Source organism: Microbacterium wangyouchuni, from assembly GCF_051546305.1.
Taxonomy (GTDB): Bacteria; Actinomycetota; Actinomycetes; order Actinomycetales; family Microbacteriaceae; genus Microbacterium.
In genome coordinates, this window is the sequence record NZ_JBPTMA010000001.1 from 336,685 (window position 1) to 393,134 (window position 56,450).

Annotated in this window: 54 protein-coding genes (2 of these 54 only partly in view); 35 read left to right on the plus strand and 19 right to left on the minus strand. The window is 65.3% G+C overall.

All coding sequences use genetic code 11. From position 1 onward, the window contains the following. The 3 genes in view from ACSS7Z_RS01655 to ACSS7Z_RS01665 are tightly spaced (at most 46 nt apart) and all read left to right on the plus strand, a layout consistent with a single transcriptional unit that may run on beyond the window. Positions 1–51 carry the final stretch of a DctP family TRAP transporter solute-binding subunit gene (locus ACSS7Z_RS01655; RefSeq protein WP_438252688.1) on the plus strand. 993 nt of this gene lie to the left of the window's left edge, so only the last 51 of its 1,044 coding nucleotides appear in the window; the start codon falls outside the window, past its left edge; it ends in the stop codon at positions 49–51. 19 nt (positions 52–70) lie between these two features. Beyond that, entirely contained in the window at positions 71–1,045 is a 975-nt protein-coding gene (locus tag ACSS7Z_RS01660) for a phosphotriesterase family protein (RefSeq protein ID WP_438252689.1), read from the plus strand. A gap of 46 nt (positions 1,046–1,091) precedes the next feature. After that, positions 1,092–1,781: a TetR/AcrR family transcriptional regulator gene (locus ACSS7Z_RS01665; protein ID WP_438252690.1), complete on the plus strand. Its 690-nt coding sequence runs from the start codon at positions 1,092–1,094 to the stop codon at positions 1,779–1,781. A gap of 48 nt (positions 1,782–1,829) precedes the next feature. On the opposite strand, the gene ACSS7Z_RS01670 is transcribed toward ACSS7Z_RS01665, so the two are convergent. From ACSS7Z_RS01670 to ACSS7Z_RS01680, 3 genes are read right to left on the minus strand one after another with little or no spacing between them, the layout of a single operon-like run. Next, positions 1,830–2,555, minus strand: coding sequence for a ribonuclease H family protein (locus ACSS7Z_RS01670; RefSeq protein WP_438252691.1), 726 nt, complete (start codon positions 2,553–2,555; stop codon positions 1,830–1,832). Between the two features lie 48 nt (positions 2,556–2,603). After that, positions 2,604–2,831, minus strand: coding sequence for a hypothetical protein (locus ACSS7Z_RS01675; protein ID WP_438252692.1), 228 nt, complete (start codon positions 2,829–2,831; stop codon positions 2,604–2,606). Between the two features lie 7 nt (positions 2,832–2,838). Continuing rightward, a complete protein-coding gene (locus ACSS7Z_RS01680) occupies positions 2,839–3,741 on the minus strand; it encodes a VOC family protein (protein WP_438252693.1) in 903 nt (300 codons plus the stop codon). A gap of 124 nt (positions 3,742–3,865) precedes the next feature. On the opposite strand from ACSS7Z_RS01680, the gene ACSS7Z_RS01685 reads away from it, so the two are divergent. Further along, entirely contained in the window at positions 3,866–4,933 is a 1,068-nt protein-coding gene (locus tag ACSS7Z_RS01685) for a mechanosensitive ion channel family protein (protein WP_438252694.1), read from the plus strand. Here ACSS7Z_RS01685 and ACSS7Z_RS01690 read toward each other — a convergent pair. Both ACSS7Z_RS01690 and ACSS7Z_RS01695 read right to left on the minus strand, forming a co-directional pair. Beyond that, positions 4,899–5,249, minus strand: coding sequence for a protealysin inhibitor emfourin (locus tag ACSS7Z_RS01690; protein ID WP_438252695.1), 351 nt, complete (start codon positions 5,247–5,249; stop codon positions 4,899–4,901). The two genes, ACSS7Z_RS01685 and ACSS7Z_RS01690, sit on opposite strands and share 35 nt — an antisense overlap. Further along, positions 5,224–6,288: a M4 family metallopeptidase gene (locus ACSS7Z_RS01695; protein ID WP_438252696.1), complete on the minus strand. Its 1,065-nt coding sequence runs from the start codon at positions 6,286–6,288 to the stop codon at positions 5,224–5,226. The genes ACSS7Z_RS01690 and ACSS7Z_RS01695 overlap by 26 nt, the downstream gene beginning before the upstream one ends. 171 nt (positions 6,289–6,459) lie before the next feature. Here ACSS7Z_RS01695 and ACSS7Z_RS01700 point away from each other — a divergent pair, with 171 nt between their 5' ends. Both ACSS7Z_RS01700 and ACSS7Z_RS01705 read left to right on the plus strand, forming a co-directional pair. Beyond that, a complete protein-coding gene (locus tag ACSS7Z_RS01700) occupies positions 6,460–7,977 on the plus strand; it encodes an SDR family NAD(P)-dependent oxidoreductase (RefSeq protein WP_438252697.1) in 1,518 nt (505 codons plus the stop codon). 174 nt (positions 7,978–8,151) lie between these two features. Further along, the gene (locus tag ACSS7Z_RS01705) at positions 8,152–9,021 is read left to right on the plus strand and encodes a metallophosphoesterase (RefSeq protein WP_438252698.1); all 870 of its coding nucleotides are present in this window, start codon (positions 8,152–8,154) and stop codon (positions 9,019–9,021) included. 59 nt (positions 9,022–9,080) lie between these two features. On the opposite strand, the gene ACSS7Z_RS01710 is transcribed toward ACSS7Z_RS01705, so the two are convergent. Then, positions 9,081–9,875: a GntR family transcriptional regulator gene (locus tag ACSS7Z_RS01710; RefSeq protein ID WP_438253060.1), complete on the minus strand. Its 795-nt coding sequence runs from the start codon at positions 9,873–9,875 to the stop codon at positions 9,081–9,083. A gap of 110 nt (positions 9,876–9,985) precedes the next feature. On the opposite strand from ACSS7Z_RS01710, the gene ACSS7Z_RS01715 reads away from it, so the two are divergent. Genes ACSS7Z_RS01715 through ACSS7Z_RS01740 form a run of 6 tightly spaced genes read left to right on the plus strand, consistent with a single transcriptional unit; the run spans position 9,986 to position 15,738 of the window. After that, a complete protein-coding gene (locus tag ACSS7Z_RS01715) occupies positions 9,986–11,494 on the plus strand; it encodes an ABC transporter substrate-binding protein (RefSeq protein ID WP_438252699.1) in 1,509 nt (502 codons plus the stop codon). A 1-nt stretch (position 11,495) separates the two neighbouring features. Beyond that, positions 11,496–12,512: an ABC transporter permease gene (locus tag ACSS7Z_RS01720; protein ID WP_438252700.1), complete on the plus strand. Its 1,017-nt coding sequence runs from the start codon at positions 11,496–11,498 to the stop codon at positions 12,510–12,512. Next, positions 12,509–13,414 carry an ABC transporter permease gene (locus ACSS7Z_RS01725; RefSeq protein WP_438252702.1) on the plus strand — a complete coding sequence of 302 codons (906 nt, stop codon included), beginning with the start codon at positions 12,509–12,511 and terminating at the stop codon, positions 13,412–13,414. Before ACSS7Z_RS01720 ends, ACSS7Z_RS01725 begins: the two co-directional genes overlap by 4 nt. Next, positions 13,411–14,220, plus strand: a complete 810-nt coding sequence (locus tag ACSS7Z_RS01730; RefSeq protein WP_438252703.1) for an ABC transporter ATP-binding protein — start codon at positions 13,411–13,413, stop codon at positions 14,218–14,220. The genes ACSS7Z_RS01725 and ACSS7Z_RS01730 overlap by 4 nt, the downstream gene beginning before the upstream one ends. After that, on the plus strand, positions 14,217–15,023 hold the full coding sequence (locus ACSS7Z_RS01735; protein ID WP_438252704.1) for an ABC transporter ATP-binding protein: 807 nt from the start codon (positions 14,217–14,219) through the stop codon (positions 15,021–15,023). The genes ACSS7Z_RS01730 and ACSS7Z_RS01735 overlap by 4 nt, the downstream gene beginning before the upstream one ends. After that, the gene (locus ACSS7Z_RS01740; RefSeq protein WP_438252705.1) at positions 15,007–15,738 is read left to right on the plus strand and encodes a tyrosine-protein phosphatase; all 732 of its coding nucleotides are present in this window, start codon (positions 15,007–15,009) and stop codon (positions 15,736–15,738) included. The genes ACSS7Z_RS01735 and ACSS7Z_RS01740 overlap by 17 nt, the downstream gene beginning before the upstream one ends. Positions 15,739–15,871: 133 nt before the next feature. Here the strand turns inward: ACSS7Z_RS01740 and ACSS7Z_RS01745 are convergent, their stop codons facing one another. Both ACSS7Z_RS01745 and ACSS7Z_RS01750 read right to left on the minus strand, forming a co-directional pair. After that, the gene (locus ACSS7Z_RS01745; RefSeq protein ID WP_438252706.1) at positions 15,872–18,400 is read right to left on the minus strand and encodes a DEAD/DEAH box helicase; all 2,529 of its coding nucleotides are present in this window, start codon (positions 18,398–18,400) and stop codon (positions 15,872–15,874) included. A 165-nt stretch (positions 18,401–18,565) separates the two neighbouring features. Further along, positions 18,566–18,940, minus strand: coding sequence for a zinc ribbon domain-containing protein YjdM (locus tag ACSS7Z_RS01750; protein WP_438252707.1), 375 nt, complete (start codon positions 18,938–18,940; stop codon positions 18,566–18,568). Positions 18,941–19,014: 74 nt separating this feature from the next. Between ACSS7Z_RS01750 and ACSS7Z_RS01755 the strand changes: the two genes are divergently transcribed. Both ACSS7Z_RS01755 and ACSS7Z_RS01760 read left to right on the plus strand, forming a co-directional pair. After that, positions 19,015–19,377: an ArsR/SmtB family transcription factor gene (locus ACSS7Z_RS01755; protein WP_438252708.1), complete on the plus strand. Its 363-nt coding sequence runs from the start codon at positions 19,015–19,017 to the stop codon at positions 19,375–19,377. Then, positions 19,374–21,005 (plus strand): SulP family inorganic anion transporter, encoded by a 1,632-nt coding sequence (locus tag ACSS7Z_RS01760; RefSeq protein ID WP_438252709.1) that lies wholly within the window; start codon positions 19,374–19,376, stop codon positions 21,003–21,005. Before ACSS7Z_RS01755 ends, ACSS7Z_RS01760 begins: the two co-directional genes overlap by 4 nt. A gap of 27 nt (positions 21,006–21,032) precedes the next feature. Here ACSS7Z_RS01760 and deoD read toward each other — a convergent pair whose 3' ends face one another. Both deoD and ACSS7Z_RS01770 read right to left on the minus strand, forming a co-directional pair. Continuing rightward, on the minus strand, positions 21,033–21,743 hold the full coding sequence (gene deoD, locus ACSS7Z_RS01765) for a purine-nucleoside phosphorylase (RefSeq protein WP_438252710.1): 711 nt from the start codon (positions 21,741–21,743) through the stop codon (positions 21,033–21,035). Positions 21,744–21,771: 28 nt separating this feature from the next. Then, the gene (locus ACSS7Z_RS01770) at positions 21,772–22,797 is read right to left on the minus strand and encodes an FUSC family protein (RefSeq protein WP_438252711.1); all 1,026 of its coding nucleotides are present in this window, start codon (positions 22,795–22,797) and stop codon (positions 21,772–21,774) included. Between the two features lie 133 nt (positions 22,798–22,930). On the opposite strand from ACSS7Z_RS01770, the gene ACSS7Z_RS01775 reads away from it, so the two are divergent. From ACSS7Z_RS01775 to ACSS7Z_RS01800, 6 genes are all read left to right on the plus strand, one after another. Further along, on the plus strand, positions 22,931–24,004 hold the full coding sequence (locus ACSS7Z_RS01775) for an iron-siderophore ABC transporter substrate-binding protein (protein WP_438252712.1): 1,074 nt from the start codon (positions 22,931–22,933) through the stop codon (positions 24,002–24,004). Positions 24,005–24,021: 17 nt separating this feature from the next. Next, the gene (locus tag ACSS7Z_RS01780; protein ID WP_438253061.1) at positions 24,022–25,047 is read left to right on the plus strand and encodes a FecCD family ABC transporter permease; all 1,026 of its coding nucleotides are present in this window, start codon (positions 24,022–24,024) and stop codon (positions 25,045–25,047) included. Next, positions 25,044–26,066: a FecCD family ABC transporter permease gene (locus ACSS7Z_RS01785; RefSeq protein ID WP_438252713.1), complete on the plus strand. Its 1,023-nt coding sequence runs from the start codon at positions 25,044–25,046 to the stop codon at positions 26,064–26,066. The genes ACSS7Z_RS01780 and ACSS7Z_RS01785 overlap by 4 nt, the downstream gene beginning before the upstream one ends. Further along, a complete protein-coding gene (locus tag ACSS7Z_RS01790; protein ID WP_438252714.1) occupies positions 26,063–26,863 on the plus strand; it encodes an ABC transporter ATP-binding protein in 801 nt (266 codons plus the stop codon). The genes ACSS7Z_RS01785 and ACSS7Z_RS01790 overlap by 4 nt, the downstream gene beginning before the upstream one ends. Then, entirely contained in the window at positions 26,853–27,794 is a 942-nt protein-coding gene (locus ACSS7Z_RS01795) for a siderophore-interacting protein (protein ID WP_438252716.1), read from the plus strand. Before ACSS7Z_RS01790 ends, ACSS7Z_RS01795 begins: the two co-directional genes overlap by 11 nt. Positions 27,795–27,924: 130 nt before the next feature. Beyond that, on the plus strand, positions 27,925–28,980 hold the full coding sequence (locus tag ACSS7Z_RS01800; RefSeq protein WP_438252717.1) for a DUF998 domain-containing protein: 1,056 nt from the start codon (positions 27,925–27,927) through the stop codon (positions 28,978–28,980). Positions 28,981–28,995: 15 nt separating this feature from the next. Here the strand turns inward: ACSS7Z_RS01800 and ACSS7Z_RS01805 are convergent, their stop codons facing one another. Then, positions 28,996–30,003: a LacI family DNA-binding transcriptional regulator gene (locus tag ACSS7Z_RS01805; RefSeq protein ID WP_438252718.1), complete on the minus strand. Its 1,008-nt coding sequence runs from the start codon at positions 30,001–30,003 to the stop codon at positions 28,996–28,998. A 213-nt stretch (positions 30,004–30,216) separates the two neighbouring features. On the opposite strand from ACSS7Z_RS01805, the gene ACSS7Z_RS01810 reads away from it, so the two are divergent. The 11 genes from ACSS7Z_RS01810 (at position 30,217) to ACSS7Z_RS01860 (ending at position 44,733) form a co-directional block, all read left to right on the plus strand. Beyond that, entirely contained in the window at positions 30,217–32,223 is a 2,007-nt protein-coding gene (locus ACSS7Z_RS01810; RefSeq protein WP_438252719.1) for a beta-galactosidase, read from the plus strand. A gap of 105 nt (positions 32,224–32,328) precedes the next feature. Next, the gene (locus ACSS7Z_RS01815; protein WP_438252720.1) at positions 32,329–33,555 is read left to right on the plus strand and encodes a sugar ABC transporter substrate-binding protein; all 1,227 of its coding nucleotides are present in this window, start codon (positions 32,329–32,331) and stop codon (positions 33,553–33,555) included. A gap of 65 nt (positions 33,556–33,620) precedes the next feature. Further along, the gene (locus tag ACSS7Z_RS01820) at positions 33,621–35,240 is read left to right on the plus strand and encodes an ABC transporter permease subunit (protein WP_438252721.1); all 1,620 of its coding nucleotides are present in this window, start codon (positions 33,621–33,623) and stop codon (positions 35,238–35,240) included. Beyond that, positions 35,240–36,154, plus strand: a complete 915-nt coding sequence (locus ACSS7Z_RS01825) for a sugar ABC transporter permease (protein WP_438252722.1) — start codon at positions 35,240–35,242, stop codon at positions 36,152–36,154. The genes ACSS7Z_RS01820 and ACSS7Z_RS01825 overlap by 1 nt, the downstream gene beginning before the upstream one ends. A 146-nt stretch (positions 36,155–36,300) precedes the next feature. Then, positions 36,301–37,833 carry a sodium/proline symporter PutP gene (gene putP, locus ACSS7Z_RS01830; protein ID WP_438252723.1) on the plus strand — a complete coding sequence of 511 codons (1,533 nt, stop codon included), beginning with the start codon at positions 36,301–36,303 and terminating at the stop codon, positions 37,831–37,833. 99 nt (positions 37,834–37,932) lie between these two features. Then, complete coding sequence (locus ACSS7Z_RS01835) at positions 37,933–39,759, plus strand: helix-turn-helix domain-containing protein (protein ID WP_438252724.1); 1,827 nt, start codon at positions 37,933–37,935, stop codon at positions 39,757–39,759. Positions 39,760–39,851: 92 nt separating this feature from the next. Then, positions 39,852–41,114: a hydroxymethylglutaryl-CoA reductase, degradative gene (locus ACSS7Z_RS01840; protein ID WP_438252725.1), complete on the plus strand. Its 1,263-nt coding sequence runs from the start codon at positions 39,852–39,854 to the stop codon at positions 41,112–41,114. Further along, positions 41,111–42,052, plus strand: a complete 942-nt coding sequence (locus tag ACSS7Z_RS01845) for a hydroxymethylglutaryl-CoA lyase (RefSeq protein ID WP_438252726.1) — start codon at positions 41,111–41,113, stop codon at positions 42,050–42,052. Before ACSS7Z_RS01840 ends, ACSS7Z_RS01845 begins: the two co-directional genes overlap by 4 nt. A 13-nt stretch (positions 42,053–42,065) precedes the next feature. Continuing rightward, positions 42,066–42,500 (plus strand): hypothetical protein, encoded by a 435-nt coding sequence (locus ACSS7Z_RS01850; protein ID WP_438252727.1) that lies wholly within the window; start codon positions 42,066–42,068, stop codon positions 42,498–42,500. Further along, entirely contained in the window at positions 42,500–43,888 is a 1,389-nt protein-coding gene (locus ACSS7Z_RS01855; RefSeq protein WP_438252728.1) for a tripartite tricarboxylate transporter permease, read from the plus strand. Before ACSS7Z_RS01850 ends, ACSS7Z_RS01855 begins: the two co-directional genes overlap by 1 nt. Positions 43,889–44,037: 149 nt before the next feature. Beyond that, positions 44,038–44,733, plus strand: a complete 696-nt coding sequence (locus tag ACSS7Z_RS01860; protein ID WP_438252729.1) for a GTP pyrophosphokinase — start codon at positions 44,038–44,040, stop codon at positions 44,731–44,733. Here ACSS7Z_RS01860 and ACSS7Z_RS01865 read toward each other — a convergent pair. Then, the gene (locus ACSS7Z_RS01865; RefSeq protein ID WP_438252730.1) at positions 44,730–45,944 is read right to left on the minus strand and encodes an amidohydrolase; all 1,215 of its coding nucleotides are present in this window, start codon (positions 45,942–45,944) and stop codon (positions 44,730–44,732) included. The two genes, ACSS7Z_RS01860 and ACSS7Z_RS01865, sit on opposite strands and share 4 nt — an antisense overlap. A gap of 130 nt (positions 45,945–46,074) precedes the next feature. On the opposite strand from ACSS7Z_RS01865, the gene ACSS7Z_RS01870 reads away from it, so the two are divergent. Continuing rightward, positions 46,075–47,574, plus strand: a complete 1,500-nt coding sequence (locus ACSS7Z_RS01870) for a SulP family inorganic anion transporter (RefSeq protein ID WP_438252731.1) — start codon at positions 46,075–46,077, stop codon at positions 47,572–47,574. A gap of 22 nt (positions 47,575–47,596) precedes the next feature. Here the strand turns inward: ACSS7Z_RS01870 and ACSS7Z_RS01875 are convergent, their stop codons facing one another. The 3 genes from ACSS7Z_RS01875 to ACSS7Z_RS01885 form a co-directional block, all read right to left on the minus strand. Then, complete coding sequence (locus ACSS7Z_RS01875; protein ID WP_438252732.1) at positions 47,597–48,607, minus strand: LacI family DNA-binding transcriptional regulator; 1,011 nt, start codon at positions 48,605–48,607, stop codon at positions 47,597–47,599. A 9-nt stretch (positions 48,608–48,616) separates the two neighbouring features. Then, entirely contained in the window at positions 48,617–50,275 is a 1,659-nt protein-coding gene (locus ACSS7Z_RS01880; protein ID WP_438252733.1) for a glycoside hydrolase family 13 protein, read from the minus strand. Positions 50,276–50,437: 162 nt separating this feature from the next. After that, positions 50,438–51,364 carry a 2-hydroxyacid dehydrogenase gene (locus ACSS7Z_RS01885; RefSeq protein WP_438252734.1) on the minus strand — a complete coding sequence of 309 codons (927 nt, stop codon included), beginning with the start codon at positions 51,362–51,364 and terminating at the stop codon, positions 50,438–50,440. Between the two features lie 106 nt (positions 51,365–51,470). Between ACSS7Z_RS01885 and ACSS7Z_RS01890 the strand changes: the two genes are divergently transcribed. Beyond that, the gene (locus ACSS7Z_RS01890) at positions 51,471–51,899 is read left to right on the plus strand and encodes a DUF1761 domain-containing protein (RefSeq protein WP_438252735.1); all 429 of its coding nucleotides are present in this window, start codon (positions 51,471–51,473) and stop codon (positions 51,897–51,899) included. Between the two features lie 132 nt (positions 51,900–52,031). Here ACSS7Z_RS01890 and purQ read toward each other — a convergent pair whose 3' ends face one another. Both purQ and purS read right to left on the minus strand, forming a co-directional pair. Further along, on the minus strand, positions 52,032–52,739 hold the full coding sequence (purQ, locus tag ACSS7Z_RS01895; protein ID WP_438252736.1) for a phosphoribosylformylglycinamidine synthase subunit PurQ: 708 nt from the start codon (positions 52,737–52,739) through the stop codon (positions 52,032–52,034). Beyond that, the gene (purS, locus tag ACSS7Z_RS01900; protein ID WP_438253062.1) at positions 52,736–52,984 is read right to left on the minus strand and encodes a phosphoribosylformylglycinamidine synthase subunit PurS; all 249 of its coding nucleotides are present in this window, start codon (positions 52,982–52,984) and stop codon (positions 52,736–52,738) included. The genes purQ and purS overlap by 4 nt, the downstream gene beginning before the upstream one ends. A 173-nt stretch (positions 52,985–53,157) precedes the next feature. Between purS and ACSS7Z_RS01905 the strand changes: the two genes are divergently transcribed. Beyond that, on the plus strand, positions 53,158–53,730 hold the full coding sequence (locus ACSS7Z_RS01905; RefSeq protein WP_438252738.1) for an NADPH-dependent FMN reductase: 573 nt from the start codon (positions 53,158–53,160) through the stop codon (positions 53,728–53,730). A 120-nt stretch (positions 53,731–53,850) separates the two neighbouring features. Here the strand turns inward: ACSS7Z_RS01905 and ACSS7Z_RS01910 are convergent, their stop codons facing one another. After that, positions 53,851–54,528, minus strand: coding sequence for a response regulator (locus ACSS7Z_RS01910; RefSeq protein WP_438252739.1), 678 nt, complete (start codon positions 54,526–54,528; stop codon positions 53,851–53,853). Then, on the minus strand, positions 54,525–55,784 hold the full coding sequence (locus ACSS7Z_RS01915) for a sensor histidine kinase (RefSeq protein WP_438252740.1): 1,260 nt from the start codon (positions 55,782–55,784) through the stop codon (positions 54,525–54,527). Before ACSS7Z_RS01915 ends, ACSS7Z_RS01910 begins: the two co-directional genes overlap by 4 nt. Positions 55,785–55,995: 211 nt before the next feature. On the opposite strand from ACSS7Z_RS01915, the gene ACSS7Z_RS01920 reads away from it, so the two are divergent. Next, positions 55,996–56,450: the 5' portion of a dihydrofolate reductase family protein gene (locus tag ACSS7Z_RS01920; protein ID WP_438252741.1), read on the plus strand. 169 nt of this gene lie beyond the right edge of the window; the window shows 455 of its 624 coding nt (coding positions 1–455); its start codon is at positions 55,996–55,998; its stop codon lies beyond the right edge, outside the window.

The window sequence follows — 56,450 nt, forward strand, 5'->3', positions numbered from 1 at the left end:
ACCGGTGACTCGCTCACCGTTTACGAAGCCATCCGCTCGACCGCAAAGTGATCTGGATGACCGTTTCTGCATGACGCGTTCGGTACCCACGTTCACAGGGGAGGTGAACGAAGATGCGCTCGGGATGACCCTCATCCACGAGCACATCTTCGTCACCGACCCGGAACTCGACATCAATATGCCTCATCCGGAATGGGATGAGCATGCCTATCTGGAACAGGCTGTCGCCACGCTCTCCGAGCTACATTCGTTGGGAGTGCGGACCGTCGTCGACCTGACGGTGCCTGGACTCGGGCGCGACGTGCGCCGAGTCGCCGAGGTCGCCGCACGCGTGCCGGTGCAGATCATCGCTGCGACCGGATGCTACGCGGCCGAGGTGCTCTCCCCGTTCTTCCGGCTCAACGGCCCAGGCCTCGTCGTCGACGGTCCCGATCCCCTCGTCGACCTCTTCGTCGGAGACATCGAGCGGGGGATCGCCGGCACGGCAGTGCGCGCGGGCATGATCAAAATCGCGACGGATGCCGCGGGTTTCACTCCCGATGCAGCGCGGGTGTTCGCGGCGGCTGCCGAAGCACACCAACGCACCGGCGTGCCGATCACGACCCATTCGCATGCGGCCTCCCGCGGGGGCATCACCCAGCAGGACGAACTCGAACGGCTCGGCGTCCCGCTGGACCGCGTGGTGATCGGGCACAGCGGTGACTCCACCGACCTCGCATACCTGCGGGGGCTCGCCGATCGCGGATCCTATCTCGGTTTCGACCGGTTCGGTATGACACATCTTGCACGCGACGAGGATCGAGTGCGGATGCTGCTCGCACTGCTCGACGCCGGATACGCCGCACGCATCGTGCTCTCGCATGACGCGGCGATCTTCAGTCGGGTGACGCCGCCATCGTGGCGGGCGACGCATACGCCCGACTGGAAGATGTCGTACCTGTGCGAGACCGTGCTGCCGCAGTTGCGTGCCGCCGGTGTCGACGATGCCACCGTGCATCAGCTGATGACTGTGAATCCGCGACGAGTGCTCGCGGGTGGGGCATGATGTGTGCACAGCGGTTGGACCGCTGCGCCAAGAGAGACGAGATGTGATGACCGAGAGTGTTGTGGCTGAGCCGATCGTGCGCAAACGAGACGCCGAGCGCACGCGCGCGGAGCTGCTCGCAGTCGCCACCGAGGCTTTCGCTGAGTCCGGGTACGCCGGCACTCGGGTCGATGAGATCGCCGAGCGCACGCAGACCACGAAGCGGATGATCTACTACTACTTCGGGGGTAAGGAGCAGCTTTACCTTGCTGTGCTCGAGAACGCGTACCGCGGCATCCGTGAGACGGAGCAGGCGATCCACGCAGGGGACCTGCCACCCGTGGAAGCGCTGCGCCAGATCGCGGAGCTCACCTACGACCACCACCGCAATCACACGGACTTCATCCGCCTCGTCTCGATCGAGAACATCCACCACGGCGAGTTCATCAAACGGCTTGAGGGGTTGCGCACACTGAATCAGCCAGCCGTCGACGTGCTCGAGGTCGTGCTGGAGCGGGGCAGGTCGGAGGGCTCGCTGCGCGCCGACGTCGACGCCCTCGACGTGCACCTGTTGATCAGTTCGTACTGCTTCTTCCAGGTCGCCAACCAGCACACTTTCGGGTACCTGTTCGATCGGGATCTGCTCGCCGAGGAACGGCGCGAACACCTGCGTTCGATGATCGGTGACGTCGTCGTTGCCTGGATGACCGCCTCCACCGTTCCGGTCGCAGTTGGTGCTGCTAAACCCGCGAAATAGCAGCACCAAGTGCGACCGGAGCAGGGGCGGGAGCAGCCGTGCGGGCGGTCAGATCAGGCGGCGCAGCGCCTCGTCCAGCGAGATCGCCTGGGCTGCGGCGCGATCGCGCAGGCGGGAATGCTCGTCGGCGGTCAGCGTGACCTGCACGGTGACGGGCTCGGCGGCGGAGACGTTCAGGCCGTCGAGAAGATCGGATGCCTCGGCCCACAGCTGCTGGGGGCGGCCGGACCCTTCGGCAAGCTCAGGAACCGGTTGGGGCTCAGCAGCCGGCTGACCGTCGCTCGCTGAGCCGGTCGAAGCGGCCGCGCCGCCCATCATGAACCCGGGCCCGCGGTTCGGCTCGCGCTTGGCCTGATACGCCTTCGCGGCCGAATTCGCCCGTACATCGGCGGCCTCATTCAGGTCGTGACCGGCGTGGCCCTTGACCCAGACGAACTTCACATCGCGGCCCTGCATCGCCTCATCGAGCGACTCCATCAGGTCGCGGTTGAGCACGGGAGCACCGTCGGCTTTGCGCCATCCGCGGCGCTTCCACCCCGGCATCCATTTGGTGATTGAGTCGATGACGTACTTGCTGTCGCACATGATCAGCAGCGATTCGTTGCTGCCGGCAGTCGCCCGCAACAGCTCCAGCACGGCCTGCAGCTCACCCTGGTTGTTCGTGCCGTGCGGTGATCCGCCGGCCGCCCAGTTCGCATCGTCGATGTACCAGGCCCAGCCGTTGGGGCCGGGGTTTCCCAGGGCGGAGCCGTCTGCTGCGGCGGTGATCGTCATCCTTCAACCGTAACCGCCCGGCCGCCGTCGCCCGGGCGCGGCGGCGCGTCAGTCTTTCGGCTCAGCTGTCTCGATGACCGCGGCCTCCGGGGCCGGCGGTGCAACAGGGAACACGATCGAGGTCACCTCGGTAGCGAAACCGAGTCCGAGACCGATATCGAGTGGATCGACAGCGGAGGGGGCATCCAGGTGATCGACAGCATCCGCCTCCTGCGGCTCACCGGGCAGCGCCGCCCAGGCGCTCTTCTCTTCAGGTCGTTGTGTGAACAGTCCCATGGATTCCTCAGAAGTCGGCGATGATGAGCTTCTTCATCTGCATCATCTTCTCGTACGCGCCTGGGCGCGCCATCAGCTCGCCCATGTTTTCCGGCACGATCTGCCAGCAGAGCCCGTAGCGATCGGCCAGCCAGCCGCACTGTTCAGCCTCCGGCATGCTGCTCAGCGCGTTCCAGTACTCGTCGATCTCGGTCTGGTCGGTGCAGCGCACCTCGAGGGATACGCCGCAGTCGAAGGTGAAGTCCTGCACGATCGCCGAGTCCATCATCGCGAACCACTGCCCGGCCAGACGGAACTCGCCGAACATCACACTGCCGGCATCCGCTGGTCCGGTCTGCTCCGGATACTCCGCGATGAAGCCCACTCCGGCGGAGGGAAACAGTGATGAATAGAACGTTGCGGCCTCGTGCGCCAGGTTCTGGACGGGACCGGCGAACATCAGCTGCGGGATCACGAAGGGCCGCGGCTCGCCCTCCGGATTCGTCAGCAGCAGCTGCCAGCTGACGCCGTAGCGATCCTGAACCCACCCGTAGCGCGGGCTGAACGGATACTCGCCGAGCTCCATCATCACGGAACCGCCATCGCTGAACTTCGCCCACGTCTCATCGAGGCTCGCGCGTGCTGTGTCGCGGTCGCCGTCGAAGCGCAACGGATCGAAGTTCAGCATGAACGACACCGAAGGGTTCGGGCGGAACTCATCCCCGGCGTTGATCAGGGTGAGCAGATACCCGTCGATCACGACGTCGACGGTGAGCGTCTTACCGGCGAACTGCGCCTGCCAATCGTCGACCTCGTTCGGATACGTTGCCCCCACCGTCGCGGTGGTGTCGGGGAAGACATCGGCGTAGAACGCGCCGGCCTCGTCGGCGTTCTGGTTGCACCAGATGTTCGGGACGATTTTCTGGGACATGACGACTCCTTGTTGCGTTCGGATCCCCTCGCACGGTTGTCCTGCTCGAATCCAGCGTGCTCCCGAGAGCTGGCGGATGCAAGGGGGTTGAGCACAGTTCGGGCGGCGCATCTAGGGTGGGGGGATGGCGTCCTCGATTGCAATCGACTTCAACTGGGGTTCCTGGCTGGGCACGGCGATCGCCTTGCTGATCGCTGTCATCGCTGTCGCCGCTGTCGTGATCGGCGCGCGGTTCATCGCCGGTCGGGCGCATGGGAGTGCAGCGTGGGTCCGGGACCTTGAGCGGCGCATCCGCACTCCCGGGATGGTGCTGGTGTTTCTCATCGCGGTTTGGATCACGTTCGCCTTCACTGAGCCTGCCCAGCTCGAGTGGTGGGCGGTGCTCGAACGTGTTCTGCTGATCGCGGTCGTCTTGGTGGGGGCGTGGTCGCTGTCGACGCTGGTCACCTTCGGCATGGAACAACTCATGCAATACGACGGCACCCGCAGCGACGCCACAAGTGCTGAGGGGCGACGCCGTAAGACCCAGCTCACGGTGTTGAACCGCCTGGTCGTGGTACTGATCTCGATCATCGCGGTCGGTGTGGTGATGTTCTCATTCCCGGAGGTGCGGGCGGTGGGTACGAGCATCCTGGCATCCGCCGGTGTCGTCAGCATCGTCGCTGGCCTTGCCGCGCAGTCAACCCTCGGAAACCTGATTGCCGGGGTGCAGATCGCGTTCAACGGCGCAATCCGAGTCGGCGACGTCGTGGTGATCGAAGGCGAAATGGGAACGATCGGCGAGATCAACCTGTCGTATGTCGTCGTCTACATCTGGGACGAGCGCCGGCTCATCCTGCCGTGCACCTACTTCACGACGAACCCGGTCGAGAGCTGGACTCGGCGTTCGGAGAAGATCCTCGGTACCGTCTACATGGACCTTGATTGGCGCGTGCCGGTGGATGCGGTCCGTGAGAAGTTCATGGAGATCATCGAGGGATCGGATGCCTGGGACCGCCGCTCCGCGAACGTCCTGGTCACCGGATCCGAAGGCGGTTACGTCACGGTGCGCTTCAAGATCTCGGCGAAGAACTCCGACGATCAGTGGGATCTGCGCTGCCTCGTGCGCGAGAAGATCGTGACCTGGTTGCAGCAGGAGCACCCCGAGGCGCTGCCGGTCACTCGAGTGACGTTGGAGCGTCCGGCGCAGTAGCGGCTGCGCCCCGCACCGCGTCGACGAGTTCCCGCCACGCGCCGGTCAGCTCGGATTCGGCCAGTTCACGTTCGCGCTCCTCGCGGGCTATGCGAGCCCGGATGCTCCACACATAGCGGTCAGCGCCGGGTGAGGTTTCCTTCGGGTCGCTCCATGGGCAGCGTTCGATCAACGTGATCCAGACATCGACGTCCGGATGAAGCGGCTCCACCTCCCAGCGGCGACGGATGCCGGCGACACCACCTGATCGCACGACGGCGATCATGACGGGCGAGGTGGTTCCTGCGCTGTCATTCGGCGCGTCGATCTCGTTCATCCTCGAAGACTCCCACGGTTCTCCAGGCGTCGCGCACGGCCGCGGCGACGTCTGACTCACCGTACTCCCCGATGGCTGCGGCCACGGTGGCATCGGCGAACTGGCGGAACGTCGCTGTCGGCGACAGGCCACCGGTGAGCGCGCGGTACCAGACCAGGCCCGCACGCTCCCAAGCGTGGCCACCCAGGGCGCGGGCGGTCAGTGCGAAGGTGCGGTTCGGGATGCCGGAGTTGATGTGCACACCGCCGTTGTCCTCGGTGGTCTGCACGAAATCGCGCATGTGTCCGGGCTGCGGGTCCTTGCCGAGCTCGTCATCGTCATAGGCGGTGCCCGGCTCGAGCATCGAGCGCAGCGCTGTGCCCTGTACCGCGTCGGTGAAGATGCCAGCGCCGATCAGCCAGGTCGCCTGATCTGCGGTTTGGCCTGCGCTGAACTGTTCGGTCAACGCGCCGAAGACGTCGGCGATCGATTCGTTCAGGGCACCCGGCTGCCCCTGATACTCGAGATTCGCGGTGTGCTGGATGACGCCGTGCGCGAGTTCGTGACCGATGACGCTGAGCGAACCAGTGAAGCCCTGGAACACCTCGCCGTCGCCGTCACCGAACACCATGCGCTCGCCGTCCCAGAAGGCGTTGTCGTAGTCGATGCCGTAGTGCACGGTGGCGTCCAGGCGTGCGCCGATCCCATCGAGGGAGTTGCGTTCGAACGCCGCGAGCAGCAGCTCGAACGTCGCGCCGAGGCCGTCGAACGCCTCATTGGTGGTGGCATCTGCGACGGCGGGGTCGCCTTCGGCGCGCACGACGAGTCCGGGGAGCTTCTCGGTGTTCTGTGCGTCGCTGATCGTGCGGTTCGGAGCATCCGTCAACTCCGCGATGAGGTCGCCGTGCTCGTCGATCGACAGGTTGATCCTGGCGCGGAACGGCGGCCGACCAGCAAGCAGGGTCTGGCGCGCAGCATCCGCCGCCTTGGTGAAGCGCCCCGACTGCGCGACGCGCGCGAGCAGGTACGCCGGGACGATTCCGTGTGCGCAGTGGTCCATACCGCGACCATACGCGCAGGGACGGACGCTTTCGAGTGCCGGATCCCAGACGGAGTGTGTGCGCCGCGGCGTGTTGGGGCGGTGACACGCCGCCGGAGCGGACGGACGTCTGGGATTCGGCACGGGATGCCTCGGGTCAGTCTCCCAGCACTCTCGCGTAAAATCAGCCCAATGACCGATGTGCCTGCTGCCGACACCTCTGATCTCGGCGACGGCCTCGATCCCGCCGATCTTGAGACCACGCTGCGGGTGCTCGCATCCATGGACCAGATCAGCGAAGAGCATCCCGACTACATCGCCGTCCGCCGTGCGACCGCGGCGATGTTCAAGGCCGTCAAGCGCGTGCGCCGCAAAGAGATCCGCGACGCGATCGCGGCGGCCGACAGGGCAGTTGTGGCGAACACCGCCACAGGCGCGCCCGACCGGATCGACGACGAGACGCGCGGCAACGACCTCGCCTCGAACGTGGATGCTCCGATCGCCGGCGAGCTGCTCAAACCGCGCAACTGCTACATCTGCAAGCAGCCCTACACGCTCGTCGACGCGTTCTATCACCAGCTCTGCCCGGATTGCGCACGCTTCAGCCACGGCAAGCGCAACGCCCGCACCGACCTGACCGGCAGGCGCGCCCTGCTCACCGGTGGCCGCGCGAAGATCGGCATGCACATCGCGTTGCGACTGCTCCGCGACGGCGCGCACCTGACGATCACGACCCGCTTCCCGCGTGATGCCGTGCGCCGCTTCTCGTCACTGCCGGATGCTTCGGACTGGCTGCACCGGTTCCGCGTCGTGGGCATCGATCTGCGTGACCCTGCCCAGGTGATCGGGCTGGCCGATTCGGTCGCCGCGCAGGGGCCGCTGGACATCCTCATCAACAACGCCGCGCAGACGGTCCGGCGCTCGCCGGGTGCATATTCTCTGCTGGCGGATGCTGAGATGCAGCCGTTGCCGGATGGTCCGCTGCCCGAGATGGAGACGTTCGGGCACACTGTCGATCCGCATCCGCAGGCTTTGCAGGCCTCGGTGGATTCGAACCCCCTGCTGTCGGTGGCTGCTCTCGGCGGCACCGTGGCCGAGCAGGGCGGGCAGGCGCTCACCGCCGAAGACCTCGCACGACTCGCGATGGCGCCGGGGTCGTCTTCGCTGGCCAAACACGCTGACGGTTCGGCGATCGATGCGGGCGGGCTCGTGCCGGACATTGACCACGTCAACAGTTGGGTGCAGTCGATCGAGCAGGTCGACCCGCTCGAGATGCTCGAGGTGCAGTTGGCGAATACGACCGCGCCGTTCCTGTTGATCAGCCGGCTTCGGGCCTCGATGGCTTCGTCTGATGCGCACCGCAAGTACATCGTGAACGTCTCGGCGATGGAGGGGCAGTTCTCGCGCCGCTACAAGGGCCCGGGGCATCCGCACACCAACATGGCTAAGGCGGCGCTCAACATGCTCACCCGCACCAGTGCCGGCGAGATGCTCGAGAAGGATGGGATTCTGATGACGGCCGTCGACACCGGCTGGATCACCGACGAACGCCCGCATCACACCAAGGTGCGTCTCGCCGAGGAGGGCTTCCACGCACCGCTCGACCTCGTCGATGGCGCTGCGCGCGTGTACGACCCGATCGTGCAGGGCGAGCTCGGCGTCGATCAGCACGGGGTGTTCCTGAAGGACTACAAGCCGAACCCCTGGTGATGGGGGTGGGTGCTCGGGGCATCCGCCCTGTTACGCCCGTCGGAGGGTGTTACACCTGACGGACCTTTTGGCCTGATTCCTCCTGCATCTGCAACATCCTCCGACGGATGCAACGGCTGCGCCCGCGCCCGAATTCGCACCGGCTGTTAACCTCCACGCGGTAAACCTGGTGTTATGTCTGCTTTGCGAATCTTGCACCTCACCGACACCCATCTTTTCGGGGATGAGACCCTGCACTACGGGGTCGTTGACACCGCTGAACGGCTGCGTCTCGCGCTCGCGCATATGGCAGATCGCCCCTTCGATCTGGTCGTGTGCTCGGGCGATGTTAGCGAAGACGGGTCTGAGGGTTCGTACCGGCGCGCTCGTGATCTGATTGGCGAATGGGCGCGCGAGCGCGGCGCCCGTGCGGTGTTCGCGATGGGGAACCATGATCGCCGTGCGCCCTTCCGCGCGGTGCTTGGCGGCGGACAACCGGATGCTGGCGAGCAAACCCTCGAAGGTGCAGAAGCCCCTATCGCCTCAGTCGCTGAGCATGACGGCTGGCGCGTGATCGTGCTGGATAGCTCGGTGCCCGGCCGAGGGTACGGCGCCATCGATCAGGCGCAGAAGCAATTTTTCGAACAGGCGATCCAGAGCCCGGCCGAACACGGCACTGTCGTGGTCGTGCATCACCCGCCGATTGACGCGCAGACCGATCTCTTGCAGGCTCTCTGCCTTGATGAGCACGATACCGCGTGGCTGTTGTCAACGATTCGTGGCACCGATGTGCGGGTCATCCTGAGCGGTCACTACCACTTGCCGGTCGTTGAAACCGTTGGTGGCGTGCCGATCGTCGTCGCCCCAGGGGTAGCGAATATCGCCCGCGCTTTCGATCGCCGCACCGAAGAATCCGCCATCGATGCTTACGGCGGAGCGACCGTTGATATCTCGGCTGACCGCGTGCGCGTCGTGCCCTTCGAGCAGCGGATGACGGCGGATGCTGAAGTCTTCAAATTCGAAGAGGAAGCGGTCGTCCGCATCATCGCCGCCGCCGGGCGCTAAGCTCGACCCGATTCGTGCGAAGTCCTGAGATTCGGATGCCGCGGGCAGTGCCCAAACCGTCAAACTGCGTCGTTGTCATAGCGCAACACGAACTTTGCTTCGTCGCCGCGCAGTCTGCGGCGAACATAAAACACGGGGGTGCCGTACGCATCGGCGGAGACGCCATCGCGCACCAAAAGCGCGGTTCCCAGGGGCACATCGAGCACATCGGCGTCGTCGAAATCGGCGGCAACAGCACTAAAAGCGCGCCATAAATAGCGCAGGTCAAGGCCGAATCCATCGGCGAATGCGCGCACGACGAGGCCGTTTTCACCGACCCGATCCAGTACCCCAGACCACTGCGCAGAGTGCCAGTACGAGTTGGCGATCCAGCGGCGTCCGCCGCGCACCATCACGGTGTCGATCCTGTGCACATCAGCGACCGGAATCCCCAGGTGGCCGGCTGCTTCTTCGGCGAGCGAACCAGATACAGGACCGAACGACAAAACCCGCTCATCCACTTGGCGCACGGGGGCTGCGGAGCGCCGGAGTGCTGCCGAATCGAGGGCATCGGCGGTGGCATCCGACTGTTGACGGGATCGCGGCAGGGTGGCAACAATCTCGACCAGATCGGGAGGGGACACGACAAACGTCCCTACGCCGCGACGGATCTCGACGGCACCCAGGCGCTGCAGTTCGATAATCGCCTGACGCAGGGTAAGTCGAGCCACCCCGAAGCGCTCGGCGAGCGTGGCTTCATTGGGTAACCGTGAACCGGCCGCGAGCGCACCCGACTGAATTTCTTCCCACAGCTCTGTCGCAATCCGACGGTAAACCGGCCCGCTGTTGTCCACACGGCTACGACCACTTTGCATACCGTTCACCTGAAACTCCTCATCGCGTCATCGACGATCCGTAGACATATAGACGTCTTGATCACAGCACGCAGGGATCCGAAAAATTACCTGCAAGAGAAAGGTACGTCATGCGCAGAATGATCGCCTCGACCGGTATGGTCCTCGGCGGAATCCTCCTGGTCGGTTGTGCGAGCGGTGCAGGTTCAACTACACCGGCGAGTGACCCCACCTCGGTCGCATCCGATGCAATCGTCGACATCCGCGTCGGCCTCGAACCCACCAGCCTCGATGTGACCACCACCTCGGGCGCAGGCCTCGTGCAAGTCATGCGGGGCAACGTCTACGAAGGTCTCGTCGGTATTACCGAAGACCTCCAGATCGTTCCGGCGCTCGCCTCGGAGTGGGAGGTCAGCGAAGACGGCCTGACCTACACCTTCACCGTTCGTGACGACGTCACATTCCACGATGGAACGCCCATGACCGTGGATGACGTCGTGGCATCCCTTCAGGCAGCCAGTGCCGAAGGATCGGTCAACCCGGATGCCAAGCGTATGACCCAGGTGGCAAGCGTCGAGTCAACCGATGCCTCCACCGTCGTGATCACGCTCGAAGAGCGCGACATTAACTTCTTGGACACCCTCACCACCGCTGCCGGATACGTTGTGTCCAGTGCGTCTGACGCAGACCTTGCGTCCGAAACCAACGGCACGGGCCCGTACACGCTCGACCAGTGGAACCGCGGCGCAACCCTCGCCCTCACGCCAGCCGACGACTACTGGGGTGACGCTCCCGCAAACGGCGGTGTGGTTTTCCACTACATTTCCGATGAGACCACCGCATCTACCGCTCTGCAGAGCGGTGAGATCGACATGATCGCCGGAGCGACAGCTGAAACGGCTGAGTTGTTCAGCGCAGACGACGCCTTCCAGGTTGTCGAGGGTGACTCGACCAGCTGGATGACCCTCGGGTTCAACCACACTGTCGAGTCGCTGTCTGACCAGCGCGTGCGCCAGGCCCTGCGCCAGGCAATCGACAAGTCAGAACTCGCCGAGATCGTCGGTCAGGCTACTGAGGCCGGAAGCATCACGGTTCCGAGCGACCCGTGGTTCGTAGACATGACTGACTCGGCGCCGTTCGACCCGGAAGCTGCGAAAGATCTTCTCGCAGAAGCAGGCTACAGCGACCTCGACCTGACGCTGACCGTGTCGAATACCTACGACACGATCATCACCGAGTTCATCGCTGCTGAGCTCGCCGACATCGGGGTCAACGTCACGATCGACACCGTCGAGTTCGCTACCTGGCTCGAAGATGCGTACACGAACAAGCAGTTCGAGCTCACGATGGTGCTGCACGTCGACCCGTCGACGGCCACGTATTACGGCAACCCGAACTACTACTGGAGCTACGACAACGCCGAGGCGCAGGCTCTTGTTGCCGAAGCGCGCACAGCCACCACCACCGACGTACGCGACGAAAAGATGCGCGAACTCGTCACCCTGGTTGCTGAGGACTCGGCTAGCGACTGGCTCTACACGGCGCAGACCGTCGTTGTCGCGAATGCCGACGTTGCCGGATTCCCTGTGGACCGTATCTCGAACAACTTCCGCGTCAGCGGTATCACCGTCGCGGAGTAACGTGACCATCTCGGCGACCTTGAGCCGGCCACGTGCCGGGCGCGAAGAACTCCTTCGCGCCCGGCACGTCGTGGCCGAAGTGCTCGGAGAGATCGGCATCCTGCTGCTCTCCCTGTTTGCCGCGAGCATCGTGATCTTCGGCCTTCTGGCGATCCTTCCAGGAGACCAGGCCGCGATGCTGGGCGGGATGGATGCTACGCCCGAACAGATCCTCACGTTGCGTGCCCAACTGGGCCTAGACCGACCCATCTGGGAGCGGTACTTCGACTGGATCGGCGGCGTACTTACCGGCAACCTCGGAGTCTCCGGGCTCGACGGTCGCGCGGTCGCCGCAGAACTCGGCGAGAAACTACAGGTCACCGTGCCCTTGGGTATCTTGGCCCTGCTGCTTAGCGTCGTCATCGCGCTGCCCGTCGGCATTCTCGCGGCGGTATATCGCGAGAACGCTTTTGGTCGTGCGATTGCGGGGCTCAGCCAGCTCGCCGCAGCCATTCCCACTTTCGTTTTGGGGCTGTTGCTCGTCGTCGCCGTCGCTCTTCCCACACGCCTCCTGCCGGTGCAGGGCTTCCCCGCTGATCGCTGGGCCGACCCCGCAGAAGCGCTGCGCTCACTCATCCTCCCGGCAACGGCCATCGCCATCGGGCAGGCCGCAGTACTGGTGCGCTTCGTGCGCAGCGCCACCATCGACGTGCTCATGAAGGACTGGGTGCGAACCGGGCTCGCCCAGGGATGGCCGCTCAGCTCAGTGCTGCTGCGACAGGGCCTGCGCAATGCGTCGCTTCCGTTGCTCGGCGTGCTGGGGCTCGAAATTGCTGGCGTTCTCATGGGATCGGTCATTGTTGAGCAGCTCTTCGCGCTTCCTGGTGTCGGAGGAATGCTGCTGGCGGATGTCGGTAACCGAGACATCGTCTCTATTCAAAGCACCCTGTTCGTGCTCACCGCGCTCGTCATGATCAGCACGATGGCACTCACCACTCTTTCCCGTGTTCTTGACCCTCGTATCCGGAGGACCCAGTGATCACTCGTTTCATCCGGCATCCGCTGGGCGCCATCGGCCTCGTGCTCGTGGCGATTCCCACGTTGGCAGCCCTGCTCTCGCTGGTGTGGACGCCCTATGACCCGGCCGCCTTCGACCCGATCAACCGCTGGTTGCCGCCCTCGCCAGAGCACCTGTTGGGAACGGATGCCGGAGGGCGTGATCTCTTCAGCATTCTGCTTGCCGGTGCCCAATCGACTATGACTGCCACCGTGCTTGCCACAGCGATCGCCGTGGCGGTGGGCCTGCCGCTGGCTATGGCGACCGCCCTCGCGGGGCGGCGACTGGGGGCAGCCCTCGAGCGAGCAATTGATGTGGCCATTGCCTTCCCCACGCTGGTGCTCGCCATCATCCTGGTTACCTCATATGGAGCAAGCCTCTGGGCCTCGTCCGTCGCGATCGGCCTCGGCGGCGCCGTCGTCATCGCCCGCACGATGGTGCCCGAACTGCGTGGTGCGCTCGCCGCTGACTACGTGACGCTCGCCTCTTCTGGCGGGGTCGGCACCCTGGGCATCCTCTCGCGGCACGTCTTGCCCAACGTCGCACCCACGCTTCTGATTCGCGCCACGCAGCTCCTTGCGGCTGCCGCGCTCGCCGAAGCCGGGCTCTCGTACCTCGGTTTCGGAACCCCTGCACCGACGCCGTCGTGGGGTCGGACTCTTGCCGACCTGCAGTCACAGGTGCTCGTGCGCCCCGAAGTGCTGATTGCCCCGAGCCTTGCGATCACCACTCTCGTGATTGGGTTCGCACTGCTGGGCGATGCGCTGCGGGATGCCCTCGAACCCGGCCAGCGCAGCAGGCCCGTCACGCGTGCGCAACGCCGACATGCTGCATCCGTCCCCGACACTGTTTCCGCCCCCGACACCGAGAAGGTGACCGCATGACTCTCTTGGATATCCGCGACCTCACAATCAGCATCGGCGACCGCCGTCTCGTCGATGGAATATCGCTAAGAGTCGAAAGAGGAGAGCGAGTGGGGCTGATCGGTGAATCCGGATCAGGCAAATCGCTCACCTGTATGTCGGTGCTCGGGCTGCTGCCTGCGCGCGGACAGGTCAGTGGCAGTATCACGGTCGAGGGCACGCAGATAATTGGCGCCGACCAGCGCACGCTCCGAGACCTGCGAGGTCGGCGAGTTGGCTGCGTGTTTCAAGAGCCGCAGAGCGCGCTCGACCCGCTGCTTCCCATTCGTCGACACCTCGTTGCACCGCTGCGAGCCCACGGACTGCTGCGCCGTGCGGATGCCAGAGCAACCGCCGTTCGCCTGGCGGAAAGCGTGGGGCTTCCTGAACCAGAATCAATGATTCGTCGGTACCCGCATGAACTTTCCGGCGGACAACGCCAGCGCGTCATGATCGCGATGGCCATGTCGACGAGTCCGTCGCTGTTGTTGGCTGATGAACCAACCACCGCGCTTGATGTCACGGTGCAGGCGAAGGTGCTCGACCTGATGGGCGACCTGGTTCAGCAGAGCGGCGCCGGCAGTTTGCTCGTGACACACGACATGGCCGTTGCCGCGTCGCACTGCGATCGCATTGTCGTGATGCGCGCGGGGCGAATCATCGAGGAGGGTACCGCCGAGCAGCTTATCCAGCGCCCGCGAGAGGGGTACACCGCCGATCTCATTGATGCGGCGTATGCGACAGGATGGCAGCCGCAGGTCAAGACCCGTGTGGCGGTGGCCGCATGAACGACGAACTCTTTCGCGTCGAGGATGTGCAGATGGTGCACCCCGGCATGCGGCGACCGGCGCTGGATGGCGTGAACCTGACGATTGAATCGGGTCGTAACCTCGGCATCATTGGTGAATCAGGATCGGGTAAAAGCACGCTCGCACGCATCATGCTCGGGCTGCAAAGCCCGACAGCTGGAACGGTTTTGTACCGCGGCGAACCTGTTCCAACCGGGCGCGGTCGTCGAGCGCGAGAGTTTCGCCGCAGCGTTCAGGTCGTACTTCAAGATCCGTTCACATCGCTGAATCCCCGGATGCCAGTAGGCAAGATCATTGCTGAACCCGTGCGTGCATTGCGACCGAAGTGGGATGCTGAGGCGCGAACTTTCGAGTTGCTGGCCGCCGTTGAACTTCCGGCAGAGGTCGCACAGCGGCTTCCCCGAGAGCTCTCGGGCGGTCAGCGTCAGCGGGTCGCTATTGCTCGTGCGCTCGCCGTGCGACCCGAAGTTGTTATCGCCGATGAACCCGTGAGCGCGCTCGATGTGTCGGTGCGCGCCCATGTGCTGCGGCTTCTTAGGCGACTAGTCGCCCATGAAGAACTGACCATTGCCGTCATTTCGCACGACCTAGGAATCGTCGACGGATTGTGCGCCGATGCAGCCGTCATGTCGGCGGGAAATATCGTCGAGCACGGACCCGTCTCGCAGGTGCTGGATGCGCCGCAGCATCCGTATACCCGCGAACTCATCGCTAGCGTTCCGGTACTTCCGGTACGAAAGACCGCATCTCGAGAGGAGGGCGAGCATGACGCTCCCCGCTAAAACCACTGCACGCCTACATAATTTGCGCCCCGTGGGTGGATTGCCCACCAGCAGCGGAGAGTGGGTGCGTGACGACCTGATGTGGCGTTCGGCAGCACCATTCGCCGCGCGCGCACATGCGAGCGATCTGATCGCCGGACTCGGCGTCACCTGCGTTATCGACCTGCGCGATAGGGGAGAGCGCGACCGCACCCCCGGGGCCTGGCGGCATGACGACCTCGCCGTGCGAGAGATGCCGGTGTTCGCCGACCGGCTGCGCGACATCACCTTCGATGGTTTGCCCGAGCTTTACACGTATATGACCGGCGATTTCGCCCCATCTCTGGTAGCCGCATTCGCGGCGATCACCGAGCAGGCAGAGCAAGGCGTGCTCATCCACTGCACCGCTGGTAAGGACCGCACCGGCATGCTCAGCGCTTTTGTACTGGATGTGTTGGGGGTCGACCGAGCGCTGATACTCGATGACTTCGCGGCATCCCAGAGCCACCTAGGGCCTGAGTATCTCGCTGATCTCTTTGCAGATGCTGACGTCGAGAACCTACCCGGAATCGTCGCCCACCGCGCCACGGCTTCACCGCCCGAGCTTCTCGCCGACGCACTCGACGATCTGGAACGTGAGTACGGCAGTATTGCGGCTTTCCTGCTGGCGCACGGAGTGAGTCAGGCGCAGCTTGAGAGCCTGCGCGCGGTGTTGGTGGTGCAGGGGCGGGACTAGCCCTTCGCAGGCGCGCCCGATTCGTGCCAATCCGGAGGTCTTCGCGCGATCTGGAGGCCACATTGTGGCATCCAGCCCTCCGTATCGGGTGTTTACCTCCGGATCGTGCGACCGAAAATGCCGGATGCCGCTGCTACAGCCGATCAACCCCGGTAACAGTCACCACGGCTTCGCCGGCTTCATCGGATGCCGCAAGATCGACGGTCGCGGAGATGCCCCAGTCGTGGTCGCTAGCAGGGTCGTCGATGATCTGACGCACCGTCCAGCTCGTGGCACCCTCAGTCAGGAGCAGCAGCTTCGAGCTGCGGGCATCCGCTCCGGTGAGGATCTCGTCGTGGTCGGCGAAGTAGGCGTCGAGCGCATCGTTCCATCCATCCGCGCCGAATTCGGAGTCAAGCGCGGCCAGCGCATCGACGTCCTCGCGGGCGGCCAGCTGTACGCGGCGGAACAGCTCGTTGCGCACCAGAATTCGGAATGCACGCACGTTGCTCGTGAGCCGCTTCGGAGCAGGTGGCACGATCGGATCGTCATCCGCACGATGCAGATCGACGATGCCGTTATCCGTGCCGGCACGCAACTCTTCCCACTCATCGAGCAGGCTCGAGTCGACCTGGCGCACAAGCTCACCGAGCCACTCAATCAGGTCGCGAAGGTCTTCGTTCTTGAGTTCCTCCGGAATGGTCTGCGACGCCGCACGATAAGCATCCGACAGGTACCTCAGCACCACGCCCTCTGACCGAGCGATCTTGTAGTACGCGACATATTCCCCGAACGACATGGCTCGCTCATACATGTCGCGCACGACAGCTTTCGGATGCAGTTCGAAGTCGCGAATCCACGGCTGCGCGGCACTGTACGTCTCGAACGTCGCGCTCAAGAGCTCCTCGAGCGGCTTCGGATACGTGATCTGCTCGAGCAGTTCCATGCGCTCGTCGTACTCGATGCCTTCGCGCTTCATCTCCGCCACGGCATCGCCGCGGGCGAGAAACTCCTGCTGGCTTAGCACCGCACGCGGGTCATCGAGGGTCGACTCCACGATCGAGATCATGTCGAGCGCGAATGTCGCGGCATCCGGGTCAAGCAGCTCGAAGGCTGCCAGTGCGAACGGTGACAGTGGTTGGTTCAGCGCAAAGTTCGGTTGTAGATCAACGGTGAGGCGAATCTCGCCAGAATCCGATTGCTCGACGATGCCCGACTCACGCAGCGTGCGATAGATGCCGAGGGCGCGGATCGCGAGCTGACGCTGGCGTGATCGCGGTTCATGGTTGTCATATACCAGTGCGCGCATATTTCCGAACACATCGCCACCACGACCGATCACATTGAGCATCATCGCGCTCGTGATCTGCATGTGTGAGGTCAGGGTCTCCGGTTCCGCATCCACGAGCTTGCGGAACGAGGGCTCTCCCCACGACACGAAGCCGTCCGGAGCCTTCTTGCGGATGAGCTTGCGCTTCTTCTTCGGGTCGTCGCCGGCCTTCTTGATCGCGGCGGCGTTCTCGGACTCGTGCTCCGGAGCCTGACAAACCACGGTGCCCGCGGTGTCGAACCCGGCGCGACCGGCGCGGCCCGCAATCTGATGGAACTCACGCGCATTCAGCTGACGCATCCGCGTGCCGTCGAACTTCGTCAGCGCTGTCAACAGCACCGTGCGGATCGGGACGTTGATCCCGACGCCGAGGGTGTCGGTGCCGCAGATCACACGCAGCATCCCGCGCTGGGCGAGCTGTTCGACGAGTCGCCGATATTTGGGAAGCATGCCCGCGTGATGCACACCGATGCCGGCACGCAGGAACTTGGACAGCGTCCGGCCGAATGCCGTGGTGAAGCGGAACTCGCCGATCAGTGCTGCGATCTCATCGCGCTGCTCGCGCGTCGCGATCTTCGTGCTTGACAGTGCCTGCGCGCGTTCCATGGCCGCGGCCTGTGAGAAGTGCACGACATAGACCGGCGATTGGCTGGTGTTCAGCAGATCCTCGACGGTCTCGTGGATTGGGGTCAGCTCATAGAAGAAGTGCAGCGGCACCGGGCGCTCGACTCCGGTCACGACCGCAGTCTCGCGGTGCGTGCGACGGGTCAGGTCCTCCGCCAATGCGGTCACATCGCCGAGCGTCGCCGACATCAGCACGAACTGCGCCTGCGGCAGAGTCAGCAGCGGAACCTGCCACGCCCACCCGCGCTCGGGGTCGGCGTAGAAGTGGAACTCGTCCATGACGACCTGTCCGACGTCGGCATCCGGTCCCTGGCGAAGCGCGAGGTTCGCCAGGATCTCGGCCGTGCAGCAGATGATCGGCGCATCCGCGTTGACCGATGAGTCGCCGGTGATCATGCCGACGTTCTCGGGGCCAAAGGTCTCGACGAGAGCGAAGAACTTCTCGCTTACCAGGGCTTTGATCGGAGCGGTGTAGTAGCTGCGGCGTCCGTGGACAAGAGCGGAGAAGTGCGCCCCGATCGCGACGAGCGATTTTCCGGTGCCGGTCGGAGTCGACAGGATCAGGTTGTTCCCCGAGACGATCTCAATGACCGCCTCATCCTGCGCCGGGTAGAGCTGGATGCCGGTGGACTCTGCCCATTCGACGAACGCCAGGTAGACGGCATCCGGGTCGACGGCCCCCGTATCGTCGCGCAGGGAGGTCGGATCGAGGCGCGCGGAGGAAGTCATGGTCCTTCGATCATCTCTCACTCAACCGATGGGCACGCACCCTCGCCGCGCACAACTCCTGAGAAATGCTGCGTGGTGACGATCACATCGGCCGAAACAGCCCGATCCGCGCCAGTTTTCAGGAGTTATGAACCAGAAAGACAGTTATGAACCAGAAAGACCGGCTCAGACCTTCTTGACGACGCTCGACTTCAGCAGCATGGGGCCGAATCCGTCGACCTTGCAGTCGATGTCGTGGCCGTTGACCGGATCGATGAGGCGGATGCCGCGCACCTTGGTGCCGGCCTTGATCGCCTGCGACCCCTTCACTTTGATGGAGGTGGTCACCACGACCGAGTCGCCATCGGCGAGGACGTTGCCGACGGAGTCCTTCACAACAGCGGCACCGCCAGCAGCGGCGTCAGCATCAGCATCGGCGGACGCGGCATCGGCCTCAGCAGGTGACCACTCATGTCCGCACATCGGGCAGACGAGCAGCGCGCCCATTTCATAGGCGTGCTCGCTGGAGCACTCGGGGCACAGGGGAAGCGAATCAGCCATGCCGTCATGATACCGCGATATGATGAAATCATCAGACCGCCACTGCCTGATGCTGCCGAAGGAGGGCTCGCCGCATGTTCACCGACCCGAATCGGCCGCTCTATGAGGTGAAAGCCGGGCTCTTCAAGGGCCTCGCACACCCGATCCGGATCCGCATCCTCGAGGTGCTCTCCGCGACGCCCGAGGCCTCGGTTTCCGAGCTCCTCAAAGCCATCGACATCGAGGCTTCACATGTCTCCCAGCACCTGTCCGTGCTGCGCCGCAACCGACTGGTCATCTCGGAACGTCGCGGCAGCCTCGTCTTCTACCGCCTCGCCTACCCGCAGGTGGCGGATCTGCTCCACGTCGCCCGAGCACTGCTAGCCGAGATACTCGAGACCACCCAGGAGCAACTGATCGCGCGGGAAGGGCTCCCCGAGATCCTGGTTCGTTCATGAGCCTGCGATCTGCGCTGACGCTGCTGCCGGCGGCATCCGACTATCGCGGACTGCGCCGCAGCTGGAAAGGCGACATCCTCGCGGGGATCACTGTCGGCATCGTCGCGCTACCGCTGGCACTCGCCTTCGGTGTCAGCTCGGGCGCGGGAGCAGCAAGCGGGCTGGTGACCGCGATCATCGCGGGCTTCGTCGCAGCGGTGTTCGGCGGGTCCCACGTGCAGGTGTCCGGGCCGACCGGCGCCATGGTGGTCGTGCTCGCACCGATCCTCGCGCAGCATGGCGCAGGTGCCCTGGCCGCGGTCTGCCTGCTCGCCGGGATCATGGTGCTCCTCGCCGGCGTGCTGCGCCTGGGCCGCACCGTCGGATACATTCCGTGGCCGGTGATCGAGGGCTTCACCCTCGGCATTGCCATCATCATCTTCCTGCAGCAGGTGCCAACCGCGACCGGCACCCCGATCGGTGACAGCACAAATGCCGCGATCGCCGCGTGGCAATCACTGATGATGGTGGGCTGGCCGAAGCTCGGCTGGTCGCTGCTGCTCGTCGTGGTGGTCGTTGTGATCATGCTCGTCTCGCTGAAGATTCATCCGCGCTTTCCCGGTTCCCTGCTCGCGATCGTCGTTGCTTCGCTGATCGGGCTGGCTCTGCCCGTCGACACGATCGGACAGCTGCCGACGGGCTTGCCCGCGCCAACCCTGCCCACACTTGACCCCGCGGTGCTGCTGTCGTTGGCGGGTCCCGCCGCTGCCGTGGCCGCGCTTGCCGCGATCGAGTCGCTGCTCTCCGTACGCGTGGCATCCACGCTCGCCGACACCGGCCACTACGACGCCGACCGTGAGCTGGTCGGGCAGGGACTCGCCTCGCTCGCCGCGGGACTATTCGGCGGGATGCCGGCGACCGGCGCGATCGCCCGCACGGCAGTGAACGTCCGGGCGGGGGCGCGCACGCGGCTCGCGTCGATTGTCCATGCCGTGCTGCTGCTGGCGATAGCCCTGGTCGGGGCATCCGTCGTCTCGCACATTCCGCTCGCAGCTCTCGCCGGTGTGCTGATGGTGACCGCATGCCGCATGGTCGCGCCGTCGACGGTGCGCACCGTGATGCGCTCGACGCGGGCGGATGCTGTCGTCTTCTGCCTCACCGCGGTGATCACTGTCAGCGTCGATCTCATCTACGCCGTGCTCATCGGCCTCGTCGCGGCCGGCTTCTTCGCGCTTCGTCAGCTCGCGCGCACCAGCGGTGTGTATCGCGAGGAGCTGCCGGGTGCGGCGCAGCCGGGGGATGAGCGCATCGCGGTGTTCCGACTGGAGGGTGCGCTGTTCTTCGGTGCAGCCGAGAAGACCATGGAGCGGGTCAATGAGCTGCGCGATGTCGAGGTCGTCGTGCTGCGGATGTCTCAGCTGCAGGTTCTCGATGCGACCGGCGCGCAGGTGATCACCGAGCTGATCACCTCGCTGGAGCGACGGGGCATCACCGTGCTGGTGAAGGGCATCGCGCCGCAGCATCGTGAGCTCGCCGAGCGCGTGGGCGTGATCGCATCCCTGCGTCACCAGAACCACCTGTTCGAGGATCTCGGCACCGCTGTCGCGCATGCGCGCAGCCACATCGTGCGGGCGGCCTCGGCGGGGTGAGGCTTGGGCCGAGGCTCGGGTCGGGCCTCAGGCCGTCGCCGCGCGCAACGCGATCTCGATCATGTCGCCGAAGGTCTGCTCGCGCTCCTTCGCGGTCGTCTCCTCGCCGGTGATGAGGTGATCCGACACGGTGCAGATGCTCAGCGCCTGACGGTCGTAGTACGCCGCGAGCGTGTAGAGCCCGCTGGTCTCCATCTCCACGCCCAGCGCGCCGTGCTTCACGAACGGTTCGCTGAGCTCTGGCCGAGTGCTGTAGAACTGGTCGCTCGAGAACAGCAGGCCGACGTGGACGTTCGACGGAATCGACAGCTCCTCGCTCGCCTCCACCGCTGCGCGCAGGAGTGCGAAGTCTGCAACGGGCGCGTAGTCCAGTCCGTTGAATCGCACGCGGTTGATGCCCGAATCGGTGCAGGCGCCATTGGCGATGATGATGTCGCGCACCGCCAGCTTCTCGGTCAGCGCACCGCAGGAGCCGACGCGCACAATCTTCTGCACGTCGTACTCGTTGAACAGCTCATTGGCGTAGATCGCCATCGACGGCTGACCCATGCCGGACCCCTGCACCGAGATGCGATGGCCCTGCCAGGTGCCGGTGAATCCCAGCATCCCTCGGGTCTCCGAATACAGCACGGCATCCTCGAGGAAAGTCTCCGCGATCCACTGCGCCCGCAGCGGGTCTCCGGGGAACAGGACGACGGGGGCGATCTGACCGGGCTCAGCGGCGATGTGGGTGCTCATGTGTCGAGCGTAGTCACCCCTCGCGGGCTCAGTCCTCGACGAGCGCTTCGCGGATGCGGCGCAGATCCTCCATGAGTGAGCCGATGAGAATCCAGTGACCGGATGCCGGCGGCCGCACCCGCAGCGGAGCCGTCAGCGCTTGGATCGCCGATGTCTCGGTCGTCTCTTCCGGCGCGACCTCAGCGAGCTGCACGGCCAATCGCACGTCGTGCCCGGCGCGGCGCAGCTGCTCGGCAATCGCGTGCACGGTCGGCTCGTCGGCCAGAGTGTCGTCATAGTGGTCGAAGTACGCCCGCGTCATTCCAATCACCTGCGTGACGATCGGTGCCAGCCGGGTGAGCAGGGTGCGCATCTCGGCGAGATCGCCGCGTGCGGCGCGGCGCGGGTTCAGGGTCAGTGATTCCTCGCCGGCGGTGACCGATTCCTCGGCGGCCTCTTTCATCGGACGCAGCAGCCGCGCTTCCAGCATGAGCTCCTGCAGCTGCTGCGGCGTTCGGGCCGTGGGCAGTGCAACGGCCAGCCGATCCAGGCTCGCGGCCAGCTCAGCACCGAGCAGACCGAGGTCACGACGTGCCGGAGCGGTGAGGACGGGCGGCACGATCAGCGCGTTCACGATGAGCCCGATCGCGACGCCGATCAAGGTCTCCAGGATCCGATCGACCGCGTACTGCGGGCTAGAGGACCCGAGTGCCAGCACGAGCATCGCTGAGATGGCAACCTGGTTGCCCACCCCCGGTGTCGCGCGAAAGGCCCAGGCGACGAGCATCGCCACGACGATCGCGAGCAGCACGACCCAGCTCTGCGGGCCCAGCAGCAGGCTGAGTGCTGACGCGATGACAACGCCGACGATGACTCCGAGGCTGCGTTCGATGGCCTTGGTGAATGACTGGTTCACACTCGGCAACACGACCAGCAGGGCGCCGATCGCGGCGAACACGGGCAGTGGTCCCGGCATCAGCCATCCGGCAATCAACCACGCGCCGATCGTCGCCACGGCCGACTTCACGACCTGCAGCAGGGGAGCGCGCTTCGCGCTGCGCACTGTCATCCGCATGAGGCAACGTTAGCGCCGTAATGTCAAAACTCACTCTTGTGAGGTGACCCTAACCTCGTGTTACATTAGGCGAGGCTTACCAAAGTCTCCACGCTTCACGTCACCCGAAACCACCAACCCGAAAGGGAAGCCTGTGCGCATTTCCCGTCCCGTGGGCTTCAGCGCAGCAGCTGTTCTGGCCGTCGGCCTCGTAGCCTGCTCGTCGCCCGCCCCCACCAGCACCGACGCATCCGCTGGCTCGAATCCGGCATCCGATGATGCGTTCCCGGTAACGGTCGAGCACATCTACGGCGAGACGACGATCACGCAGAAGCCGGAACGGGTTGCGACCGTCGCCTGGGCGAATCACGAAGTGCCGCTCGCTCTGGGCATCGTCCCGGTCGGTATGAGCAAGGCGACCTGGGGCGACGACAATGACAACGGGGTGCTCCCGTGGGTCGAGGACGAGATGACCGAACTCGGCGTTGACGTCTCGCTGATCGGCGATGAGAAGGCCGAGCAAGCCGGCGACGTTCCCGTGCTGTTCGACGAGACGGACGGCGTCGACTTCGAAGCAGTCGCCGACACGAACCCCGACGTGATTCTGGCCTCATACTCCGGCATCACGCAGGAGGAGTACGACACCCTCTCCAAGATCGCACCGGTCATCGCCTACCCCGAGATCGCCTGGGCGACCTCGGTCGAGGACATGATCACGATGAACTCGACGGCGCTCGGCCTCGCCGAGGCGGGCGACGCTCTGATCGACGAGATCCACGCCGAGACGGATGCTGCGCTTGAGGCCCACCCGGCACTCAAGGACGCAAAGCTCCTGTTCACCTACCTCGACCCGAGCGATCTGAGCCAGGTCGGCTTCTACACCCCCGCTGATACGCGCCCCGGCTTCCTCATGGACCTCGGCCTTCCGGTGCCGGAGGTCCTCGAGAAGAACGCCGACAGCACCGAGTTCTACCTCACACTCAGCGCGGAGGAAGCCGACAAGTTCAACGACGTCGACGTATTCATCTCCTATGGAGATGAGTCGATGATCGCCACGCTCCAGGCCGACCCGCTGCTGTCGAAGATCCCCGCCGTCGCCGAGGGGCGGATTGCGATCCTTCCGGATGCTACGCCGATCGCAGCATCCGCGAACCCGTCGCCGCTGTCCATCGGCTGGGGGATCGACGACTACTTCGCGATCCTCGAGGCGCCGCTGCTGAGCGAGTGACCTCAGTCGCCACGACCATGACGCCGGGCGCCGCAGAACTGCGGCGCCCGGCGCTTGCCCGCATCGTCTGGCTGCTCATCGGTGCGGGCGTCATTGTCGTCCTCAGCATCCTCTCGCTGTCTTTCGGGGTGCGTGCGGTCTCGATCGACGATGTGCTCACCGCCCTCGGCGGACACGACGAGACCATCGCTCAGGCGGCGATCATCAAGCGCATCCCGCGCACGGTGCTGGCGATTCTCGTCGGCGCAGCCCTCGCCCTGTCCGGGGCGACCATGCAGGCTGTCACGCGCAATCCCATCGCCGAACCGGGGATTCTCGGTATCTCGAACGGCGCCTCCCTTGCCGTCGTGTTCGGCATCGCCTTCTTCGGACTGTCCAGCGCATCCAGCCAGATGTTCGTCGCGATCGCGGGTGCGGCCGTGGCCGGCGTCTTCGTCTACGCCGTCGGATCATTGGGGCGCGGCGGCGCAACTCCGCTGAAACTCGCCCTGGCGGGGGCTGCGACCTCGGCCGCGCTGGGCGCGCTCATCAGCGCCATCATGCTGCCGCGCGCCGACCTGCTGCAGACGTTCCAGTCCTGGATGATCGGCGGTGTCGGGGGTGCTGAATGGCCCCGGATCGCGGTCATCGCGCCAGCGCTCGGCATCGGCGCGCTCATCTGCTTCGCATGCTCTCGCGGGATGAACTCGCTCGCGCTCGGTGACGACATGGCCGCAGGCCTCGGAGAGAACGTCTTTCGAACGCGGCTCATCTCGGCTCTCGGTGCGGTGATCCTCGCCGGAGCCGCCACCGCGATCGCCGGCCCTATCGGCTTCGTCGGCCTCGTCATCCCGCACCTGTGCCGCCTCCTGATCGGCACGGATCATCGCTGGCTGCTGCCGTTCTCCGCGATCGCGGGCGCAGCGCTGCTGCTCGCAAGTGACATCGTCGGCCGCGTCATCGCCCCCTCCGGAGAAGAGATTCAGGTCGGCATCATCACTGCGGTGATCGGTGCACCCTTCTTCATCTGGATCGTCCGCAGGCAGAAGGTGCGTGAGCTGTGACGGCTGCGATCATCGCCGGTCGCCGCGCGCGCCACCGCCGTCACGCCATCGCGAGCATCGTGCTGGCCGTGCTGCTGCTTGCACTCGCCGCGATCGCGCTCATGGTGGGCAACACTTTCTACACCCCCGGTGAGGTCATCCGAGTGATCCTGGGCGAGACCGTGCCGGGAGCATCCTTCACCGTCGGTGAACTCCGCCTGCCGCGCACCGTGCTCGCCATCCTCGCCGGTTTCGCGTTCGGAATCGCCGGTGTGGCGTTTCAGACGCTGCTGCGCAACCCGCTCGCATCCCCTGACATCATCGGCATCACCGAGGGGGCGAGTGCAGCAGCCGTCGTCGGCATCGTCGTCCTCGGCCTCACCGGCCCGATGGTCTCGGTTCTCGCACTGGCCGGCGCCCTGATCACCGCCCTGGCGATCTACCTGCTTTCGAACAAGGGCGGCTTCGCCGGCATCCGTTTGATTCTGATCGGGATCGGCGTCGCGGCGATGCTGCACAGCGTCGTGTCGTACGTGCTCTCCCGGGCTGCGCAGTGGGACATCCAGACGGCTATGCGCTGGCTCACCGGCAGTCTGAACAATGCGTCCTGGGACGATATCGTCCCGCTTGCGATCGCCAGCGTTGTCGTCCTGCCGTTCCTATTCAGCCAGGCCCAAGCGCTCGGGATGCTACAGCTCGGCGACGAGTCGGCCGCGGGCCTCGGCGTGCGGGTGCACGCGACACGGCTGATGTTCATCATCGGCGCTGTCTCGCTGCTGGCGTTCGCGACAGCCGCGACCGGACCGATCGCCTTCGTCGCATTCATGTCCGGACCCATCGCCGCTCGCGTCACTGGACCTGGGGCGAACCTCCTGCTGCCATCCGCATTCGTGGGTGCGGTGCTCGTGCTCGCGGGCGACCTGATCGGTCAGTTCGTCTTCGACGCGCGCTACCCCGTCGGCGTGATCACCGGAATTCTCGGTGCGCCGTACCTGATCTATCTACTCATCCGCACCAACCGTTCGGGAGGCTCGCTGTGACCGAGGCCCACACGCTGTCCGCCGAGGCGGTGACGCTCGCCTATGGTGACCGCACCGTCATCGACGGGCTTGATCTGGCCATCGCTCCGGGAAAGATCACCTCAATCGTCGGATCGAATGGATGCGGCAAGTCGACGCTGCTGCGTTCGCTCGCACGTCTGCTGTCGCCGGCATCCGGTCAGGTCGTCCTCGATGGCAAATCCGTGCACTCGCGCCCGACTAAGGAGATCGCACGGGTGCTGGGACTGCTGCCGCAGTCGCCGATCGCACCGGAGGGCATCGCCGTGGCCGACCTGGTGGGCCGTGGCCGGCATCCGCACCAGAAGATGCTCGCGCGGTGGAGCGCACACGACTACGAGGTTGTCGCCGATGCGCTTGCTGTCACCGGCATCACCGATCTTGCCGATCGCAGCGTCGACGAACTCTCCGGTGGTCAGCGCCAACGCGTCTGGATCGCCATGGCTCTCGCACAGGAGACGGACATCCTGCTGCTCGACGAGCCGACCACGTTCCTCGATGTCGCTCACCAGGTCGACGTGCTCGACCTGCTCACGGACCTCAGCGTCTCGCGCGGCACCACCATTGTCATGGTGCTGCACGATCTGAACCTCGCCGCCCGCTACTCCGACGAGCTCGTCGCGATGCGTGACGGCAAGGTGCACGCGCTGGGCGCACCGGATGAAATTCTCACCCACACGCTGGTCGAAGAGGTCTTCGGCATGGCTAATCAGATCACGACCGACCCGGTTTCCGGGAAGCCGATGGTCACCCCGATCGGGAGGCATCATGTCCGCTGAAACTCGTACTCGTCCCTCCTATGTCCTCGCCCGCGCCGAGGTGCGAGCTGTTGAGCGGGTGTCGCCGAGCTTCGTACGCATCACCTTCGGCGGTTCGGAACTTGCCGAATTCGGCACGCCCGGAGATATCTATGACGCGCGGATCAAGCTGGTTTTCCCGCCGGCATCCGGCATTCTGCCTCCGGTCGCGCGTGACACCGACGACTGGTGGGGTGCGTATCTCGCCGTCCCGGAGGAGGAGCGCGGCTCGATGCGCACCTATTCGGTGCGTGATTTGCGAGTGGCGGATGCCAGCACCGAGGTCGTCGTCGACTTCGTGCTGCACCTGGAACCGGGGCTGACCGGGCCCGCGTCGCTGTGGGCGAGCTGCGCCGAAGTCGGTGATGAGCTGCTGATCGTCGGGCCGCGGCGTGGGCGGGAGGACCGCAACGGTATCGAATATGCGCCGGGCGGTGCATCCTCCGTGATGTTGGTCGGGGACGAGACGGCTGCCCCGGCGATCGCGCGGATCCTGGAGGATGCTCCGCGCGATCTGCGTGGAATCGCGTTCATCGAGGTTCCGGCGGCAGCAGACCAGCTGACGATCAATGCACCCGCCGGAGTCGACGTGCACTGGCTGCCGCGCGGTGATGCGGCGCATGGGCTGCGGGTCATCCCGACCGTGCTGGACTATCTGGGAGACACCGGCCACGCCGAGATCGTCGTGCAGGATGCTGAGGGCGAAGACCTGGTGTGGGAAACGCCGATCTACTCGGGCAGCGGCGAGGACGTTGCGCCCACTGCTTCGGGCGACAACAGGTACTTCTGGATCGCGGGGGAGAGCGGCGTCGTCACGACGCTACGCCGCCACCTCGTGAAGGAGCTCGGCATCGACCGCGCACAGGTGGCCTTCATGGGCTACTGGCGCCGCGGCGTCGCCATGCGCGGCTAGCCCGCGAGCACCGCGCCCCCGCGTACCCACCACCCACCACCCACGGGGTGTGGGGCCGGGTGCGGGCAACAAGTGGGACGCGGGGCGGGCGGCGGCGTGGTTTGATCGAAGAATGGAGCAGGATCCGCAGATGGCGCAGGAACCCGAGATGACACGGGAGACCCGTGCGATCTGGGCGACCCTCATCTGCTTCGTCATCGGGGCGGCGCTGGGAACGCTCGTGCTGTGGGGAAGCCCGCGCCCGATCGCGGGTGACGGTTCGGTGGGTCTACCCGCCGCGTTCGTCGCGGGAGGCATCGCCGCAGCATCCTTCGTGGTATCGACGTTCCTGCATCGCCGCGGTCAGAACCACGAGATGCCGCGCTGGCAGATCATCATCTCGGCTTCCTCCGCCGTTGCCCTCACGCTGGCCTTCGCCGGGGTCACAGCACTGGGCGTGCTGCTGGCCAGTGAAGTGCTCGGCGTCGGATTGCAGGGACTGGAGCTTCCGGCATTCGGTGGTGCCCTCGTCATCGCGGTGGCCAGCGCGATTGGCGGTCGCCTCGCATTCGACGCCGGCATTGGCCTGCGCACCACCGACCTCGCAACACTGCTGTTCAGCTATCTCGCCATCGGCACGCTGTTCGCCATGCTCACCGCAGCTGATCCTCATTGGTGGGAGCTGAACTTCTCACAGCTCGGCATCGGCGACGGGGCCTGGGCGTTCAACGGGACGCTCGTCGTCGCCGGCATCCTGACCGCGACCGTCGGCATGTATATCGGACGTGATCTGCACCGCATCCGCGGCGACGCCTGGTTCGGCCGCATTGCGGCTGTGTCACTGCTGTGGGTGGGGACCGGAGTCGCGCTCGCCGGGGTCGGCCTGTTCCCGGTCGAGCAGATCGTCGTGGTGCACAACATCGCGGCCGCCTCGACGCTCGTGCTGTTCGTCGCAGCCGGAGTCGCGACGACCGTTGCGATGCCGGGGCCACCGCGTCCGCTGCTGGTGGTCACGGTCGGCATCGCGCTGCTGCTCGTGGTCGCGTTCGTCCTCGCGGACGGCTTCAAGCTGTACTCGCTCACGGTGCTCGAGGCGATCGTGATCGGTCTCGGGCTGCTGTGGCTGACTACTCTCGTGCGCATTCTCGCGGTGCTGGCTCCCGAGATGAGCCGCCCCTCGGCGCGCGGATCACTACTGCACGCCTGACGGCGGCGCTAAAGGTCAGGCGCTTTCACGCACCACAAGTTCGGTATCCAGGATCACTGACCGGGGCGGTGCTCCGGCGATCACGTCGAGCAGCACGTGCACCATCTGCGCGCTGATCTGCTCCCAGGGCTGGCGCATCGTGGTGATGGACGGCTCGTGCGTCGCGGCAAGGCCCGAGTCGTCGAAGCCGGCAACGGCGACATCCTCGGGAACGCGCAGCCCGGCGCGTCGAGCGGCGGCGATCGCGCCGGCAGCCATCCTGTCATTGGCGGCGAACACAGCATCCACCCCTCGTTCGAGGAGGCGTGTCATCGCTGTCTGGCCCGATTCGAACGAGTAATCGCCGGTCTCCACCAGGGTCGCGTCGAACCGATCACCGAGCTCCTCGCGGAAGCCCACCAGCCGATAACGCCCGCCCGGCGTGTCATCGGGGCCGGAGATCATGCCGATGCGCTTGTAGTTCTTCTCGCGGAGATACGCGACCATAGTTCTGGCCGACGCCACCTCTTCGACCGAGATCGTCGACAGCTCGGTCTCGTGGCCCAGCGGCACGCCACAGCTCACGATTGGGATGCCCTCGTCGAGCAACTGCGCGAGCAGTGGCTCCGACTCGTGTGAAGAGATCAGAAGGACGCCATCGACGTGCCCCGCGCTGATGAAATGAGCAACGCTTTCGCGCTCGGCCGGGGTACCGGCGACGAGGAGGACGAGGGTCATCGAGCGCTGCGCGAGCGCCTCGGCCGCTCCACGCAGCAACAGGGCGAAAGTCGGGTCGTCGAACAGCAGCTGCTGCGGCTCCGTGAGCAGGAACGCCATCGACCCTGCCCGCCCGGTGGCGAGGCTGCGAGCGTGATGGTTGGCGGTATACCCGGTGGAGACGATGGCCTCTTCGACAGCGACGCGCGCGTCGGGAGACACCCAGTGCCCGCCGTTGATCACGCGCGAAACAGTGCTGCGGGAGACCCCTGCCCGCACGGCCACATCGCGTATCGTCGGCTTGCGCCTCGCCGTTACGTCACTCATCGCTCTGACTCTACTCACTCTCCGTCTGTGGGCTGGGCGCCACACTGGGACCGGTCTCAGTTGGGTAACGGTTGGTTGCACCCCGGTGGTGATCTTCTGCCGTATGGGATAGAACTGAGACCGGTCCCAGTCTTTTACTCATCCGACTGAGACCGGTCCCAGTCAAAATTTTGACAGGGATGCACCTGTGCACACCGACTCAATGGAGCGACGATGACGACCCCCCACGCCTGGCCCGAACTCCGGGGAATCGCCTACGGCGGCGACTACAACCCCGAGCAGTGGTCTCGTGAGACCTGGCGCGAAGACGTCGTTCTCATGCGTGAAGCGGGTGTCAACCTGGTCAGTGTCGGGATCTTCTCCTGGGCACTGGTCGAGGTGGCCGAGGGAGAGTTCGATTTCTCCTGGCTGGACGAGCTGCTCGATCTGCTGCATGAGAACGGCGTCCACGTCGACCTCGGCACTCCCACCGCCTCCCCGCCAGCCTGGTTCTTCGCGAAGCATCCCGATGCTCATGTCATCGACCGCGATGGTCGAACGATGGGCTTCGGCTCGCGGGGGATGGCCTCGCACTCCTCAGCCGCGTATCGCGAAGCCATCGTGCGCTACGCTGACGCGCTCGCTACGCGGTATGCGAAGCATCCAGCCGTCGTCCTCTGGCATGTGCACAACGAATACGGTGTTCCGGTCGGCGAGGACTACTCCCCGCAGTCGGTCAACGCATTCCGCGGATGGCTTCAGGAGAAGTACGCCACCCTCGACGGGCTCAACTCGGCGTGGGGCACCGCCTTCTGGGGCCAGCACTACACCGCGTGGGAGCACATCGGCGCTCCCGCCGCCGCGCCCAGTGTCGTGAACCCCGCCCAGCGCCTGGACTTCGCGCGTTTCACCGATCACCAGCTGCGGGCCTGCTACATCGCGGAGCGCGACGCGATCCGCGTGCACGCTGACCAGCCGATCACCACGAACTTCATGGCGAACCAGAGCTGGACCACCGACCTGTGGGCATGGGGGCGCGAGGTCGACATCGTCTCGGACGATCACTACCTGTGGGCGCCGGACGAGGACGCTCACATCGGCCTGTCCATAGCGGCCGACCTCAGCCGCTCTGTCGGTGGCGGCAAGCCGTGGATCCTGATGGAGCACTCCACCTCGGCCGTGAACTGGCAGCCGCGCAACATCGCCAAGCGCCCGGGCGAGATGGCGCGCAACTCGCTCACGCACTTCGGCCGCGGTGCGGACGCCATCCTGTTCTTCCAGTGGCGCGCCGGTCGCTCAGGCGCAGAGAAGTTCCACTCGGCGATGCTGCCGCACGCCGGAACGAACTCACGGGTCTTCCGCGAGGTGGCGCAGCTCGGTGGCGACCTCGGGCGCCTCGAAGAGGTGCAGGGCTCGACCGTCGAGGCCGACGTCGCAATTCTCTGGGATTTCGAGTCGTTCTGGGCGCAGGATCTGGAATGGCGGCCGACCGATGACATCTCACACCAGGAACGCATCCGCGCGTACTATGAGCGCCTGTGGCGCGATGGCATCACCGTCGACTTCGCGCTTCCGGGCCAGGATCTTTCGCAGTACAAGCTCGTCGTCGCCCCCGCGCAGTACATGCTGACAGCGGCGGATGCTGAGAACCTCACTCGCTACGTCGCAGACGGCGGAACACTGCTGGTGTCATATTTCTCGGCCGTTGTCGATGAGAACGATGCCGTCCACCCCGGAGGCTTCCTCGCTCCGCTGCGCGATGTTCTCGGCGTCGATGTCGAAGAGCACCTTCCGCTGCGCGCCGGCGCCACGGCCGGTGTTGCACTGGGCGGAGGCGAGCTGCTGGGCGCCGACCACTGGCAAGAGGCGCTGCGCCTGCATGGTGCGGATGTCTTCGGCCGATACAGCCAGGGCCCGGCGGCGGGCGAGCCCGCCATCACCCGCAACACGCACGGCGACGGCACCGCCTGGTATGTCAGCACGCGACTGGATGCTGACAGCCTGAAGACCCTCATGAACGCGGTTTACGCCGATGCGGGCGTATCGACGGAAGGCCTGCCCGAGGGGCTCGAAGTCATCACGCGTCACGGCGCCGACGCGTCGTATCGGATCGCCGTGAACCACAACGAGCAGGATGCCGTGCTCGCAGCAGACGGGCATGAACTGCTCAGCGATACCGAGGTGCAGGGCAGCTTCACCGTTCCAGCAGGCGGCGTCGCCGTCATCCGCACCACCAAATAGACAACTCCATAGCGGCGGACCATCCGGTCCGCCGCACACACCCGGTCGTGACGATGCGGCTCGCTCTGCGAAGCGCGTCGGCGACCACAGCAGATTGGAACCCGAATGCGTAAGCACATCGGAATCAGCGCATTTGCGCTGGCAGCGGCCGTCGCCCTGACCGGCTGCGGTTCGAGCGCTCCTGAAGGCGGCGACGATGCCCCCGCTGGCGATGGCGCAGAACTGGTCATCTGGACGGACGCCGAGCGCGAAGCAGCACTCACGGCAGCAGCCGAGTCGTTCGAAGAGGAGACCGGCGCGAAGATCACGCTCGTTCAGAAGAACTTCGAAGATCTCCGCAATGACTTCATCGCACAGGTGCCGACCGGTGAGGGCCCCGACATCACCGTCGGTGCACACGACTGGCTGGGCGCGCTCGTCGCGGCCGGTGTCGTCGACACCCTCGACCTCGGTGATGCAGCCGAGGAGTTCGAGCAGGTCGCTCTCGACGCCATGACCTACGACGGCCAGCTCTATGCGCTGCCCTACTCACTCGAGACCGTCGCCCTCATTCAGAACGTCGATCTCGTCGGCGATGCGGCACCGGCGACGTGGGACGAGATGATCCAGAAGGGCATCGACTCCGGCGCCGAGCGTCCCTTCGTGATCAATACCGCCGGTGAGACCGGCGATGGGTACACGATGTACGGTCTGCAGACATCATTCGACGTACCGGTGTTCGTGCAGGACGACTCCGGCTCGTACACGAGCGAGGTCGGCATGGGCGGTGCTGCCGGTGAGGCCTTCGCCACCTGGTTGGGCGCGAACGGTGCGAACGGCACCGGCTACATCTCCACCACGGTCGACTACGACATCAACAACGAGCTGTTCGTGTCCGGCAAGGCGCCGTACACGATCCAGGGCCCGTGGGTGATGAGCGTCTTTGACGGCATGAACGTGACGGTAAACCCGATCCCGTCTGCCGGTGGCTCCGCTGCTGCTCCGTTCGTCGGTGTGCAGGGCTTCTACCTCTCAAGTGCGAGCAAGAACGCTCTGCTCGCACAGGAGTTCATGGTGAACTACCTCGGCACCGAGGATGCCCAGCGTGCGCTGTACGAGGCTGACCCGCGCATCCCGGCGTGGACGACGTTGGCCGACGAGGTCTCCTCTGACCCCATCACCGCTGGTTTCGTTGAGTCCGCAAAGGGCGGCGTCCCGATGCCGTCGATCCCCGAGATGGGCTCGGTCTGGGACCTGTGGAACGCTGCTCAGGTGCAGATCATCAACGGTGCAGACCCGGCCAGCACGTGGAACACCATGGTCACTGACCTTGAGGCCACTCTGGCCGGTTGATCCGTCGGGTCGGGAGGCGCTCGCGTCTCCCGACCCTGCAGCACACCTCGCAGAAGGAGTACTGGATGTCGATCGAGGCACCGACCGAAGCAGCTCACGCCGCGCCCACCCCGCGGAGTGAGGCGCATGCCAAGCGCTGGCGCGGACCCGGCTGGGGATTCATCATCAAGCTCGTGCTGATGGCGCTGGTGAACGCCTTCGGCATCCTGACGGCGATCTCGGCCTGGCGTGCGGAATCATGGATCGTGCTCGGCGTGATCGTGGTGCTCGTGGTCATCGCCGATGTCGTGTACTTCGGCAGACGCGCGCTGCCGATGAAGTACCTGCTGCCGGGATTGGTATTCCTGCTCGTGTTCCAGGTATTCATCTTCGGCTACACCGCATATATCGCCTTCACGAACTATGGCACGGGCCACATCGGCACGCAGGAGCAGGCTGTCGAGGCGGCGCTCATCCAGGGTGAGCGCCGAGTGGATGCCTCGCCGACCTACCCGCTCTCAGTCGTGCAACGACTTGACGAGATCGGCTTCGCCATCGCGAACGATGAGGGCGACGTGCTGGTCGGCTCTGCGATCGAGCCTCTCAGCGAAGCATCCGGCGCCACGCTGGGCGGCACGGGCGCACCCAACGAAGTGCCCGGCTGGACGGTCATCCCCCGAGCCACCGTACTGACCGATTCCGCACTCCAGGGGCAGATCAGCGATTTGAGAGTCGCCGTCTCGGATGACCCGAACGACGGGTCGATCCGGACCAGGGATGGCTCATCCGGGGCGGTTTACGAGTCCACTCTGGTGTGGGATGCCGAGACACAGACGATCACTGACACCACCAGCAGCACGATCTACTCGGCGACCGACGACGGCTCGTTCGTCTCGGCCGACGGCAAGGCGCTGCCGACCGGGTGGTACGTGAACGTCGGCTTCGCGAACTTTCTGAAGCTGTTCACCGACTCCGCGCTCGCCGGAACGCTCGGCAGCGTCACGATCTGGACGTTCGCGTTCGCCATCCTGTCGGTCGGACTGAGTTTCGCCGTGGGGCTGGGGCTTGCCATGGTTTACAACGACCCGCGAGTCAAGGGCCGCCGCATGCTGCGGGCGCTGTTCATCCTGCCGTACGCGTTCCCCGCCTTCATGGCCGCCTTGCTGTTCCGCGGTATGTTCAATGCCGAGTTCGGCGTGATCAACGAGATGTTCTTCTTCGGCAGTCACATCAACTGGCTGGGAGACCCCTGGCTCACCAGAGCCGCGGTGATCTTCGTCAACGTCTGGCTCAGCTACCCGTACTGGTTCCTGGTGTGCACGGGCGCGCTGCAGTCGCTGCCCGGCGACACGCTCGAGGCAGCCGAGATCGACGGCGCGAACAAATGGCAGCGGTTCCGCTCGATCGTGCTGCCGCTGCTGCTGGTGTCCACCGCCCCGCTCCTGATCGCCTCCTTCGCGGTCGCGTTCAACAACTTCACGGTCATCTACACGTTCAACAACGGTGGTCCGGGGATTCCGGGAGCACCGTACGCACTCGGATCAACCGACATCCTGGTGTCGGCGATCTACGACGTCTCCGGTGTCTCCGGGGGCGCCTCGGACTACGGCCTCGCAAGTGCCCTCTCCATCGTCGCTTTCATCGTGGTCGGGATCATCTCCGTGGTGAGCTTTCGCCAGACCCGCAAACTCGAGGAGTACCAGTGATGTCCACGCAGACCAGAGCAGTCGTGACGAACTCCTCAGCGGATGCCGTGACGGCGCGCGCCGGTGCCCGCCGCCGCCGGTGGTGGGCCGAGGTCGGGTGGAAGTACATCCTTGCGGCCGTCGTGCTCTTCTTCGCGGCGTTCCCACTCGTATATGTGCTCTCGGCGTCGCTGAACCCGAAGGGCAGCCTCGCGGCCAGCAACGATCTGTTCGCCGTCTTTGATCTGAAGAACTACATCGCGTTGAGCGAGTCCAGCTACTGGGTGTGGTTCGGCAATACCCTCACGATCGGGATCATCACAGCAGTCGCATCGGTAATCATGGGGGCCGCGGCCGCCTACGCCTTCTCGCGGTTCCGCTTCACCGGTCGCCGGGTGAGCCTGACAGCGCTGCTCGTCGTGCAGATGTTCCCGCAGGCGCTGGCGTTCATCGCCATCTTCCTGATGCTGTTGACGATCGGGGAAGTCGTGCCTGCACTCGGCATCAACTCGAAGATCGCGCTGATCTGCGTGTACCTCGGCGGCGCGCTGGGGGCGAACACGTTCCTCATGTACGGGTTCTTCAACACCATCCCGATCGAGATCGACGAATCCGCGAAGATCGACGGCGCAAGCCACGCCCAGATCTTCTGGAAGCTGATCATGCCGCTGGTGGTGCCGATCCTCGCGGTCGTCGCCCTGCTGTCGTTCCTGGCATGCTTCGGCGACTTCATCCTGTCGAAGATCATCCTGACGTCCGAAGACAACTGGACTCTCGCCGTCGGCATGTACCAGTGGGTATCGAATCAGCTGACCTCGCGCTGGGGCTTGTTCGCGGCCGGCGTCGTGGTCGCGGCGATTCCCGTTCTCGCGCTGTTCTTCTCGCTTCAGAAATACATCGTCGGTGGGCTCACACAGGGGGCCGTCAAGGGCTGACTCCGGCATCCGTCCGCCTCCTCAGCGCCAGAAGAACTCTGACCGTGATCGTCCACCATCGTCGAATAGGGGTGGCCCCCGGCATCCGTCCCTGTCAGTATCGAGGCAGAACCGCTGCACCGATCTGCAACGAAAGAGGGACGACGATGTCCGATCAGGTATTCATCTTCATCGCGCTGGGGCTCTACTTCGCCGCGATGCTCATCATCGGTTATCTGGCATTTCGCCGGACGAAGGACCACGAGGATTACATGCTCGGGGGGAGGGACCTGCCACCGTGGGTCGCGGCGCTCAGCGCCGGAGCATCCGATATGTCCGGCTGGCTCGTCATGGGTCTTCCGGGCGCGATCTATCTCTCCGGACTCATCGAGGCATGGATCGCCGTCGGTCTCACGATCGGCGCATACCTGAACTGGCTGCTGGTCGCCCCGCGGCTTCGCGCGTACACACAGGTTTCGCGCAACTCGATCACCATCCCGAGCTTCTTCGAGAACCGGCTGCGTGACTCGTCGCGGATGCTGCGCATCCTCGCCGGTGTCGTGATCCTGGTGTTCTTCACGCTCTACATCTCTTCCGGCATGGTGGCCGGCGGTTTCTTCTTCGAGAGCTCGTTCAACTCCGACTACCTGCTCGGCATGGTGTTGGTTGCCGGAGTCACTCTTCTCTACACGCTGTTCGGCGGGTTCCTCGGAGCTTCGTTCACGGACGTCGTACAGGGACTGATGATGGTGATCGCACTGATTGTCGTCCCGGTCGCTGCGATCATCGCCGTCGGCGGTTTCGGCGAGGTGGCCACGTACGTCGAAGACCTTGCCCCGAACCACATCTCGGTCATCGGTGGAACTGCTCTGACCGGTGGAACGGTTTTGGCTATCATCGGGTCGCTCGCTTGGGGACTGGGCTACTTCGGCCAGCCGCACATCATCGTGCGGTTCATGGCGCTGCGCAACCCCGGCGAGGCGAAGGCTGCCCGCCGCATCGGAATGAGCTGGATGATCATCTCGCTGATCGGCGCAGTGTTCTCTGGCTTCGTCGGCATCGCCTACATGGCACACCAGGGCATCGATCTCGGCAACCCCGAGACGGTGGTGCTGGTGATGGCGCAGACACTGCTGCACCCGTTCGTCGCAGGCCTCGTGCTGGCGGCGGTGCTCGCGGCGATCATGAGCACGATCTCCAGCCAGCTGATCGTCGCCTCGTCGGCTCTCGTGGAAGACCTCTTCAAAGTGGTCAAGAAAGAGCCGTCGCCCAAGCTGCTGGTGATGCTCGGACGACTGACTGTGCTCGGCGTCGGCATCATCGCCGCGCTGCTCGCGATCATTCCCAACGATACGATCCTCGGGCTGGTCTCGTTCGCATGGGCCGGTTTCGGTGCGGCCTTCGGCCCACTGATCTTGCTCAGCCTGTTCTGGCGCAAGCTCACCAACTGGGGCGCCCTGGCTGGCATGTTCGTCGGTGCCGCCGGCGTCTTCATCTGGAAGGCCGTGTGGCCTGAGATGTACGAACTGCTGCCCAGCTTCATCTGCGCGATGATCGTCGCGGTGGTAGTCAGCCTCATCACCCACAAGGACGGGACGGAGCGCCAGGACGAGATCCTGCAGGAGTTCACTGACACCGGCACCTTGCTGACGGTCAACGGGGTGGGGCGCGGAGCGCGTACGAACCGCATGACGCCGTAGGGCTTGCCTGACGAGGGGGCGGATGCTGCGGCATCCGCCCCCTCGTGGCGCTCGCCCGGCGTGCAGAGGGGCACGCCTGCCGCGCGGGAGAATGAAAGCATGTCCTCCGACCTCGCCACGACCATCCGCTCGCTGGCCGACGGCGCAGCCGTCGATTCCGATGCGCTGCGAACCGCGCTGGAAGGCGACGCGGATGCTGCGGATGCACTGGTGCACCTGGGGCGCAGCCTGGCGACACTTCGTCAGCGGGGTGCCGAGCTGCGCGCGGTAATGTCGTCGACTCGCGACCTGCTTTCGGTGACCGATCCTGACCTCATGCTGCAGCGCATTGTGGATCGCGCGCACGAGCTCATGGAGGTCGACGTCGCCTATCTCTCCGTCTACGAGCCTGTCCAGGACGAGCTCTATGTCCGTGCCGAGACCGGGACTATCTCTCCCCGGTTCCTCGGCATGGTCGTGCCTGCCGGTGTCGGCCTCGCCAGCGTCGCCGTTCACACTCAGCATCCGCAGTGGGTAGAGGACTACTCCACGCTCACAAGCGTGCCCCACGATCCGACGATCGACGCGATCATGAGGGAGGAGCAGTTGCGCTCGCTGCTCGGAGCGCCGCTGGTCGTCAACGGCATGGTTCTCGGGGTGCTGTTCGCTGCCAGTCGTGTGCCCCATGCCTTCCGTCCGGATGAAGTCGCGCTGCTCTCGGCCTTCGCCGGACACGCCGCCCTCGCGCTGCACCAGGCGCAACTGCTGCGCGACGCGACTGAGGCGACAGCGGAGGCAGCCTCACGCCAGCGGGACGTCGAGTGGGCGGCGGGCCTGCACGATGCACTCACCCGACTGGTCGTCGATGGGTACGGTGCCGAGGCGATCGTCGATGCGCTCGCGGAGGCACTTGGTCGGCAGGTGACGCTGGCGGGTGATGAGGACCTGCCCGCCGACCCCGTGGTGCGACGAGCCGCGACCGACGCCGCTCAGAGCGGTCGCAGCGTCGTGGTTGCCCATCCGCGGATCGAACTGGTGGCCGCGGTGCTCGGAGCGGGTACGCGATCCAGCACGTTCCTGGTGGCCGGCGGCGAGCGGATGCTGACGCAGATCGAGCGGCGCACGGTCGAACGCGCGGCCCTCATGGCTGCGCTCGTCCGGTTGCGCCGCGACGCCCTGGATGATGCAGAAGAGCGTGTGCGTGGCGAGCTTGCCACCGAACTGCTCGAGGGGCCGACCAACCGGGCGTCGGGGATTCGTCGTGCGGCCACACGCAACTATGCCATCCATGATCCGTGGGTCACCATCGTCCTGCCATGCGCCGCAGGAGATCGCACGCGACTGGTCGCACGGCTGCGCTCGCATACCGACTGGCTCGTCGCGACATCGCCGCATGGCGTGACGGTTCTCGCGCCGCTCGGAGAGCAGCCCGCGCAGTCGTCACCGGTCGCCGTCGCGCGCGTCGTGCAGGAGATCTGTGCGGATGCGGCGCCGTTCGCTCTCGCCACCGGATCCACCACGCTCGATGCGGCAGCCGCAGAGGCGCCGAACTCGTGGCATGTTGCGGCGCTCGCACGAGGCCTCGGCATCAGCTCCGGCGTGCTCGACGCGGTCTCGCTCTCGCCGTATGCGCTGCTGTTCGGGGGTGACGGTGCCGCGCTGGCCAACTTCGTGGGCAGCATGCTCTCGCCGGTGCTGCGCTGGGATCAGACGCACGGCAGTGTCCTCGTGGACACCCTCGCTGCATTGTTCGACGAGCGCTGGTCGTTGGCTGCCACCGCACGCACGCTGCACATCCACCTCAACACGCTGAAGCAGCGCATTCACCGGATGCAGCTGCTGCTTGGCGACGAGCTGAACCAGCCGGAAGCGCGCTTCCGGCTGGAGCTCGCCGTACGGGTGGAGCGAGCCAGAAGAGCTGCAGAACAGACATTGCACATCGATTGAATGTGTCCGAATCGGATCTATGTCGAGGGGCGCGGCCGCTGATTAGATGTCGAAGTTGGGTGGCAACGACCGCCACATGAAAGGACGACGACGTGGCTACGACATCCCGCCTGAGCGGACTACGCAATTTGACCGTCGAGGAACGACGAAGGACCGTGACAGAAGCGATCGGCGACGTCGATCTGAGCGCCCTGGCCGGAGACGGGCTGAGCATCGAGCAGGCCGACCGCATGGTCGAGAACGTGATCGGGCAGATCAGTATCCCGGTCGGTGTGGCCACGAACGTCATCGTCAACGGCCGTGAGGTCCTGGTGCCGATGGCCACGGAGGAACCCTCGGTCGTGGCCGCCGCATCCAACATCGCGCGCATGGCGCGCCGGTTCGGCGGCATCGTCACCACCTCCACCGAGCCCCTCATGCAGGCCCAGATCCAGTTGCTCGATGTCGCCGATCCGCACGGCGCACGTGCACGCATCCTCGAAGCGAAGGACGAAATCCTCGCGCTGGCGGACGAGCAGGATCCCAAGCTCGTATCGGTCGGCGGCGGCGCACGCGACCTGCTCGTACGCACGATCCACGGACTGCTCGACGAGCACCTCATCGTGCACCTGGTGGTCAACGTCGGCGACGCCATGGGCGCGAATGCCGTGAACACGATGGCCGAGGCGATCGCGCCCAGGCTTGCAGAGATCGCCGGCGGGCGATCGTTGCTGCGGATTCTCACCAACCTCGCGGACCTGCGCCTCACCCGCGCACGCCTGACCATCCACCCCGATGAGGTCGGCGGGCCGGAGATTGTCTCGAACATGGTCGCCGGCGCGGCCCTCGCCTATGACGACCCGTATCGCGCCGCGACCCACAACAAGGGCATCATGAACGGCATCTCTGCCGTCGTTCTCGCCACGGGCAACGACACCCGAGCAGTGGAAGCCGGCGCACATGCCTACGCAGCACGCGACGGCCAGTACCGTGCGCTGTCGCGCTTCGAACAGGATGCCGCCGGCAACCTCACCGCAACGATTGAACTGCCGATGGCGGTGGGTCTCGTCGGGGGAGCGACCAAGTCGCACCCCGCAGCCCGCGCAGCAGTGGCGATGACCGAGGTCACCACCGCGCGAGAGCTGGGCGAGATCGTCGCCGCGATCGGACTTGCGCAGAACGTCGCCGCCGTCCGTGCCTTGGCCGCCGAGGGGATCCAGCGCGGGCACATGGGCCTGCACGCCCGCAACGTCGCCGTCGCAGCTGGCGCCGGCGCCGATGAGGTCGACCGGGTTGCCGCCGCACTGGTGGAGCGGGGTGCGGTACGCGCCGATGTCGCCGAGCAGATCCTCGCCGAACTTCGAGCCGCGCGATGACGACCACCCGCAGCCTCGGCCTCCCTACCGTTGCCCCGCACCAGGGCCTTGCCGACGACGTGGAGATCTGGGAAGTGGCCCCTCGCGATGGGCTGCAGGCAGAGAAGACGCTCGTCGACGTCGATACCAAGGTCCAACTCATCGAGCGTCTGGCCGCGGCCGGTGCTCCGGTGATCGAGGTCGGCAGCTTCGTACGTGCCGACCGGGTGCCGCAGATGGCAGATTCCCGTGAGGTTTTCTCCCGCACGAAGCATCTCGCGGCACGCACCCCTGTTCTCGTGCCGAACGTGCGGGGTTACGACCTTGCGCGTGAGGCGGGAGCGGACGATATTGCCGTGTTCCTGAGCGTCACCGAGTCGTTCTCCGAGGCCAACCTCGGCGCGTCGAGAGAGCGGATGGAACAGGCCGTGGAGCAGGTTGTGACGCGCGCTGCAGCCGACGGAGTACGCGTTCGCGGCTATTTGTCGATGGTTTTCGGAGACCCGTGGGAGGGTGAGGTCGCCGTCGGAGAGGTCGTGCGTCTCGCGCGTCTCATGCGCGACTGGGGCATCGCAGACCTCTCGCTCGGCGACACCATCGGCGTCGCCACCCCCGGCCAGGTTCGCGGTGTCGTCAGAGCGCTCGTCGCCGACGGAATCCCGACCTCGGCGTTGGCACTGCATATGCACGACACCTACGGCATGGCGCTCGCGAACGTCTACGCGGGTCTGGAAGAGGGTGTGCGCATCTTCGATGCCGCAGCAGGAGGCGTGGGCGGATGCCCGTTCGCGAAGTCCGCCACCGGCAACCTCGCCACCGACGATCTTGTCTGGATGCTCACCGGGCTCGGCATCCGCACTGGCATCGACCTTGATGCACTTACCGAGACGAGCGCCTGGCTTTCCCAGGTGCTCTCCAAGCCCACCACGTCACGAGTCGCAGCGGCGCTGACCCGATAGAGAGGACATTCCCTTGTCAGAAAGACAACTCCTGGAGGTGTGGGGCGACACCGTCGATAGCAAGCACCTTCTCGCCTCGATCGGACTCGGTGTCGGCATCGCCGTGCCGGTCTTCCTCGTCGCAGAGTGGGGCTTCGCAGAGCTCACCGGCGGAGATGCGCTCGGCGGCTCCTACGCACTGGTGACCGGGCTGGCCGCCTGCGTGCTCGCAGCAGTGATCGCGGCACGCCTATTCAAGCCCAAGCGCATCGTCAGCATCGGGGAGGCTCCCACCGGATCTCGCGAAGCTGCGATGGACTCCATCGAAGCCGAGCTCGGCCCTCTCGGTGACCCAGACGAACTCCCGAGAGCGACACTCGCCGAGGTCAAGGAGCTCGGGTTGTATGACGACCTGCGCGCCCAGCATGAGAAGAACCAGCGCAAGCTCGCAGCCGGGGAGGTGGTGTGATGGAAACCTTCCTTGAACCCACCCTGTGGGCCTTGGGCATGGCAGTGCTCGGCACCGTCATCTTCGCGCTCATCGGCCTGGTCTCCGGAACGGATGAGACGGCGACGATCGCCCCGCTGACGCTTCTGGTCATCCTGCTCGGCGTTCCGCCGGCCGGTGTTTTCGCGTTCTTCATGGCAGCTATCGCGGCCAAGCACATCACGCACGCCATTCCCACAACCCTGTTGGGCATACCGGGTGACACGCTTGCCGCCCCGTTGCTGCGCGATGCGCAGATGCTCAGGGAGCTGGGCGTGCCGCACATCGCTCTGCGCAAAGCCATCTCCGGTGGTGTGGTCGCCGCGATCATCGCCGTTCCTTTGGCCGTGTTCTTCGCCTGGATCCTCACGCCGTTCTCCGCGGCGATCAGCTCGGTGGCCCCCTGGCTCTTCTTGGCAGCGACTGTGCTCATCGCGGTGCTCTCGAAGGGACGCTGGGGTGCGCTGATCGCGCTGGTGCCGTTCGTGCTGATCGTCGTCGGTCTGCAGGGCTTCTCCTCCGAAATTCTCGGCAAGAGCCTGTCGATCAGCTTCTTCCTCGGCATCGCAATCGGCCCGCTCATCGCGGACCTCGTCCTGGCTTCGACGCCGGCCGGCCGCGTGCTGATGAAGCGCGATGCACCGCGCTCATTCGACCTCGCGCCTGATGTGCGCACCTGGAAGGGGCGGATGCCGAACCCGATGCGCGTGCTCGATCGCGGCCAGCTGGCCAGCACGGCCGGGGCTGCGGTGATCTCCAGCGCAACCTTCGTGATTTCGCCTGTGGCGATGACGGTGCTGATGGGTGAGGCATTCGGTGGACGCATCAAGAACGGGTATCGCCGTCTGACGACGATGATGGCGGTGAAGAACGGCACGACGGAATCCACCTACATCGCCGAGACGCTGATCCCGCTGATCGCGATCGGCCTGCCGCTGTCGCCGATGGCCGCAGGTCCTGCGAACCCGCTGTTCAATGCACCGCCGGTGTACACGATCAATGCCGAGACGGGCGAGACGAACAACCTGCACAACATGCTCGGAGCTTGGGAGTTCCTCTTCTTCGGGCTCGCCGCGGTGCTGATCGCCATGATCATCACCTACCCGTTCGCGATGACGCAGGCCCACCGCGCGGCGTCCTGGATCATGAAGAAGGTCTCGCATGAGGCCATCATCGGCGCATTCGCCGGTCTCATCGCCGTGATCTGCCTCTACGAGGGCGGGATCATCGCGCTGCTGGTGGCCCTCACGATCGGTCTTGTCGGCGGGCTGCTGAACAAGCTGTTCCAGGTGCACACCGGCGTTCAATTCATGGGCTACTACGTGGCCGTGCTCACCGTGCCGGCGATCGCCGGGCTGCTCGCGGGCTGATCGCAGGAGCGTTCGACGAAGAAGCCGTCACCCGCAGGGGTGGCGGCTTCTTCGCGTGTAGTTCTACGGGCACGGGCTTAGATGCTCCAGCATCCGCCGAGAGCGAAACGCACAGCGCGTTCTGAACGCGGACGCGTAACGTCGGGGTTATGACGAGCGTCGATGTGACCGAGGCCGACCTGGGCCACGTGAAGGAGCTCCGTGACGAGTTTCAGCGGTTCCTACGGGAGTACGAGTTCGGCATCCGCGAGGTCGAGACGAAGATCTCGATTCTGCAGGATGAGTTCACCCACGATCACGCCTACAACCCGATCGAGCACGTCAAGACGCGGCTGAAGAGCCCCGACAGCATTGTCGAGAAGATCGCCCGCAGGGGAATCGACGACCCGGACTTCGCCCGCATCCGTGAAGAGATCACCGATATCGCCGGTGTTCGCGTGACCTGTAGCTTCGTCGCAGACGTGTACCGGCTGTTCGACCTGCTCGCTGCACAGGATGACATCACCATTCGTGTCGTGAAGGACTACATCGCCAAGCCGAAGGCGAACGGCTACCGGAGTCTGCACGCGATTCTCGAAGTGCCCGTGTTCCTATCGACCGGACCGCTTTTAGTTCCGGTCGAGGTGCAGTTCCGTACGATCGCGATGGACTTCTGGGCGAGCTTGGAACACAAGATCTATTACAAGTTCGCCAAGCAGGTGCCTGCGCATCTCGTCGACAGCCTGACCGATGCGGCCGAGGCCGCGAGCGAGCTCGATGTGAAGATGGAGCGCCTACACCGCGAAGCGCACGGCGTGCAGCAGCGGGAATTGCCAGCGCCGCCGCCGAGAACCGTGCAGGTTTAGTCGAGGAATTCCCGGGCAGCGGTGGCCAGCGCGGTGACGCCGACCTCGATCGTCGGGTGAATCTCCGGCGCGAAGAACGGGGAGTGGTTGGTGGGAATGGTCTGGGCGACCGAGTCGCTGGCGACCGCCGCGGCGAACGTCGCGGGGTCGATGCCGCCCCAGAACCAGAAGACCAGCGGTGCGCCGGCATCGCGCGCGAACCACGACACATCCTCGCTGCCGGTGATCATCCCCGGGTCGATCACGGCGGCTTCGCCGAGCGTGCGCTTCAACGCTGCCGTGACCCGCGTCACAGCATCCACGTCGTTGATGGTGGGCGGCAGGACGTGGTCGGTGCGGATCTCGGGTTCGCGCTCGGCTCCGGATGCCAGGGCCTCGGCCCGGACGATTCGCTCCACGCTCGCGAGCACACGCGCGCGTGCCTCGTCGTTCGGGTAACGCAGACTGAGCTCGAGCGTCGCCTCGGCGGGGATGATGTTGTTCTTCAGCCCGGCGTGGATCGAGCCGACCGTAACGACCGCGACATCCTGCGGGTCGGTTTCCCGTGAGGCGATCGTCTGCAGTCGCATGACGGTGGCGGCAGCCATCACCACGGGGTCGACAGTCGTGTGCGGTCGGGATCCGTGCCCGCCACGGCCGTGCAGCGTCACGGTGAGGCCGTCGGATGCTGCCATCTGCGTGCCGCTGCGAACGCCGATGATGCCGGCGGCGAGGGGAGTGACGTGCTGGCCGAGCACGATGTCGGGCTTCGGGTAGCGGTCGAGGATGCCAGCATCCAGCATCGCCCGCGCACCGGCGCCGTACTCCTCGGCGGGCTGCATGACGACGACAACGGTTCCCGACCACTCGCCGCGAGTTGCGAGCAGCTGCTCCACGGCGCCGATCATCGCGGTGACATGCATGTCGTGGCCGCACGCGTGCATGACGGGGACCGTGTTTCCGGCTGGATCGATTCCGGTCGCGGTGCTGGCATAGGCCAGCCCGGTCTGCTCTTGGACGGGCAATGCATCCATATCGGCGCGCATCCAGACGACAGGTCCGTCGCCGTTGCGCAGCAGCGCGACAACACCGGTAATGCCCACGCCCTCTTCGACTTCGAGCCCGAGATCGCGCAGGTGGCCGGCGGCGATGCCGGCGGTGCGCGTTTCCTGGAACGACAGTTCGGGATGCCGGTGGAGGTCGATGTACAGCGATTCGAGGTCGATGCTCATGGGCTGAGCTTATCGGCGCTCCTCGCGCAGTTCGCGGTGTCCTGAGCCCGCCTCGGGCGAGGGCGGCGGGCTAGGGCTCCGAGCTAGGGTGGAAGCCGCCCCCTTCCGGGCAATCACCCCTGGAGTCTTCATGACCACAACCGCTGACGACCGTGCCCGTTACCGTGCGAATCCGTCTGTGCTCGACGCGCTGAAGAGCCCGCGACTGCTGACCCGGGAAGTGCTCGCCGGACTCGTTGTGGGACTTGCTCTCATCCCCGAAGCGATCGCGTTCTCGATCATCGCCGGAGTCGACCCGAAGGTCGGCCTGTTCTCGGCGTTCGTGATGGCCGTGTCAATTGCGTTCGTCGGCGGACGCCCGGCCATGATCAGCGCTGCCACCGGCGCCGTCGCTCTGGTCATCGCCCCGGTGATGCGCGAGCACGGGATGGACTACTTCATCGCGACCGTCATCCTCGCGGGCATCTTCCAGGTGCTGCTCGCGGTACTCGGCGTCGCCAAGCTCATGCGCTTCATCCCGCGCAGCGTCATGGTCGGATTCGTCAACGCACTCGCGATCCTCGTCTTCATTGCGCAGCTTCCGCACCTGATCGATGTGCCGTGGCTGGTGTATCCGCTCGTCGTGGCAGGAATCGCGATCATGGTCCTCATGCCGCGCATCACCAAGGTCATCCCGGGTCCGCTGGTGTCGATCGTTCTGATCACCGCGGTCGTCGTCGTGTTCGCGCTGGATGTTCCCACCGTCGGCGACGAGGGCGAGTTGCCGCGGAGCCTTCCCGAGCTGTTCCTCCCGAATGTTCCGCTCACCTGGGAGACGTTCGCGATCATCGCCCCGTTCTCGCTGGGAATGGCGCTGGTCGGGCTTCTGGAATCACTCATGACCGCGAAGCTCGTCGATGAGATCACCGATACGCACTCGCGGAAGACGCGCGAGGCATGGGGGCAGGGCGTGGCGAACATGCTGTCCGGTTTCCTGGGCGGCATGGGTGGCTGCGCGATGATCGGGCAGACGATGATCAACGTGAAGGTGTCCGGTGCCAGGACGCGGATATCGACGTTCTGCGCGGGCGTGTTCCTGCTCGTGCTGGTCGTCACCCTCGGGGACATCGTCGCGATCATCCCGATGGCGGCCCTGGTCGCCGTGATGATCATGGTGTGCGTTGCGACCTTCGACTGGCACAGCATCCGCCCCTCGACGTTGAAGCGTATGCCCAAGAGCGAGACGATCGTGATGGTCTCGACCGTCGTGATGGTCGTGCTGACCGAGAACCTCGCGATCGGCGTCGTCGCCGGGGTCATCGTCGCCTCTGTGCTGTTCGTCCGCCGCGTCGCGCACGTCGTCTCGGTCACCCGCACGGTTGACGAAGACCGCGCACACTACGTGGTCGACGGGGCGCTGTTCTTCGCATCGAGCAACGACCTGACCACGCAGTTCGAATACACCGATGACCCGGGCCGCATCATCATCGACATGTCGCGCTCTCACATCTGGGATGCTTCGACGGTCGCGGCTCTGGATGCCATCGTGACGAAGTACGCCCGACTCGACAAGCAGGTCGAGCTCGTCGGCATGAACGATGCGACCGGAGTCTTCCACGGCCGGTTGAGCGGCGGGTTCCCGGCGGCGTAGCCGCGTCCAGGACCGCGCCGCTTCAGGCGCGGGCGGTCGTCCCGCGCACGATGAGCTCGAACGGCAGTTCCTCGTGCTCCTGGGCGGGAGCCGCCGCATCCGCCGCCAGCTTTGTGAGTACGGCGTCAGCCGCCCGCTCACCCTGGCCCAGCGGGAACTGATCGACCGTTGTCAGACCGAAGAACGCCCCGAGCTCGTGACCATCGATGCCGATGATCGAGAGATCTTCCGGTACGCGGAACCCGAGATCGCGGGCTGCCAAAAGGGCACCGATGGCCATCTCATCGGATGCAGCGAACACCGCGGTCGGGCGCGGCCCCGGACGCCCGAGCAACTGCTTGCAGGCGCGGTAGCCGCCGTCCACAGTGAAGTCCGCCGGCTCCAGGAACTCTGGTTTCAGAGCGACTCCGGCATCCGCCAGTGCCTTCTCGAAACCGAGCCGACGGTTGGTCGGAATGTGAAAGTCGATATCGAACTCCGGGTTCGCCCCGATGTGCGCGATCGCGGTGTGCCCGAGGCTCAACAGATGCTCGGTCGCAAGCTGTGCAACCGCGAGGTCGTCCACGCTGAGCGTGTCGAGCTTCGGATTGGGGCCGCCGATGGCGATGATCGGCAGCCCGAGTGCGAGCATCCGGTCGGTCTCTTCGTCGTTCAGCTCGATCGACACGGCGATCACAGCATCCACGCGTTGACGTCTCAGGGCGGTTTCGAAAACGCTCCGACGAACATCCCTGTCTGCGGTGATGTTGTAGAGCGTGATGTCGTAGCCCTGCCGCATCAACGCGCTGGACACCCCTGACAGGACCGTGCTGAAGAACCAGCGGTCCAGGAACGGGACGACCACGCCGATGTTGCGCGTGCGCCCCGACGCGAGACTGGATGCCCGCGAGGAGACCACGTAGCCGAGCTTCTGCGCCGCCACGTGGACTCTCTCGCGGGATGCCGCCGACACATAGCCGCGACCGCTGAGGGCGCGCGAAACCGTCGCCGTTGATACTCCGGCGAGTTGCGCGACCTCATCGATGCCGACCATGTGCGGCGGTCAGGCCTTCCGGTACCAGGCTGCGGTGTCGGTGGGCACCGCGGTCCCCTCGAACGCCTGGCTCTGCGCGACGAAGGTCACGCCTTCGCCGAGCTCGAGCGGAGCGGAACCGAGGTTCGCCACCACATGCAGGTCGCCGCGACGGAATGCGACAGCATCCGCTCCGAGGTCTTCCCACACCATCGAGCCGGTGCCGAGCGCGCTTTCGCGGCGCAGGCGCAGCAACTGCTTGTACAGGTTGAGGGTGGATCCGGCATCCGCCTCCTCGACGTCGCGGGCGAAACGGGCCCACTCGTCCGGCTGCGGCAGCCAGGAGCCACCGGTTTCGTTGAAGCCGAAGGCCGGGGCATCCGCTTCCCACGGGATCGGCACGCGGCAGCCGTCACGGCCATAGCGCTCGCCGTTCGTGCGGAACCAGGTCGGGTCCTGTCGGAACTCGTCCGGGATCTCCATCGCCTCGGGAAGACCCAGCTCTTCGCCCTGGTAGAGGTAGGACGAACCCGGCAGGGCAAGCATGACGGTGGTTGCGGCGCGCGCGCGGTCAAGTCCGATGGCCTGGTCAGGCTTGCCGGCGGAGAGCGGGCCGATGCCATCGCCCTGCGGGCTGTCGGCGGTCAGTGCCAGGCGCGAAGCGTGGCGGATGACGTCGTGGTTGGACAGCACCCAGGTGCTGGGCGCCCCGACGTCACCGAACTGCTCGAGCGACTCTCTGATGACGCTGCGGATGCGCTCGGCATCCCACTCGGTCATCATGTACGGGAAGTTGAAGGTCTGGTGCATCTCGTCCGGCCGCACCCAGAGGGCGGTCTGCTCGAGCGTGGGCAGCCAAGCCTCGCCGCACAGGGCGCGATCGCCGTCGTACTCGGCGAGCACCTTGTGCCAGTCGCGGTAGATGTCGTGCACACCGTCCTGACCCCAGTAGGGGACGTCGTCCACGCCGCCCATCGAGCCGGCGTCCGCCGGAGGCGTGTAGTCGGGCAGGCCGTCAGCCTTGATCATGCCGTGGGCGACATCAACGCGGAAGCCGTCGACACCGCGGTCGAGCCAGAAGCGCAGCACGCCACGGAACTCCTCGCGCACCTCTTCGTTGGTCCAGTCGAAGTCGGGCTGGGTCGCATCGAAGATGTGCAGGTACCACTGGCCGGGCGTGCCGTCGGCCTCGGTGACACGCTCCCACATGCCGCCGCCGAAGACGCTCTCCCAGTTGTTCGGGGGCAGTTCGCCGTTCTCGCCCTTGCCGTCGCGGAAGACATACCGCGCGCGCTCGGGGCTGCCGGGGGCCGCCTTCAAAGCCGCCTGGAACCAGACGTGCTGGTCGGAGGAGTGATTCGGGACCAGGTCGACGATGACGCGGATGCCGCGGGCGTGAGCTGCGGCGAGCATCGCGTCGAAGTCGGCGAGGGTGCCGAAGAGTGGGTCGACGTCGCGGTAGTCGGTGACGTCGTAACCGGCATCCTTCTGCGGACTCGTCATGAACGGGCTCAGCCAGATGGCGTCGATGCCGAGTTCCTGCAACGAGTCCAGCCGGCCGGTGATGCCGGGAAGGTCGCCGATTCCGTCGCCGGACGCGTCAGCGAATGACCGGGGATAGATCTGATAGATAACGGCGCTGCGCCACCACTCGGAACCGGGCGCCGCGGACTGCTCAAGCTCTGTCATGCGACGAGCCTACTGCAAGCGCTTACAGATGCGCTAGAGCGCCGATCGAATCGGTTCGGTATCCTGCCCTCCGGCACACTTGCAGGGCGATCGTACGGACGCAGGGCGACACGCCGTGAAATGCCTCTGCATCCGGGAAACGGACCTGCATCCGTGCCGGTGTCAGCCGCTGATCACGACGTTCACCGGGGCTTCGCCGCGTAGCATCCGCTCGACCTGCTTGCGGATCAAGCGCGCGATGCGCGGATTCATGGCAGTGGATGCTCCGCCCACGTGCGGTGAGATGAGGACGCCGTCGGTCGTCCAGAGCGGATGCTCCGCCGGGATCGGTTCCGGGTCGATGACGTCGAGGGCTGCACGGATGCGGCCGCCCTCGCGCACCAGTGCATCGGTGTCGATGAGGGTGCCGCGGCCGACGTTGACCAGAAGCGCGCCGTCGGGCATGCGTGCGAGCATCCGCTCGTCGAACAGATGATGCGTTGCCGCGCCTCCGGGGAGGGTCAGAATGACGATCTCCGCATCGGCGACCAGCGTCTCGAGCTCATCGATCGCATGCACCTGCACGCGGCCCAGGCGCTCGTGCCACACCGGTCGGGCGGTGCGCGCGACTACCGTCAGCTCAACCTCGAACGGCTCCAAGCGCAGCGCGATGGCTTCGCCGACGCCGCCGAATCCGACCAGCAGTACCTTGCGGTCGGCCAGGCTCTCCGCGAATACCGGTGACCACTCGCCCTGCTGCTGCGCGAGCACGAACCGAGGGAACTGCCGCTGCGCGGCCAGCGTGAGGGCGAGTGCGAGCTCAGCGGTGGATGCCTCGTGCACGCTTGCGGCGTTGGCGAAAGGCATCCCCGCAGGCAGGACATCGGCGACCCCGTCGTATCCGATCGACTGGCTCTGCACGAGTCCGATGTCGAGGCCCTCGAGGTTGCCGAGTACCTTCGAGCTGCCCATGTACGGAGAAACCGCCAGATCGATGCGCTCGCGCGGCGCTGGGGAGTGCATATCCCAGACCTCGAGCTCCACGCCCTCGGGCAGCGTGCCGATGTTCTCGGCCAGGCGGGCGGTGGGGACGGTGACGAAGAGATTCACACTCTGAGCCTATCGACCGCGGAGGGCCTATCGATCGTGACCGGGCAGGGGAGTAGCCTCGGCCACAACGGCGACGCTCGGTCGCGCAGATTCTCAAGGAGGAGTCATGATTCCGGAGATCAACTACTGGGCGGTGCTGCTGGCCATGCTCTCGAGCATGATCGTCGGGTCGATCTGGTACACCCCGAAGGTGTTCGGCACCCGCTGGGCGCGGCTGGCGAATGTCGACATCGAAGGCTCTGCCAAGAGCGCCCTGTGGCCGATCATCACCACAGTTCTCGTGAGCTTCATGACGGCATGGGTTCTTGCCGGAGCATCCGCCATCGCCTGGCACTTCTACGAGGGGTCATTCTTCAGCGCGGCAGTCGTCACGGCCATCCTGCTGTGGGCGGGGTTCACTGCCGCCCGTTTCATCACACATGACGCCTTCGAAGGTCGCCCCACTCAGCTGACGACGCTGAACATCGCGCACGAACTGGTCACCGTGGTGATCATGGCCGTGATCATCGGAGTCTGGCCGCCGGTTCTCGGCTAGTTCTGACGCGTTACGTCTGTAGGAGGGTGTTGCACCTGTCGGACTCTTTGTGGAAAAAGGTCCGACGGATGTAACAGTCTCCGACGGATGTAACAGATGGATGCCGCGGCATCCGCCCCGGGCCGGGAAAGGCTACGCGGCTACGCGGCTGACGGCGGCGATGGCGCTCGTGAAGAACGCCAGACCGTCGATGCCCGAGCGCATGGCCTGAGCCGTGTTCGGGCCGAAGCCCGCCTCGGTGGCGTGCTCGGGGTGCGGCATGAGGCCGACAACGTTGCCCGCCTCGTTGCGCACGCCGGCGATATCGCGCAGCGAGCCGTTCGGGTTGACCCCCGCGTAGCGGAAGGCCACCAGGCCCTCGCCCTCCAGGCGGTCGAGCGTCTCGTCGTTGGCGATGTAGCCGCCCTCGCCGTTCTTCAGCGGGATGATGATCTCCTGGCCCTGCGTGAACTCGTTCGTCCAGGCGGAGCCGGTGTCTTCGACGATGAGCTTCTGATCGCGGCGCACGAAGCTCTGGTGCTCATTGCGGATGAGGCCGCCGGGCAGCAGGTGCGCCTCGACGAGCATCTGGAATCCGTTGCAGATTCCGAGCACGGGCATGCCCTTCGCTGCGGCATCCTTCACCTCGGCCATGATCGGCGACAGCGCGGCGATGGCGCCGGAGCGCAGGTAGTCACCGTAGCTGAAGCCGCCGGGCAGGACGAGAGCGTCGACGCCTTCGAGATCGTGTGAACCGTGCCAGAGCGCAACGGGCTCGGCGCCGGCGAGGCGTACGGCGCGCTGGGCATCGCGGTCATCCAGTGACCCGGGCCAGGTAATGACCCCGATGCGGACGGTCACTCGACGACCTCGATACCGACGACGTCCTCGATCACCGAGTTGGAGAGCACGTCTGCTGCGATCTTCGCGGCCTCGGCGAGCACGGCGTCGGTGACCTCACCGTCGACGGTGAGTTCGAAGCGCTTGCCGATGCGCACGTCGCTGAAGGCGGTGACGCCCAGACGTGCAAACGCACCCGAGACGGCCTTTCCCTGCGGGTCGAGCAGTTCGGACTTGGGCATGACGTCGACGACGATGGTGGGCATGAACGGCTCCGGATGTCGCGGGAAGGCGGGCATGCCCAGTCTAGTGTCCTCGTAGCATCCGCTCTGTGCTCCCAGGGAAGTGATTGCATGCGTCGGAATAGAATCGACGCGTCGGTCGTTGACACCGGCAGACCGCAATCGGCTCAGCTGAGCCCGAACAGAAGGAAACACCTGTGACTCGCACTATCGGCTACATCGTCGGCAGCATCTCCAGCGCCTCCATCAACCGCCGCCTTGCGCGCGTTCTGGCGAATCTCGCCCCTGAGGGCACGGAACTTGTCGAGATCCCGATCAAGGACCTCCCCTTCTACTCGCCGGACTTCGACGGCAACTTCCCGGAGGTGGCCACCGAGTACAAGAAGGCCATCGCCGACGTCGACGGCGTCATCATCGTCACCCCCGAGTACAGCCGCTCTATCCCCGGCGTGCTGAAGAACGCCCTGGACTGGTCGACCCGCCCCTACGGCGACATGTCGTTCTACGGCAAGCCCGTCGCCGTCATCGGCACCTCCGGATCCGGTGTCGCAACCGCAGCGGCCCAGCAGCACCTGCGCGCGATCCTCGGTCACTTCAGCGCAATCACGATGGGCCAGCCTGAGGGCTTCATCCAGGACCGCCCGGGCCTGTTCACCGAAGAGGGCCAGGTCACGGATGACTCGACCGCTGGTTTCCTCGTCGGCTACCTCGAGGCGTTCAACGGCCTCATCAACCGCGTGCAGCACTCCGCGGAGCTCGTGAACTCCTAAGCATTCTCGCTTGATCGGATGCCCTGCAGCCTCGTGCTGCGGGGCATCCGTCGTTTTCTCGCCATCGTCGAACTCCAGTACGTCGGTCTCAGTGAGGCCCCGAATTACCGAATGTCAGGTTCACGCCAACCCATGCCGCAGCGCCAGCACCACGGCCTGCACCCGATCGCGGGCACCGATCTTCTGCAGCACGCGTGAGACGTGGGTCTTCACCGTCGCTTCACCGATGAACAGTGCTGTCGCGATCTCTGCATTGCTCATCGCTTCGGACAGGAGCGCGAGAACTTCTGCCTCACGCTCGGTAAGCGGCTCGATGAGATCGAGTGAAGGGGCGGATGCCGTGGCCACAGTGCCGTCCCCCGTCGAGGCCGTCGCATACCGCTGCACGACACGCCTGGTCACCTCTGGTGCCAGCATCCCGTCGCCTGCGGCGAGCACGCGCACCGCGGCGACCAGATCCTCCGGGCCGCCGTTCTTCAACAGGAAACCGCTCGCGCCAGCATCCAGAGCGCTGAACAGATAGTCATCGCGGTCGAAAGTCGTCACGATCGCGATCGCGGCGTGCACGTTCGGATCGGAGATGATCCGTCTGGTCGCCTCGATGCCATCCATATCGGGCATCTGTACATCCATGCAGATGACATCCGGGTGCAGAGTGGATGCCGCAGTCACCGCTTCGGCGCCGGTCGATGCTTCGCCGACCACGGTGATGTCGGGCTGGATGTCGAGGATAGTGCGGAATCCGGCGCGCAGCATCGCGTGATCGTCGACGAGCAGTACGCGGATCGGGTCGGTCATGCGGCGGCTCCTGCCAGTTCAGCGTGCGCGGCCAGCGGAATCTGCACGCGCACGCGCCAGCCTCCACGCTCGCGAGGTACAGATTCAATCGTGCCACCCGAGGCCAGGGTGCGCTCGCGCATGCCCAGCTGTCCCATTCCCGGCCGGGGCGCGAGCACTGGCCGGCCGGTGTTCACCACTTCGAGCTCGATGCCGGTCGCGGTGTAGCGCAGACGCACGTCGGCCGTAGCTCCGATGCCCGCATGGCGGCGGGCGTTGGTGAGTGACTCCTGTGCGATTCGATAGAGGTTTACCTGCACGACTGACGGCACTGGCCGTTCTTCGCCGATGACCGTGTATTCGGTCGGGAGTCCTGCGCCATTCGACGCCGCGACGAGTTGCGCGATGTCGGCGAGCGAGACGGTGGACGCAGCATCTTCGTCGTCGCCGTTCGACCGCAGGGTCTCCAGGAGGTGTCTCAACTCGCTGATGGCTTCGCGCGCCGATTCTTCGACGCTGGAAAGGATCTGCTTCGACCGAGCGGGATCCTGATCGAGGACCATGCGCGCGGCCCCTGCCTGCACGCCCATCACCGATACATGGTGCGCGACGACGTCATGAAGCTCGCGCGCGATGCGGACGCGATCGAGCGCCACCGCCTGCGCCGCAGTGACCTCGCGCTCGCGCTCCAGGTCTTCTGTGCGCTGCTCGAGGGACTGACGCTGCATTGCGGCCTTCCAAGCGTGCTCTCCGAAGTAGTAGGCGCCGCCGAAGTAGAGCACGTTCACCAACAACTGCAGCATCATGAAGGCGAGGTACGGCGACATCGCCCCCGCGACGATCTCCTCTTCGTTGGCGGTGTCGATCGCGTCGCGGTACATCGTGATCATCAGCCAGATGAACATGCCGACGATGATCGACACCCGCACGATCATCGCCGCACGGCGGTTGGCCATCCACGCACCCACCGTGTACAGCCCGATGAACATCGCGATGTTTCCGGCATACATCTCCGGCACGCGCAATGTCGCGGCGAAGAAGTACGCGACTGAGACGATGACCGCGACCTGAGCAGGCCAGATGCGGCGCGCGGCGAGCGGAAGCGCGAGCACGAGCAGGTAAACAATCGCCTGCCACAGTGGTGCCTGCTCTTCGCCGTACAGTCCGGAGACCGCCGACAGCGCGGCGCTAATGATGCCGGCGACGAACACGACGCCGGCCAGCAGCAGGTCGGACTGTCGTTGGCGCGCGGTCAGCGCGCGTGATGATGCGGACATACTTCCACGGTACGGGCAAGCGGATGCCGGGACATCCGCCGCACGACGGACTCGCCGCCGCTATTTGCTATTGAAAAGCGCGGTTGTTGTTCGCAAGCTTGAAGAATTGATACGACAAAGGAGCCAGTATGTCTACGAAGATCTTCGTTATCATCCCCACCTCCGATGCGGTCCTCGCGAAGGGCCTCGCCGCTGAACAGGGCGGCGCATCATGACTGGTCGCATCATCATCGATCTGTTCGCCACCCTTGACGGAGTCGCCCAAGCTCCGGGTGGGCCGGAGGAGGACGCCTCTGATGGCTTTCCCTTCGGCGGCTGGCAGGCCGGAGTTCCCGACACGGCCGTCGGAAAATGGGTGATGGAGGGGATGTCGACGCTCGACGCGCTGTTGCTTGGCCGGCGCACTTACGATCTGTTCGCGTCATACTGGCCGCGCCACACGACGGGCCCGGAGGGCTGGATCGGGCAGCTGTTCGATCGCGTTCCGAAGTACGTCGCCTCGCACGACGCAGACATCGATCTGGAATGGCAGGGCAGTTCGCGGGTCGGCGCAGACCTCAGGACCGAACTCGCCGCGCTGCGCGAAAGTCACCGCGACGTGCACGTGATCGGCAGTATCGACCTCGTGCAGACACTGCTCGCCGAGCAGTTCTTCGACGAGCTGCA

Coding starts and splice junctions, on each gene's coding strand:
- ACSS7Z_RS01680 (WP_438252693.1), bottom strand. CDS start 3,741: ATGTCCCAGAAAATCGTCCCGAACATCTGGTGCAACCAGAACGCCGAC.
- ACSS7Z_RS01820 (WP_438252721.1), top strand. CDS start 33,621: ATGTCGATCGAGGCACCGACCGAAGCAGCTCACGCCGCGCCCACCCCG.
- ACSS7Z_RS01740 (WP_438252705.1), top strand. CDS start 15,007: ATGACGCTCCCCGCTAAAACCACTGCACGCCTACATAATTTGCGCCCC.
- ACSS7Z_RS01730 (WP_438252703.1), top strand. CDS start 13,411: ATGACTCTCTTGGATATCCGCGACCTCACAATCAGCATCGGCGACCGC.
- ACSS7Z_RS01770 (WP_438252711.1), bottom strand. CDS start 22,797: ATGCGGATGACAGTGCGCAGCGCGAAGCGCGCTCCCCTGCTGCAGGTC.
- ACSS7Z_RS01660 (WP_438252689.1), top strand. CDS start 71: ATGACGCGTTCGGTACCCACGTTCACAGGGGAGGTGAACGAAGATGCG.
- ACSS7Z_RS01685 (WP_438252694.1), top strand. CDS start 3,866: ATGGCGTCCTCGATTGCAATCGACTTCAACTGGGGTTCCTGGCTGGGC.
- ACSS7Z_RS01865 (WP_438252730.1), bottom strand. CDS start 45,944: ATGAGCATCGACCTCGAATCGCTGTACATCGACCTCCACCGGCATCCC.
- ACSS7Z_RS01735 (WP_438252704.1), top strand. CDS start 14,217: ATGAACGACGAACTCTTTCGCGTCGAGGATGTGCAGATGGTGCACCCC.
- ACSS7Z_RS01805 (WP_438252718.1), bottom strand. CDS start 30,003: ATGAGTGACGTAACGGCGAGGCGCAAGCCGACGATACGCGATGTGGCC.
- ACSS7Z_RS01710 (WP_438253060.1), bottom strand. CDS start 9,875: ATGCAAAGTGGTCGTAGCCGTGTGGACAACAGCGGGCCGGTTTACCGT.
- ACSS7Z_RS01875 (WP_438252732.1), bottom strand. CDS start 48,607: ATGGTCGGCATCGATGAGGTCGCGCAACTCGCCGGAGTATCAACGGCG.
- putP (WP_438252723.1), top strand. CDS start 36,301: ATGTCCGATCAGGTATTCATCTTCATCGCGCTGGGGCTCTACTTCGCC.
- ACSS7Z_RS01760 (WP_438252709.1), top strand. CDS start 19,374: ATGAGCCTGCGATCTGCGCTGACGCTGCTGCCGGCGGCATCCGACTAT.
- ACSS7Z_RS01755 (WP_438252708.1), top strand. CDS start 19,015: ATGTTCACCGACCCGAATCGGCCGCTCTATGAGGTGAAAGCCGGGCTC.
- ACSS7Z_RS01800 (WP_438252717.1), top strand. CDS start 27,925: ATGGCGCAGGAACCCGAGATGACACGGGAGACCCGTGCGATCTGGGCG.
- ACSS7Z_RS01915 (WP_438252740.1), bottom strand. CDS start 55,784: ATGTCCGCATCATCACGCGCGCTGACCGCGCGCCAACGACAGTCCGAC.
- ACSS7Z_RS01795 (WP_438252716.1), top strand. CDS start 26,853: ATGTCCGCTGAAACTCGTACTCGTCCCTCCTATGTCCTCGCCCGCGCC.
- ACSS7Z_RS01910 (WP_438252739.1), bottom strand. CDS start 54,528: ATGACCGACCCGATCCGCGTACTGCTCGTCGACGATCACGCGATGCTG.
- ACSS7Z_RS01855 (WP_438252728.1), top strand. CDS start 42,500: ATGGAAACCTTCCTTGAACCCACCCTGTGGGCCTTGGGCATGGCAGTG.
- ACSS7Z_RS01825 (WP_438252722.1), top strand. CDS start 35,240: ATGTCCACGCAGACCAGAGCAGTCGTGACGAACTCCTCAGCGGATGCC.
- ACSS7Z_RS01695 (WP_438252696.1), bottom strand. CDS start 6,288: ATGGACCACTGCGCACACGGAATCGTCCCGGCGTACCTGCTCGCGCGC.
- ACSS7Z_RS01665 (WP_438252690.1), top strand. CDS start 1,092: ATGACCGAGAGTGTTGTGGCTGAGCCGATCGTGCGCAAACGAGACGCC.
- ACSS7Z_RS01690 (WP_438252695.1), bottom strand. CDS start 5,249: ATGAACGAGATCGACGCGCCGAATGACAGCGCAGGAACCACCTCGCCC.
- ACSS7Z_RS01670 (WP_438252691.1), bottom strand. CDS start 2,555: ATGACGATCACCGCCGCAGCAGACGGCTCCGCCCTGGGAAACCCCGGC.
- ACSS7Z_RS01815 (WP_438252720.1), top strand. CDS start 32,329: ATGCGTAAGCACATCGGAATCAGCGCATTTGCGCTGGCAGCGGCCGTC.
- ACSS7Z_RS01810 (WP_438252719.1), top strand. CDS start 30,217: ATGACGACCCCCCACGCCTGGCCCGAACTCCGGGGAATCGCCTACGGC.
- ACSS7Z_RS01835 (WP_438252724.1), top strand. CDS start 37,933: ATGTCCTCCGACCTCGCCACGACCATCCGCTCGCTGGCCGACGGCGCA.
- ACSS7Z_RS01700 (WP_438252697.1), top strand. CDS start 6,460: ATGACCGATGTGCCTGCTGCCGACACCTCTGATCTCGGCGACGGCCTC.
- ACSS7Z_RS01845 (WP_438252726.1), top strand. CDS start 41,111: ATGACGACCACCCGCAGCCTCGGCCTCCCTACCGTTGCCCCGCACCAG.
- deoD (WP_438252710.1), bottom strand. CDS start 21,743: ATGAGCACCCACATCGCCGCTGAGCCCGGTCAGATCGCCCCCGTCGTC.
- ACSS7Z_RS01870 (WP_438252731.1), top strand. CDS start 46,075: ATGACCACAACCGCTGACGACCGTGCCCGTTACCGTGCGAATCCGTCT.
- ACSS7Z_RS01860 (WP_438252729.1), top strand. CDS start 44,038: ATGACGAGCGTCGATGTGACCGAGGCCGACCTGGGCCACGTGAAGGAG.
- ACSS7Z_RS01890 (WP_438252735.1), top strand. CDS start 51,471: ATGATTCCGGAGATCAACTACTGGGCGGTGCTGCTGGCCATGCTCTCG.
- ACSS7Z_RS01675 (WP_438252692.1), bottom strand. CDS start 2,831: ATGGGACTGTTCACACAACGACCTGAAGAGAAGAGCGCCTGGGCGGCG.
- ACSS7Z_RS01745 (WP_438252706.1), bottom strand. CDS start 18,400: ATGACTTCCTCCGCGCGCCTCGATCCGACCTCCCTGCGCGACGATACG.
- purS (WP_438253062.1), bottom strand. CDS start 52,984: ATGCCCACCATCGTCGTCGACGTCATGCCCAAGTCCGAACTGCTCGAC.
- ACSS7Z_RS01705 (WP_438252698.1), top strand. CDS start 8,152: ATGTCTGCTTTGCGAATCTTGCACCTCACCGACACCCATCTTTTCGGG.
- ACSS7Z_RS01750 (WP_438252707.1), bottom strand. CDS start 18,940: ATGGCTGATTCGCTTCCCCTGTGCCCCGAGTGCTCCAGCGAGCACGCC.
- ACSS7Z_RS01780 (WP_438253061.1), top strand. CDS start 24,022: ATGACGCCGGGCGCCGCAGAACTGCGGCGCCCGGCGCTTGCCCGCATC.
- ACSS7Z_RS01880 (WP_438252733.1), bottom strand. CDS start 50,275: ATGACAGAGCTTGAGCAGTCCGCGGCGCCCGGTTCCGAGTGGTGGCGC.
- ACSS7Z_RS01715 (WP_438252699.1), top strand. CDS start 9,986: ATGCGCAGAATGATCGCCTCGACCGGTATGGTCCTCGGCGGAATCCTC.